Origin of the sequence: Microbispora sp. ZYX-F-249, from assembly GCF_039649665.1 — a bacterium.
Taxonomy (GTDB): domain Bacteria; phylum Actinomycetota; class Actinomycetes; order Streptosporangiales; family Streptosporangiaceae; genus Microbispora; species Microbispora maris.
On the sequence record NZ_JBDJAW010000041.1, the window covers coordinates 1 to 56,936 of the forward strand.

The following is a 56,936-nucleotide window of genomic DNA, read 5'->3' on the forward strand; positions in this document are numbered from 1 at the left end:
ACCACAAGATTACCAGGGCCCGGCACTGCCATGACCCGGTTCGAGAACAACGCCCCCCATCGCGGGAGCTATTCCCGCAGGTCAACGACCAGATGGAAGTTCCGCGCCAGCGCGTACGCTCCAACGGCATCGACCTCGGGCTTCATTCCCGTCACGAGTCGCGCACGCGCTCAGGGGTAGAGGGCCGGACGTGCTAGGACTTGATCCACCTTGCGCGGCCTTGCCAAGAAGAAGGGGTAGGAACGGGACGTGATTCGACAGGGGTTCCCTCGTGCCCTGATCGTGCTGGCCGGCACCGCTGCCGCGGTGATCACTCTCGCCGGCGTCCAGGCGGTGGGCTCCATCGTCGGCCCGGTCGTCCTGGCTCTGACCCTCGTCATCGCCGTCTCCCCGGTGCGCGGGTGGCTGGCCCGGCGCAAAGCCCCGGTGTGGCTGCAGGTCGCCGTCCCCCTCGCCGTGGTGCTCCTGGTCCTGCTCGGCATGGTCGCGATCCTCAGTCTCGCCGCCGCGCAACTCGCCATCCTGGCTCCTACGTACGCGGACCAGTTCAACGCGATGGTGGCCGACCTCCAGCAGTGGGCGGCGGGCCTCGGCTACGGCAGCGAGCAGCTCAACAAGGCGCTTTCCTCGCTCGATCCCGGCAAGTTCATCGGCGTCGCCCAGAGCGTGCTGAGCAGCCTGCTTGGAGTGCTGTCGAGCCTGTTCCTGATCGTCGTGCTGCTGCTGGCCATGAGCCTCGACGCCCCCGTGTTCGCCCGGATCGTGGACGCCGCCTCGGCCGAACGGCCCGCGCTCGCCCGCGCGCTCAAGACCTTCACCTACAAGACCCGCCGCTACCTGATCGTCTCGACCGTCTTCGGCCTCATCTGCTCGGTCCTGGACATCACCGCGCTGTACGTGCTGGGCGTGCCGCTCCCGCTGCTGTGGGGAGTGCTCGCCCTCATCACGAACTACATCCCCAACATCGGCTTCATCCTGGGCCTCATCCCGCCGGCGCTCCTCGGACTGCTGGAGGGTGGGCCCAAGACCATGCTGCTGGTGATCGTGGCCTACATGGCGATCAACGTGGTGATCCAGTCGTTCATCCAGCCGAAGTTCCTGGGCGACGCGGTGGGGTTGTCGACCACGGTCACGTTCCTGTCCCTGATCGTCTGGGCATGGGTGCTCGGGCCGCTCGGCGCGCTGCTGGCGATCCCGCTGAGCCTGCTCGTGCGTGCCCTGCTCGTCGACAGCGATCCGAACGGCACCTGGGCCGCCGCGCTCATCTCCGGGCGGTTACCCGAACACGCTTCGGGGTCCGGCGCCGACCCACAGCCGGAGCAGTCCGAACCTCGGTGAGACGTTCGGCCGCTGTGATCAGCTTCGCAGCCGTTCGACGCCTATCACTCGTGCGGCCTCCGCCTCTGTGGCCGCACGGACCTCGACGAACCCGTTCTCGTTACGCAGGATCGTGACGATCCCGGTGAGCAGCGTCCTGCGGCCGACACGGTCGCGGGCGACGACCTCCCGGCCGACCGACAGGACATCGGCATGGTCGTTCTCGTCGGCGGCCCAGACCCAGGCACGGCCGCTGAAGCCGGCGTCGGGCCCGATCGGGACGGTGCGGACGCCGGTCTCCTCCAGTCGCAGCGTGGGCTCCCAGCCGGGGTTGAGTTCTCTTCCGATGCGCCGGTTCACCCGCAACCGCGTCACGTACCGCTCGAGCTCCGGCTGCGACCACGACCCGATGCCGGGGGGCGGGTTGCCGAGCATGTCCATACCCAGGTCGTTCAGTGCCTCGTCGAGACGCCGTCTCGATTCGCGCGTCTCCCGGAGCGTGGTGCGGCGGCCTTCACCGTCGTCGCCCGGCACGCCTACGAACGGGTGAGGCCGTCGGATCACGATCGGGACCGCGGCCGCGGATCGTGGCGATGACCGCAGCGCGGGCCACTCCTCCGGCCGCGGCGGGGTGGAACGAGGGTCGAGCGGAAGCACCTCACGCATCCTGTTCGCGGTCTGGCCGTCCGCCTCGGGCTCGGAGCGCAGGGCCGGGCCGACCGCGTCGGCCACCGGCCAGAACCGCAGCAACCACGCCTCCTCGACGGCCTCGGGCATGCTCTCGTCGCCGTCGGCCGGTTCCGTACGGACCGGTCCGGCATAGGCCCGCAGGCCGTAGGCGAAGAACGGCGGCCCCAGCAGCAGCCGCTGCCCCGACGGGGCGTTCATGAGGCCGCGCAGCTCGACGATGCCGCCCGGACTCAGAAACAGGACCTGCCCGGCCTCGGTCCAGGGCCGGCCGGGCAGGGGAGGCTCGGCGTCCCACGCCTCCATCCGTACGCGTGCCCGCCGTGCCCACGCCTGGCTGGTGACGCCGGCCTGGCCCAGTGCGACCCGGCCTGGCTCGGCCCACAGGGCGCCGGCCGCCGCTTCCGGTCCGGCGTGGGTGCCGAGGCCGGATGCGTCCACGAGGTCGAAACGGCCGTGGGAGATCGGCACCTCGTCCTCGACGGCTCGGATCACTTCGGCCATTCCGGTCCTCCAGCGGCGATCGACGCGTGCGAGTGGAGACGCTAGCGGCCATGAGGGACATTTCCGGTGAACGCCTGCCTGGGGGGCCGTCGGACCGTCCTCGACACGGGACGGTTCGCGGGTGCCGCGGAGCGCTCCGGCTTAGGGTCTGAGCATGCGGCGATGGGACAACGACGAGCGGTTCACCGGGATCGCGGACGCCTCGGCGATGGAGCCGCAGGTCTCCGCCCTGCTTGACGCGATGGCACGGGACGGATGGGTGACGGAGCAACCCGAGGCGCACCTGCTCCCCCACCTGCGCCGGGCGTGCGGGCCGGAGTGGCTGCTGACCGGCGAACGCCTGCTCGACGACGGCGTTTACGAGGTGACGGTGTCACTGGCCGGCGACAGAGAGGGCGTCCACGTGCACCGTGACGTGATACGGCTGCTGTCGGCGATCGCCGAGAGCGTCTTCTTCGTACGGCAGGCCGCGCCGGGCGTGTTCGAGTGCGTCACCGGAGTGCTCGACGGGGACCCGCCCGGGTTCGCGAGCCACGGTCACATGGTCCGCCTCATCGTGACCTGATCGGCCCCTTCCAGCGGTGGAAGGGGCGCGGGCTCAGGTGGCGGGAATGCTCTCCTTCTCCTCCGTGCTAGGCGCCGGTGCGGTCTCCGTGTGCCTGCGCCGCCACGGGATGGCCGCGATCAGCAGCGGGAACAGCACCAGCGAGCTGATCGCCCAGGGCGCGTGCAGCTCGCCCCACTTGGGCCCGTGGAACTGCGTGAGCACGATGTATCCGATCGCCGCCCACAGCGAACTGCCGAGGATCGCGGGCCAGGCCCAGCGGGTGGGCCGGGCGACCAGGAACGGCATGAACCACAGCAGGTACTGCGCGCCGAGACGCGGTGTGAAGACCATGAAGGACAGCAGGATGGCGATCGTGACGTCGACCGGGTCGGCCCTGCGCCACCAGATCAGGCACGCGACGATCGCGGCGTAGATCATGTACTGGCCGATCCTCGCCGGGGTCGGGTCGAGGTTCCAGTTGCCGCCGCTGACCAGGGCGGTCCAGCCCCAGTCGCCCGTGATCGGGCGTACGTCGCTGGGGCGCAGCCCGATGGTGTTGAGGACCTCGGGCAGCTGCCGCCATTCGGTCCAGCCGCCGATCGGGAGCGTCAGCAGGAAGAACACCGGCGAGACGCCGACGGCTACCAGCGAGACGAGGCGGCTGCGCAGCCCCGGCAGGAGCATGAGCAGGGCCGGCACGAGGATCACCGGCCAGCTCTTCGCACAGAGCGCGAGCCCCATGAGCAGGCCCGCCCAGACGGCCCGGCCCGTCGCCGCGCGGTCCTCCTCCGACGGGTGCACGATGCGCCGCACGATCTCGCCCGGCGGGATCCAGGGCAGCGGCAGGTCGCGGTTCGCGAGCCGCACACTGGCCCACGGCAGCGGCACGGGCCGCCGCCAGTCGCCGGGGCCGCGCGCCACGACGTACGCCGCGACGCCGAAGACCAGGGAGACCGGCTCGACCTGGCCGTGCACGGAGGCGACGAGGATCGCGAGGGGGTTGCAGGCGTACTGGAAGGCGCGCAGCTTCTCGCTCCGTCCCCCGGCCAGCTTGCCGACCAGCGGGATCAGCACGATGTCGGCGACGACGGTGACGATGCGGCCGGCGTACTCCCAAGGGATGCCGATCCACAGCAGCAGGCCGTACATGTACGGGATCGTCGGGAGGAAGTGCCATCCGCCGTTGCTCTCGAGCACCGGATCGCGGTGGTCCAGGATCGCCACACCGGCGGGCTGGAAGCTGTTGACGTAGTCGACCGGCTGCCACTGGGTGTCCCGGGCCGACAAGATCATGATCAGCACGCGTACGGCGATGCCGAGCGTGAGCGTGACGGCCAGGGAGGGCCGCCAGCCCTTCCATTGGGCGACGAGCGCGAGCGCGACGCCGGCGACGAGGACGATGCTGGTGGGGATCGCGTATTCCATGACGGTGCCAAGACTGCCTGACGAACGGCACCACAGGCGACTCGATCCCGGATTCGGTGACCACGCCGTCGCGATCCGTCACGATTCGAGGTATTGTGACCACGGAGCGTTACATCCAGGAGACTTCGATGAAAATTCGCCTGTGGATCACCCTTGCCGTGGCCATGATCGTTGGAATGCTGATCGGCCTGCTCGCCCCGACGCATGGAGGCGACCGGTCCGACGGTTAGGGGGGTCGTCCCCGCCGGACCGGCCGCCTGCTCGTGGGCGCCCGGCTCGAAGCGGCGCGCGTTCACGCCCGCGGCCGGGACGCGGTCCGTCATGCGGTGCGTCGCAGGGGCCTCATACAGCGCGTCACCCGGTGCGTTCGCGCCCGCGCCGCGGATGCCGTGCGGCGACGGCGAGGAATCCGGTCCGGCGGGCCGTGCCCGGATCCCTCTTCACCGTCGGTGCGACGCGGGTCAGAAGCCCGCGGTGACCCGGGTGAAGTCCCAGTCGTTCTGCGCGATGCCGCTGCAGTTCGACACCACGCCACCGCCCGGGCAGCCGCGGTCGCGGTTGACCGACCAGAAGGCGAGCCGGCCCAGGCCCTTCGACTTGGCCCAGTCACGGATCTGCGTCCAGGTGGACAGCGATGTCAACTCCTGCTGGTCGGACAGGCCGTTCATGCCCGAGATGCCCATGTGCGCGTACGCCTGGGCGTCGCTCCAGCCCCAGGCCGCCTTGAGCGCGTTCTTCAGGCCCTCGGACGCGTTGACCGTGTTCTGGTACATGTTCGCGCCGCCGCCGAAGTCGAACGGCATGATCGTGTAGTTGTCGATGTTGACGCCGAGCGCCTTCGACTGGTTGATCAGGCGCGTGCCCCACCAGCTCGGGCCGGTCGTGCTGGTGCCGAAGGTGACGACGACCTTGACGTTCGGGTTGTTCTGCTTGACGATCTTCAGTCCGCCGAGGATGCGGTCCTGGACGGCCTCGTTCTCGAACTCGTCGCTGTTCTCGATGTCGAAGTCGACCGCGGCCGGGTTGTAGGCGTTGATGACCTGCTGGACGGCCGAGGCGAAGGCGGACGAGCTGGAGCAGTTGGGGCCGAGCTTGTTGCCGGACCAGCCGCCGAAGGAGATCTGGACGTTGCCGCCCGCGGCCTTGATCTGCGAGATCGCGGTGGCGTCAGGGCTGCCGGACAGCGGGCGGGAGCCGTCCCACGCCGGGGTGCAGCCGCCGCCGGAGAGCATGAAGGCCATCGTGAACTGCTTGACCCCGGTGGCGTTCATGACCGTGGCCGGGTTCGGCGGGTTGCCCCAGCCCTCGTACAGGTACGGCGCGCCGGGGAGCTTCCCGCCGCTCTGGGGGCAGCCCGTGGTCGTGCCGGTCACCGCACCGCTCGCCGCGGACTCGCCGTTCGAGTTGTACGCCTTGACCGTGTACGTGTGGGTGGTGCAGGTGCCGAGGCCGGAGATCGTGGCGCTGGTGCCGCCGACCGTGGCCTTGACCGAGGTGCCCTCGTAGACCCGGTAGCCGGTCACGGTGCCGCTCGACGCACCCCAGGACAGCGAGATCGACGCGTTCGTGGTGCCGGTGACCGACGGGTTGCCCGGCTTGCCGGGCGCACCCGCGGGCTGTGTCGGCGACGGGCTCGGCGACGGGTCGCCGCCACCGCTGACCTGCTTCCACAGCGCCGGGACGATCGGCGGCTCCCAGCCGGTCAGCGACGTGTGCGCCTGGATGCACTCGTAGTCGGCGCCGTTGTAGGTCACCCGGGCGCCGACGGCGTACCAGGTGTTCGGGGCCCAGGCCGGGTAGGCCAGCATGACCACGCTGTTCGGGGCCGCCGAGGCGGACGCGGCCGTTCCCGCGACCAGTCCGGCGACGGCCAGGAGGAGGGAGGCCAGCAGGGCGACCAGCGCCCTGGTGTGCCGGCCCGTACCGAAGCGAAGCTGCATTCTTCCTCGCAATGGTGGTTGGGGGGTGGGTGGGGGGATCAATCCAGGGCGTCGAGAAACGCCCTGTGGGAGCGGGAGAATTCGGAGCCCGTGTACCTGTCCCAGTTGACGGACCAGGCCATGAGGCCGCGCAGGCCGGGGAAGACGCCGTGCGGCCGGTAGGAGCCGCAGCCCGTCCCCTTCGCCAGGCAGCCGAAGGCGCTGCGCACCTCGGCCGTCGTGGTGTAGCCGTTGCCGGCGTACGGCGCGGCGGGCAGGCCGATCGCGACCTGGTCGGGACGCAGCGGCGGGAAGGTCGCGCCCCCGGCCACGGGGAAGCCGGTGAGCAGCATGTCGGTCATGGCGACGTGGAAGTCGGCCACGCCCATCGTGTGGTACTGGTTGTCGAGACCCATGATCGGCCCGGAGTTGTAGTCCTGGACGTGCAGCAGCGTGAGGTCGTCACGCAACGCGTGGATCACGGGCAGGTACGCCCCGGAGCGGGCGTCGGCCGTGCCGCTGCGGCCCGGGCCGTAGAACTGGTAGCCGAGCTGGACGAAGAACGTCTCGGGGGCCATGGTGAGCGTGAACTTCGCGCCATACCTGGCCTTGAGCGACCGGATCGCGGAGATGAGGTTCACGACCACCGGTGTCGTCGGGTTGCGGAAGTCGGTGTCGCCGGGGTTCAGCGACAGCGAGTGGCCCTCGAAGTCGATGTCCAGGCCGTCCAGGCCGTACCTGTCGATGATCGCGGCGACCGACCGGACGAACGTGTCCCGGGCGGCGGTGGTGGTGAGCTGGACGATCCCGTTCTGGCCGCCGATGGAGATCAGCACCTTCTTGCCGGCCGCCTGTTTCGCGCGGATGGCCGCGGCGAACTCGGCGTCGCTCTCGACGTTCGGGCACTCGGCGGCCGGGCAGCGGGTGAACCGGATGTCGCCGGAGGTCGGCGAGGTCGGCTCGCCGAAGGCCAGGTCGATGATGTCCCACGCGTCGGGGACGTCGGCCATCCGGACGTAACCGGAGCCGTTGGCGAACGAGGCGTGCAGGTAGCCCGCCATGAGCCGCTTCCCGCCCGGCGGCGGGGGCGTGGGCGAGACGGACGGCGAGGGCGACGGGGACGGGCTCGCCGAGGGCGACGCCGACGGAGACGGGGACGGGGAGGGAGACGGCGAGGCCGGGGCGCCGGGACCGTCGAGGACGACGTCGTCGGCGTAGTAGGCGCCCTGGCCGTACCAGCCGTTGACGTAGATCGTCACACTCGTGGTGGACGACCCCGTCGTGAACGACGTGGACAGTTGCGACCAGGACGCTCCCGGCGACGCCCACGTCTGGGCGTTCACGCCGGCGCCGGTCGCGCCCAAGAACACGTAGTTCCCCCGCACCCACGCCGACAGCGCGTACGTCGTGGACGGCTTGACCGTGATCGTCTGCTCGCACCGGGCGTAGTCACTGCCGGCCGGGGTCGCGGACAGGGCCCTCGACCCGCCGTGGACCGGGCTCGGCACCGCCTGCGCCGTGGATGCGCACGTCCAGCCCGACAGGCCCGACTCGAACCCCGGATTGGCGGCGATGTTCGCGGCACGGGCCGGTCCGGTGAACGCCGGCGTGAGCAGGCCGGCGAAGGCGACGGACGCCGCCGCGCCGAGGCCGATGAGCTTCTTCATGTGCGTCATCCCGTGTACGAAGCGAAGATCTTGGAGAACTCGTAGGGCGACTGGGGGACGTTGGTGCAGGCGTAGAGCGCGCCGGTGCAGGCGTTGCGGTCGCGGGTCGTCTCCCAGAAGGCCAGCAGGCCGAGGTGCCTGTCCTTGGCGAAGGCGACGAGCTGACGGGCGTCGTCCTGGTTGTAGATCCGGCCGTCGTCGTTTCGGCCGAGCATCGGCGTTACCCCGACCATCCGCCACACCTGCGCGTCGGACAGGCTGGGATACAGGCTCTTGAGCTGGCCGAAGGTGCTGCCGGCCGCCTGGACCGCCGCGTCGCCGTAGTCGACGGACTGGTAGTAGTCCATGGCCATGACGTTGACGGTGTCGAGCCTGACCCCGGCGTCGCGGGCGGACCGCACCACGTTGAGGCCGTCGGCGGTCAGGCCGTTCGGCAGGACGGGCAGGGTGAGGGAGATCTTCAGGTCGGGGTGGGCCTGCTGCAGCCGGGCGAGCGCCTGGGATCGGCGGGCGATGGACGCGGGCTCGGCCGCCGCCGATCCCTCGATGTCGAGGTCGATGTATTTCAGGTCATAGGCGGTGACGACGGCGTCGTACTCGGTGACCAGCGCGTTCACGTCCGTGCACGCCTGGGCGAGCTCGATGCCGGTCGCGCCGCCGAAGGACACCTTGACGTCCCCGCCGCCGGCCCTGATGGCGTCGATCTGGTCCTTCGCCCATTTCTGCCGCGGGTCGTACGCGTTGAACCACATGGCCTTGCAGCCCGACGCGGTGACGAACGCGAGAGTGAAGCTCTTCAGGCCGGACGCCGCGGCCATCGCGGGCAGGCTCGGGGTCGGCCAGGCGCCCATGTCCACGTACGGCGCGGTGCGCAGGGCGCCGGGCGCGGGCGGCGGCGGGCTGGGAGAGGTGCTGGGGGACGCGCTCGGTGACGGGGACGGCGAGGTCGAGACGCCGTCGCACGGGCCGCCGTTCAGCCGGCAGTTCACCGGTTTGCCGGGCCCGCTGTTCACCCAGCCGAACGTCGCCGAGGCACCGGGGGCCAAGACGCCGTTGTACTCGCGGTTCCTGAACGTGTAGTGGTCGCCGGAACGCGTCATCAGCGCGTCCCAGTAGGACCCGGCCGTCGAGCCGGCGGGGAGGTCGAACTCGACCGTCCAGCCGGAGAGCGCGGAGGTCCCCGTGTTGGTGACGGTGTAGCGGCCCTGGTAACCGGAGCCCCAGTCGGAGTCGGCGGAGAAGACGGCCTTGACCGTCGCGGCCTCGGCGGGCAGCGCGACGAGAGCGAGCGCGACTGCGGCCATCGCGGCGAGCGCCCGCCAGACGTGCTTGATCTGCATGGACACAACCTCTGTCGGGGGGTGAACGGGGAGGTCATGGAATCCGTACGGCCGGCGCCTGACGGAGGCGGCCGATCAGAACGGCACCGGCCGTACGGCACTCAAGGGCGTCTGGTGACGGGACGCGGAGGGGAAGAGGCTAGAGGTGAGGAAGGGCCATCGTCGGCTCCCGGGTCGTTCTTTTAGGAAAGTTTCCTAAGAGTTGTACGGATCGTAGCTTCGCGGTCGCGGGTTCACAAGACCCAATTCGACAGCGTTCCTAACGAACCTTGTCATCGCTGGTCGGCGCGCGATGACGTGTTATGCGCGCGTTAAGGGTCGACTGGCTGTCCGTTAAGGCGGTTATGTCCCTGCGGCACGCTCACCAGCGGTTTCACCGCACTCGGCGCCGCGCGGCGGGAGGCGGGGCGCGGGCGCGAGGGTCCCGGCGGGACGGGCGCCGGCGGCCAAGCGCGGCCAGCGCGGGAGTGGAGCCGGGGCCGCGCGGGCCAATGGCGCGGGTTACGGGCCGAGGCTGGATAGTCACGGCAGCACAAGCCGAGGCGGTGCGGGCCGGGCCGCACGCCCGGGCAGCGGAGTGGGCAGCGCGGGCGGTGCCGGATCAGCGCAGGACGGCCCCCTCACGGACGGCGTGCCGGCCGTCCCTCTGCACGTTGACGAAGTCGACGAGGCCGACCAGCCTCTCCAGTTCGAACCCGGCGTCAATGCGGTCCGGGTCGGCGGGGAGGTAGACCGTGAGCAGATAGTGGCGGCCCGTGGCCGCGCCGAGCGCGTCGAGTTGCGCGCGGAACTCGGTCAGCAGGGCCGTCAGGTTCCGCCTGTCGTCGACGCTGCTGTGGTTGCCCAGGTGCCCCTTGCCGCCGGGCCACTCCCAGTCGACGTCGATGCCGTCGAAGACGCCGGCCGCGCTGCCCGGCCCGCCCCTGCCGCCGGCCCCCGGCAGGTCGCCCCTGATGTACGCGTCGAGACACGACTTGACGAACCTCTGCCGGCCGGCGGCGGTCCGCGCGACGTCGGAGAAGTACTTGGAATACGTCCAGCCGCCGATCGAGATCAGCGTCTTCAGGCCGGGGTGGCGGGCCTTCAGCTTCTTCAGCTGGTTGAAGTTCCCGGCGAGCGGGGCGTCGGGGGGATCGGCCACGCCGTCCAGCGACTCGGCGGCCGTGAAGCCACGCTGGTAGTCGGCCCAGGCGTCCCCCGCGCCGTCGCCCTGGTCGGGGTCGTTCGGGTCGGGTGCCAGCGGCCGGGTGACCCCGGTGAGACAGGTCAGCGATGCGGGGTCGATGTTCGCGAACGCGTAGAGGACGTGGGTCAGCCTGCCCGCCAGCCCGCCGGTCTCGAGGTCGCGCACGGTGGACGTCGCGCCGTACGCGCCGCGCTGCGCGACGTACCCGACCCTGATGCGGCCCGGCGAGGGGGACGGCGACGGCGTGACGGTCACCGTGACCGTCACCTCCGGCACGGGAACGGCGTTCTGCACCGTCACGGCGTGCGCGGTCGCGGCATGCGCGGTGCCCGCTTGCGCCATTCCTGCTTGTGCGGTTGCGGCTTGTGCCGTTGCGGCTTGTGCGGCGCCTGCTTGCGCGGGGGCGACCGCTGCCCGCGCCGGCGCGGGGGCGGCCCGCGGTGCCACGACCCGTGACCTGGCCTGGCTGACGGCCGTCGTGCCGGTCTCGGTGGCGCGGGCCGGGCCGTACCAGGCGACGAACAACGAGGACAGCAGGGCGCTCAGGACCACGACGGTGAAGGCGCCACGCGTGATCGCTCCCATGGTGGGCTCCGAACAGTGACGAGCCTCCGCGACGAGGCACGGAGGCGGAAAGAGGAATGCCGCGGGAGCGTAGTGACGTCACCGCCGGACCGACAAGCAGCGGAGTCTTAAGCCGGGATTATGCGTGGCTCATGTCGCAGGTGGGCGCGTTCCATCGGCACCACCTGCGCATACCCATGGTGCCGCCCTTCTCTGCAAGTTTCACCCCTCGCCCTCGTTCACCGGCTGCCAGCGTCGTGCCAGTCCCGTGCCAGTCCCGTGCCAGCGCGGGCGGCGAACGTCGGAGCATGACGTACGCGATTGAGGCCCACGGTCTCGTGAAGAGATACGGCGGCAAGGCCGCGCTGGCGGGGGTCGACCTCGCCGCGCCGCCGGGCACGGTGCTCGGCGTGCTCGGCCCGAACGGCGCGGGCAAGACCACCGCGGTCCGGATCCTCGCCACGCTCGTCTCCCCCGACGCGGGGCGGGCGGCCGTCGGCGGGCACGACGTGGTGAAGGCCCCGGCGGAGGTGCGGAGGCTGATCGGGCTGACCGGCCAGTACGCGTCGGTGGACGAGAAGCTGACCGGGCGGCAGAACCTGGTGATGACCGGGCGGCTTCTCGGCATGAGCCGGGCCGCGGCCCGGGGCAGAGCGGCGGCGCTGCTCGGGGAGTTCGGGCTGGAGGACGCCGCCGACCGGGCCGCGGGGTCGTACTCGGGCGGCATGCGGCGACGGCTCGACCTGGCCGTCAGCCTGGTCGGACGGCCGTCGATCGTCTTCATGGACGAGCCGACGACCGGCCTCGACCCACGCGCCAGGGCGGACCTGTGGCGCATCGTGCGCGAGCAGGTGGCGGGCGGGGCGACCGTGCTGCTCACGACGCAGTACCTGGAGGAGGCCGACCAGCTCGCCGACGACATCGTGCTCATCGACCACGGCGAGGTGGCCGCGAGGGGAACGCCGGGCGAGCTGAAGGCCAGGGCGGGCGACCGGCGGCTGGAGGTACGGCCCGAGCGCGACGCGGAGAAGGCGGAGTCGATCCTCGCCGAGGTCACCGGGCTGGCCCCGCATCGCGGGGAGAACGGGCTGCTCAGCGTGCCGCTGCGGGACCCGGCGGTGACCCTGGCCGTGTTCCGGCGGCTGGAGGAGGCCGGCGTCCCTCTCGCCGAGCACGCCGTCCGCAGGCCCACGCTCGACGAGGCGTTCCTCGCCATCACAGACACCACGACCTCGGGGAGGACGCGATGACCGTCGCACCCGCCGGGACACCGGCACCACCGGCCGACCGCGTCCACGGGGACGCGATGACCGCCGTACCGTCCACGAGCGGGCGCCGGGGCGCGCTCGCGCAGGGCATGACGCTCGCGTGGCGGAGCCTGGTGCCGCTCGGGAACCAGCCCGGCCGGCTCGTCCAGTTCCTGCTTCAGCCGATCTTCATGGTCCTGGTGTTCGTCCTGATGTTCGGGGCCATGTCCGGCGACCCCGGGCACGCCGCGCGCTATCTGATGCCCGGCGTGCTCACCCAGGTGTCCCTGATGTCGACGATCACCACGGGCATGAACCTCGCCGAGGACATCGGCAACGGCGTGTTCGACCGGTTCCGGGCCATGCCGATCGCCCGCTCGGCCCCGCTGGTCGGCCGGGTCGCCGCCGACGCGCTGACGACGACGGTGACCATCGTGGTGGCCCTGATCGCCGGGATCGCCGCCGGGTTCCGGATCACGGCTCCACCCGCGGAGGCGCTGGCCGGCCTCGTCCTCCTGCTGCTGTTCACGCTGGCGCTGAGCTGGGTGTCGGCCTGGCTCGGGCTCAAAGCCAGGTCCGTCGCCTCGATGCAGGGCATGGCGACCGCCGTGCTGCTGCCGCTGACGTTCGGCAGCAGCGCGTTCATCCCCCCGGCCAACCTGCCGGGCGTGCTGCGCTGGTGGTCGTCGGTCAACCCGGTCTCGCACCTGGCCGACGCCGTCCGCGCCCTGCTCACCGGCGCTCCCGTGGGTGCCCACGCCTGGGTCACGCTGGCCTGGGCCGCCGCCGTGACCGTGTGCTTCGTCCCGCTCGCCGTACGCGCCTACACCCGGAGGATTCGATGAACGCCCAGGACGGCAGCCCCGCGAGCCCCGTCCCGGCCGTGCCCGTCCCCATCCCCGTCCCCGTACCCGGCTGGGCCCGCGACCTCCCGCCCGGCCGGGACGTGTGGACGCCCATGCGTGACGGCGTACGGCTGGCCGCGACCGTCTGGCTGCCCGAGCCCCGGGGGCGGCATCCCGTCCTGCTGGCCAGGACCCCCTACGGCAGGGCGCCCTACGGCCCGGGCCTGCGGCTCGACGTCGCCCGGCTGCTGTCGGCGGGGTACGCGGTGATGGTGCAGGACGTGCGCGGCACCGGCGAGTCCGAGGGCGACCTGCGGTTCCTCACCGGGGAGGCCGCCGACGGGCACGACACGGTGGCCTGGGCCGCGCGCCGGCCGTGGTGCGACGGGCAAGTCGGCATGTTCGGCGACTCCTACCTCGGGATCGCCCAGCTCCTCGCCGCGAGCGAACGGCCGTACGGGCTGCGGGCCGTCGCGCCCTCCGTCTGCCCCGCCGGGCTGCACGACGTGGTGTACGCCGGCGGCGTCCTCAGGCTGGGTGTCGTCCTCCCGGTCCTGACGACCGTTCTCGGGCCCCTGCAAAGGGCACGCGACGCACGGCGTGAACCGGGAGCAGACGCGGCCGCCCCGGCGGCCCGGCTCGACGAGATGCTCCGGCGCCTTCCCGTCGACGACCAGCCGGAGATCGCCGGTCTCTTCCCTTCTACGCCGACTGGCTCGCGCACCCCGACCCGTCCGACGAGCTGTGGCGGGACGCCGGCCTGGAGGCGCGCTGCGCCACCATCGAGGTGCCGGCGCTGCTGTCCACCGGGTGGTACGACTACTTCCGCGACAGCACCATCCGCACCTACCGGGCGCTCCGCGACAGGGCCCGCCTCGTCGTCGGCCCGTGGTCGCACGCCCTTCGCGAGCGGACGCCGGCGGGGCGCGACCATGGCGAGCGGGCGAGCGCGGAGGCCGTCGACTGGACGGGCCTCCACCTCGACTGGTTCGGCCACTGGATGCGCGGCACTCGGCCGACGGACGACGCGAGGGTCCGGGTGTTCGTCACCGGCGCCCGCGAGTGGCGGGCGATGGCCGGCTGGCCTCCGGAGAGCGAGGCCGTCCGCTACCACCTGGGCGACGGCGGAACGCTCGGGCCGGAGGCGACGCGGTGCGCCTCCTTCCTGTCCGACCCCGATGATCCCGTCCCGACCATGGGCGGCGACTTGCTGGAGTTCCTCCCGCCGGGGCCGGGGCCGGTGGACCAGCGGCCCCTCGCCGGGCGGGCCGACGTGCTGCGCCACACGACCGGGCCGCTGCCGTCGCCGCTGGAGGTCATGGGGGCGGCCGAACTGGTGGTGACCGCCGAGTCCGACGCGGCGTGCTTCACGGTCACCGGCAAGCTCGTGGACGTGTGCCCGGACGGCCGGGAGGAGATCCTCGTGGACGGCGTCGCCGGGGTCGCGGGCGGCGGCGGGCGGCCGGAAGAGGTCCGGCTCCTCCTCGGCGATCTCGCCCACGTCTTCGGGGCGGGACACCGGGTGCGGGTGGAGGTCGCGGGGTCGAACTTCCCCAAGTACGCCCGGCATCCCGGCCCGGCGCGGATCACGATCGGCGCGCCGTCCTACCTGCTGCTGCCGGTGGCAGGAAGGCCGAGGTCCTCGCGCGACGCCGTACGGCCGCGCTCGTAGGCGGCGTCGAAGGCCGGGCCCGCCGCCTCGCGCGCCGCCGTCAGCGCCTCGGCGGCCTCGGCGTCCGCCCGCCAGCCCCGGTGCGCGGCGTCGGCCGCGCCGAAGAGCACCGCCGCACGCTGCGCGTCCTCCCCGGTGAGGGCGATCACGGCCAGCCCGGCCAGCACGCTCGCGAGGACCGGCGGGTCGGGGGCGGCGCCGAGGGCTTCCAGCGCCTCGTGATGACGCGCCAGCGCGCTGTCGAGGTCGCCCCCGGCCAGCAGCGTCCTGCCGTACTCGGCGTACGCCGACGCGAGCAACTGCGGGATGGTGAGGTGTTCCCGCAGCAGGGCCAGGGCCTTCTCGTACGCCGCGGCCGCGTCGTCGAGATCGCCCATGCTCCGCGCCAGCTTCGCCTCGCCCATGCTCACCTGCGCGAGCGCGTACGGCGAGACCGTGCCGGACACGTGCGAGCGGGCGGCCGCGACGTCCGCCGCCGCGCCCGCGATGTCGCCCGCCCGCAGCCGCAGCTCCGCCATGCGGGTCAGCGTGGAGATCGTGTCGTCCGCGCTGACCCATCCTTCGGTGAGCCCGGCGAGTTCGTCGATCAGGCCGGCGGTCGGGGCGCCCCGGCCGGCGCGGAGGGTGGCGAGGGTGAGCAGGGCCTCGCTGAGCCCCCAGCGCTCCCCCAGCGCCCGGAATGCGCGCACCGCCTCCTCGACGTCCCGTTCGCCGTCGCCCGGCAGGCCGAGCGAGCCGCCTCTGATCATCAGCGCCGAGCCGGCCAGCCAGGGATCGTCCGAGCCGGCGTACGCGTCGAGCAGCGCGGCCGCCTCCTCCCTGCGCCCGGCCATCGCCGTCACGACCGCCCGCAGGATCAGAAGCATCGGATGCACCGGCCCCTCGCGCCGGGCCGCCTCGACGAGGTCGCCGAACTCGCGGCGGATCTCCTCCAGCCGGGCGGGCTCCAGCCAGATCGTGCCGAGCCGGGTGACCGTGACCGCGAACCGGCACCCGGCGTAGGCGCGCACCAGCCCGGCCGGCGGCTCGGGGACGAGGCCGAGGACCTGCCCGGCCCAGGCGGCCGCGTGCGCGCGATGGCCGCGCAGCCACCAGTACCAGCTCAGCGCGCCGCACAGGCGCAGCGCTGTCTCCGCCTCGCGGGCGTCGACGGCCCAGCGCAGGGCGGCGTTCAGGTTGTCCTGCTCGGCCGTGAGCCTGGCCATCCACTCCAGCTGCCCGGCTCCGCGCAGGCGCGGCTCGGCCTCCTCCGCGAGCCGCAGGAAGTGCGCCGCGTGCCCGCGCCGGTAGCGGCCGAGCTCGCCCGTGTCCGTCAGCCGCCGCAACGCGTACGCGCGGATCGTCTCCAGCATCCGGAACCGGCCGTCGCCCGTCGTCTCCAGCAGGGACTTGTCGACCAGGGACGGCAGCACCGCCACCACGTCGAGCCCGTCGCCCCCGCATACCGGCTCCGCGTCGTCCAGCGTGACGCCGCCGGCGAAGACCGCGAGCCGTTCCGCCAGCGTCCTCTCCTCGGGCGTGAGCAGGTCCCAGCTCCACTCGACGACCGCGCTCAGCGTCCGGTGCCGCGGCAGGGCCGTACGGCTCCCGCCCGTCAGCAGGCGGAACCGGTCGTCGAGCCGGGCCGCGAGCCGCTCCGGGCCGAGCGCCCTGATGCGCGCCGCGGCCAGTTCGATGGCCAGCGGCATCCCGTCGAGGCGGCGGCAGATAGTGACGACGTGCGGAGTCGTGTGCTCGTCGAGGGCGAAGCCGGGGCTCACCGCGCGGGCGCGGTCCACCAGGAGGCGTACGGCGGGGTGCCGGCCCGCCTCGTCGGGGGTGACGCCCTCCGGGGGCAGGCCGAGGGGCGGGATTGGGGCGAGCGTCTCCCCCGGCACGCCGAGCGGCTCGCGGCTGGTCGCCAGCACGCGCACACCCGGGCAGCGGCGCAGCACGAGCTCGGCCAGGCCCGCCGCGGCGTCGATCACGTGCTCGCAGTTGTCGAGGACGAGCAGCAGTTCGCGCCCGGAGAGGGAGGCGGCGAGGCGTTCCGCCGGGTCCTGCGGGTCGCGCCGCCAGTCTCCGTCCACGCGGGGTTCGGCGTCGGCGCCCAGCGCTTCGAGCACGGCCCGCACGACGTCCGCGGGATCCGTCAGGGGAGCCAGCTCGGCCAGCCACGCGCCCTCGCCCCACCCGTTCCCGCCCCACCCGCTCTCGCCCCACGCGTTCCCGCCGTACCCGTCCGCCTCGGAGCCGCCCACCCCGGCGGCGCCACTCCCGGCGGTGCTTTCTCCGGCTGCCCGGTTCCCGGCGGCGCCGTTCCCGGCGGCGCGCAGGGCGGTCTCGACAGCCAGGCGCGTCTTGCCCGCTCCCCCCGGCCCGACGACCGTGACCAGCCGGGAGTCGCGCAGCAGGGCCGAAAGGCGGGCGACCTCCTCCTCGCGGCCCACGAACGTCGTCGGCGGCGCCCACACTCTGCCCCCGCGCCGGCCCGTGCCGCTGACGGTGCCGCTGGGGTTGTCCCTTCCGGCGTCCCCGCCGGTGTCGCCCACGCCGCCGGCGACGGCATCGGCGGCGCCGTGCGAGCGACGTGCGTGCGGGGCGGGGCCCGCGGCGGGCGCCGCCGTGACTCGCCCGCGTAGCACGTCGAGGTGGGCGGCCCGCAGCTCCGGGCCCGGATCGACGCCGAGTTCGTCCGAGAGCGCCCGCCGGACCCGCTCGAACAGGGCCAGCGCCGCCGCCTGCCTGCCCGAGCGCGCGAGCGCGCGCATCGCCAGCGCGGACAGCCGCTCCCGCAGCGGGTGGGCGGCCACCTCTGCCGACAGGTCCACCTCACGGCCCGCCGCGAGATACGCGGCGGCACGGGCCTCGACCACGGCCAGCCGCCGCTCCTCCAACCGGGTGGCCGCGGCCGCCAGATACGGCGTCCCGTGCAGACCGGCCAGTGCGGGGCCGCGCCACAACGCCAGCGCCTCGTCCAGCTCCCCGCACACGACGTCGGCGTCCGCCGCGTCGTCCGGCACCGTCCCCGTCGCGTACGGCAGGGTCAGCCGCATGAACTCGTGGGCGTCGACCCGCGCCGGGTCGACGTCGAGCACGTATCCTCCGTCGCGCCACACGACCGCACCGGGCCGCCCCAGCGCGGCGCGCAGGCGTTTCACCAGTGTCTGCAGGGCGTTCGCGGCGTTGACCGGCGGGTCGTCCGCCCACAGCGCGTCCACGAGCCGGTCGGCCCGGACGAGACCGCCGGGCCGCAGGGCCAGCACGGCCAGCAGCGCGCGCACCCGCGCCCCCGCGACGGCGGCCGGAGCCCCGTCGTCACCGAGGACCTCGAGCGCGCCGAGGAGACGAACCCGCACGGCGGTCCATCCTGCCAGCCGCCGGCGCGCGGGCGCGGGGCGGCCGCGCACCGTCCCACCCCCCGGCCGCCCGGGACGGCCGCCTCAGACTGCGCCGACCAGGGTGATGACGCCCGCCCCCACCAGGGCGAACGCCCACATCCTGTCGAGGTTGAACCAGGCCCGCCGCAGGACGGCGACGCCGAGGAACTCGTACACCACGACGGCGACGACGGTGGCCGTGAGGAACATCGCGAGCGTGTGCACACCGGCGACGAGCATGCCGCCCGACAGGGCGTGCCCGTGGTGGCCGGCCGGCATGCGGGTCAGCACGGGCAGCAGCATCAGGCCCGCGCCGTGCACCGACGACATCAGGAACGACCAGGCGGCCAGTTGCGGCAGCGACAGCCGCATGCCCACCCAGCGGAAGTGCCGCCGGGCGAGCAGGTGCCACAGGCCGAACCCGACGAGCACGACGCCGGCCCCGATCGCGAGGGCCGTGGCCGTCACCAGCGACCCGGTCGCCGACACGACGGCCACCACGAGGGCCACCGACACGAGGTGGCCCAGCGCGATGACCGGCAGGGACTGCAGCAGCAGGTCGCGGCTGCGCTCCTGCAGTCCCCGGGCGACGGCGAACAGCCAGCCCATCGCGGGATTGATCCCGTGAAAGGCGCCGAGCAGGATGACGGCGGTCAGGGTCACGGGTAGCAGTAGGAGTCGGAGGACGCGTCGCCGCCCTGGAGCCGGGTCTGGTGCGGGCGCAGGCCGCGGAAGTCGTCGCCGTGCGGGAAGAACCGCTCGTCGAGCGTGAACGACTCGGTGTCGATCTTCGCCATCCAGGCGCCGACGCCGTCGGGATAGAACTGGTCGTCCCAGGCCCCGTACAGCGAGTTGGTGACGTAGACCCGGCGGCCGTCGCGGCTCACCTCGACCATCTGCGGGCCGCCGGCGAGCCGCTCGTCCGGCGCGGCCGGATGCGCCTGGCGCCGCACGATGCCGCCGAGGCGGACCGAGCCGAGCTCGACCGGCTTGAACGGGTCGGACACGTCGTACTGCTTGAGCTCGCCGGTGCCCCAGCACGACACGTACAGGCGCTGGTCGTCGACCGACAGGTCGATGTCGGTGACCAGCGGCGGCACCGCGCCGAACGGCTTGAGCACGTCGGGCAGGTCGTCCGGCGAGGCCGGTTCGGCCGGGATGGTGATCACCTTCTCCGCCGCCCAGCGGGAGCCGTCCCCGTGCCTGACATCTCTGTGCCACACCCACACGGAGGCCGACAGGTCCTCGACGCTGGTCACGACGCCGACGAAGCCGTACGTCTTGGTCGGGTCGTGCGCGGGACGCAGCTCCAGCGTCATCTGGTGCTGGTCGCCGAGGTCCACCTCCTGGACGTGCCTGCGCTTGCGCAGGTCCCAGAAGTGGATCTTGTGGCCGTACTTGCGGCCGAGCAGCAGCTCGCCCACCACCCCGTCCTCGACCATGGACGGCGTGCCCCACTCGGAGGTGACCAGGACGTCGTGGTTGATGTGCCACCAGAAGTCGTACGCGAGGTACTGCGGGCCGCGGTCGACCTCCCACCGGCCCAGGACCTCGAAGGAGTTGTGGTCGAGGATGGCGATGCCGCCGGGCCCGTCGTCGCCGTACCCGCCGAGCGCGCTGACGTACAGGCCCTCGGGGCCGCAGTGGACGGTGTGCGGGCGCGAGTAGCCGGCCCGCTTGCCCAGCTCCTCGGGCTCGATGACCTTCACGAGCTCCGGGCTGACCCGGTCCTTGGTGTCGTACACGTAGATCCGCGAGGACCGCAGGCCGGGCACGATCAGGTAGCGCCGCTCGACGTGCGGGTGCGGCGCGTAGGGGCACAGCGCGCTGCTGCAGGCGTTCCAGCCGAAGTGGTGCAGCTCGTCCCCCGTGTGCGGCAGGTCGGTCCAGCCGACCACGGTCCCGTACGCCGGGGACGCGGGATCGGTGTCGAGGACGGCGAGCGCGTCGGGCCGCTGGGCCGACCGGTCGAAGGCGGCCACGTAGGCCAGCTTCTCCGGCGGCGCCTCGGCGGCGTCGCGGGGCGAGGGGTAGAAGGTCGGATCGGGCTTCCACAGCGTCATGGACTCAAGGATTGTCCCTTATTACCCATAGGGTCAATAGGAATCTCCGGTCTCATACCCTGCCGTGACCACAGACCGTGAAGAGCTATACCCTGACTTATCACGCTTTACGGAGGCAGGGTTGTTCTTCGGAATCACCAACATCTGGACGTACGTCGTCGGTTCGTTTCTGATCATCCTGCTCCCGGGGCCGAACTCGCTGTTCGTGCTGTCCACCGCCGCCCAGCGCGGCGTGCGGCAGGGTTACCGCGCGGCGGCCGGGGTCTTCGCCGGCGACTCGGTCCTCATGTTCCTGTCGGCCGCCGGGGTCGCGTCGCTGCTGAAGTCGACGCCCTTGCTGTTCTCGATCGTGAAGTACTCCGGCGCGGTCTATCTGGCGTGGATCGGCATCGGCATGCTGCGCGGGGCCTGGCGCTCCCTGCGGGCCTCCCGGGCAGGGGCCGCGGCCCAGGTCACCGAGGCGGCGCAGGCGGCGGAGGCCGTGGAGGCGGCGGTCCCGGCGGCGGGTGACCCGTTCCGTAAGGCGTTCACGATCAGCCTGCTCAACCCCAAGGCGATCCTGTTCTTCGTGGCGTTCTTCGTGCAGTTCGTGGACCCGTCGTACGGCGCGCCCGCGCTGTCCTTCCTGATCCTCGCGCTGATCGTGCAGGTCTTCAGCGTGACCTACCTGAGCACGCTCATCTTCGGCGGCACGTTCCTCGCGAGCCACTTCCGGCGGCGCCGCAAGCTGTCCGCCGGGCTCACCTCCGGAGTCGGCGCGCTCTTCCTCGGCTTCGGCGCCAAGCTGGCCACCGCGACGCTGAGCTGATCGACGCTCATTCTCCGCGCAGGTCGGCGAGAGCGCCCTCGAAGGCGTCCATCGCCCGCTGGACGCGGTCGTATCCCGCCGACGGCAGCCAGGCCATGACCCGGGACACCCCGGCCTTCTCGCATCGCTCCAGCGCGCCCGGGTCGGCGGGCGCGGACAGCATCAGGACCTCGACCCGCCTGCCCGCCTCCTCGGCCCGCCGGAACAACTCGGGAACGCGCTCGAGGATCCCCGGGCCGTAGTTGGGCAGCCACGCGTCCCCGTAGCCGAGCACCCGGTCGAAGACGCGTGGCCCGACGCCGCCCACCAAGATCGGCGGGTACGGCTTCTGCGCCGGTTTGGGCCATGACCAGACCGGGTCGAAGGACACGAAGTCACCGTGGAATTCGGCCTCGTCACGGGTCCAGATCTCCTGCATCGCCCGGACGCGTTCGCGCATGACGGCGAAGCGGCGGGCGGGGTCGACGCCGTGGTGGCGCAACTCCTCGCGGTTCCATCCGGCGCCGATGCCGAACTCGAACCGCCCACCGGTCAGGTTGTCCACGCTCGCGACCGTCTTCGCCAGGCCGATGGGCTCGTGCTCGGGCACCAGGCAGATGCCCGTCCCCACGCGCAGCCGGGTCGTCGCCGCGCCGGCGGCCATCGAGGCGACGAACGGGTCGTAGCTGTGCCAGTAGCGCCGGGGCAGGTCGCCACCCCATTCGTCCTTCGGCGTCTGACCGCCGGGCGGCACCGGGATGTGCGTGTGCTCGGTGAACAGCAGCGCCGTGTGGCCGCGCTGCTCGACGAGCCTGGCCAAGGCATCCGGACGAACCGCATCATCCGTTGCGAAGTAGCCGAAACCTGAGTCCATGCCGTCAAAGTAACCCGCGTCCTCCGCGCGCCGGGGAAAGCGCCCCGCGGCCGCCGGTAAAGCGCTGACCAGGGGTTTTCGCGAGCCTGCCGGACGGGCGGGGCCATGCCGTACCGTTATGACCCAGCGATCGGCCCCACGCATTCGGGCCCCGCGGGGCCGGCCGTCGGGTACCGTGAGCCACCGACAAAGAGCCTTCCCTCGGGCGTTTCCGCCCGCGATGTCCGGGTAGGCGCGTTGCCCAACTACAGCGTCGGTCTCCCCCTGCCGGCCCCGTTGGAGTTGCCATGAACCACACGCCCTTCGCACTGCCACGGCTCACCGCGCTGATCAAGCAGGCGGTGCCCCGGCTCCTCGAAGGCGTGGTGGCTCCCCTCGTGGTCTTCTACGCGGCTCTCGCGGTGCTCGGCCTGCGCGGCGCGCTCATGGCCGCGGTGTCGTGGGTCTACCTGGGCGTCCTGTGGCGGCTCGTCCGGCGTCAGCCCGTGCCGGGGACGATGATCATGGCGACCATCGCGATCACCTTCCGCACCGTCATCGGACTGTGGACCGGCAGCCCCGTCCTCTACTTCATCCAGCCGGAGCTCGGCACGATCTGCATCAGCATGGTGCTCCTGGCGTCGGTGCGGATGCGCCGCCCGCTGGTCCAGCGGCTCACGCTCGACTACATCCACCTGCCGTCGTTCGTGCTGCGGCACGAGCGCGTCCGGACCTTCTTCGCCCGGATCACCCTGCTGTGGGCGTTCGTGCTGCTGGTCAACTCGGCCATGAGCATCTGGCTGCTGCTGCACGAGTCGATCGGCGACTATCTGATCATCCGCACCGCCGCCGTCGCCGTGGTCACCGGCCTGGCCTTCCTCGGGTCGGTCTGGGCGTTCCGCCGGGTCCTGCGGCGCCTGCACACCGAGGCCCCGGCGATCACGGCTTAGCCCTCCAGCGTGTGGGTGCGCACCGCCTCGTCGCCGCGGGTGTGCCGGGCGTCGAACGCGAAGGCCGTCACCTTCCATCCCTCGGCCCGCCGTACCAGCCGGAGGCGGTAGACGCCCCACACCTCGAACATGCCACCGCCCAGCGCGGCGTCGAGCAGGTTGTAGGCGTAGCCCTTTGTGGTGACGTGCGCCTCGGCGCCGTCCACGGTCACGGCGAAGTTGCTCACGGTGTGGAAGCTCTGCTTGCGGGCGTGCAGGCCGGTCCGCCAGCCGTCCACGAGGGCCTCGGCGCTCATCCGGGCCGGCTCCCCGCCGTTGAGGCTGGTGAAGTCCACGTCCAGCTCGTCGTCGAACAGCTCCCGGCACACCGGCCAGTTCTTGGCGTCCACGGTGTCGAAGACGGCCGTGACGACGTCCACGATCTCGGCCCGGTCCACCAGTGCGGCGATCTCATCCATGCGCCCCATCCTGCCCCACGCGATCTGTGATAGGCACGCTTGTCATGGGTACCGCACTGGTCACGGGCGCCTCACGAGGTCTGGGCGCCGTCATCGCCGAACGGCTCGCCAAGGACGGCTGGCACGTCGCCGTCAACTACGCCAACGACACGGCCGGGGCCTCCGCCGTCGTCGACCGCATCGCCGCCGCCGGCGGATCGGCCGGCCTGGCCCGGTTCGACGTCACCGACGAGGAGTCCGTACGGGAGGGCGTGGCCGCGATCGGGCGCGTGGACGTGGTCGTCAACAACGCCACCGGCCCGCAGCCGCTGATGCCGGTGGAGAAGCAGACCTGGGAGGACCACCTCGGCCAGCTCCGCTTCTTCGTCAAGGCTCCGCTGCTGATCCTGCAAGCCGTGCTGCCCGGCATGCGCGAGGCCGGGGCCGGGCGGATCGTCAACGTGGGCAGCGAGGTCGCCGACCTCGGCAACGCGGAGTTCGGGCACTACGTCTCGGCCAAGGCCGCGATGCACGGGCTCACCCGGTCGTGGGCTCGCGAGCTGGGGCCGTACGGGATCACCGTGAACACCGTCGAGCCGGGCTGGATCCCGGTGGAGCGCCACGCGGACGTCCCCCCGGAGGACTACACCGACTACCTGCGCGACGTCCCGCTGGGGCACATGGGCACGCCGGTGGACATCGCCGAGACGGTGGCCTTCCTCGCCTCCCCCGGCGCCCGGTTCGTCACCGGTCAGCGGCTCGCCGTCAACGGCGGCAAGACGATGAGCTGACCCCGCCCACGCCGCCTAGGTAAAGAATCACGTGATTCAGGAGCGGTTTAGACAAAAAATCGGTTAATGTCCGTTCATGTCCGGCGCATATTTCCCTCGTATCCAGACCGTCACGGGCGCCGTCCCCGCCTCCGAGATCGACGGGCCGGTGCTCCCGTACGAGCATCTGCGCACCGACACCCGCTGGGGGATCGGCGTGGACTCCGATCCCCATCGGTGGCTGGACGAGGAGCGGTACGTGCTGGCCGAGGTCAAGCACCTCGGCAGGGAACAGGCGCTGGGCCTCGTGGTGGAGCACAGCTGCATCGGCATGGCGCGCGACCCCGCCGCGCTCGCCCGGATCTCGATGGCCTCGCGGGTGCCGATCGTGGCCGCCACCGGCTTCGCCGCGCAGCCGTTCGCCGGTGAGGCCATCACGCGGTACGGCGTGGAGGACCTGACCGCCGATCTGCTGCACGAGATCGGCGCCGGGCTGGACGGGACGGGCGCGCGGCCGGGGGTCATCATCACCGCCTCGTGGGACGAGACACCCACCCCCGCCGAGGAGCGGGCCGTCACGGCCGCCGCCCGCGCCTCGCTGCGCACCGACCTCCCGGTCGCGACGGGCGGGCTGGAACTGCTGGAGCTGCTGCTCTCGCAGAACGTTCCCGCCCGGCGTCTCGCCGCCCGCACCGGCGACCCGCTGGCCCAGCGCAAGATCGCCGAGACCGGCGCGTACGTGAGCGTGGACGACGCGGAGGGGGTCCTCACCCTCCTCGACGCCGGGCACGCCGAGCGCGTCCTGCTGAGCAGCGGCGTACGCCTGCGGGAGCACCTGTCCGGCTACGGCGGGCAGGGCTACGGGCGGCTGTTCTCCTCGGTCCTCCCGGCCCTGCGGGAGGCCGGCGTGGACGACGACACCCTGCGCCTGATCACGCACGGCAACCCCCTCCGCTGGCTCACCCCCTGACGACCCGGTGAAGCTCATCGAGCGGTGAAGCCGCGTCCGTGCGATTTCGCCGGGACGCCACGGGCAGGGGCACGTGCCATGTTCGCCGGATTCGAACTCAGCCATGTCGAGGTCGGGGAGGTGCGCCTCCGGGTGCGGCACGGAGGCCGGGGGCCCGCGGTGCTGCTGGTCCACGGGCATCCGAGGACCCACACCACCTGGCACCTGGTCGCGCCCGCTCTCGTGTCCGCCGGATACACCGTCGTCTGCCCCGACCTGCGGGGCTACGGCCGGTCCACGGCGCCTCCGGACGAGCCGGACCATTCCCAGGCCGGCAAGCGCGCCATGGCCGGCGACCTGGTCGCGCTGATGCGGAAGCTCGGCCACGAGCGGTTCCACGCCGTGGGCCACGACCGCGGCGGCTACGTCGTCCAGCGACTCGCGCTGGACCATCCGCACCGCGTGGACCACGTCGTCATCCTCGGCGACGTACCGATCGGTGAGGCGCTGGCCCGCTGCGACGCCCGGTTCGCCCAGGCGTGGTATCACTGGTTCTTCATGGGCCAGCCCGCGCCGCTGCCCGAGCGGCTCATCGCCGCCGACCTGGACGCCTGGTACACGCTCGATCCGGCCCGGATGGGCCGGGAGAACCACGCGGACGTCGCCGCGGCGGTAGCCGATCCGCGGGTGCGGCACGCGATGTGCGAGGACTACCGTGCCGGGCTGGGCGTGGACCGGGCCGCCGACGACGCCGACCGAGCCGCCGGGCGGCGGATCACGAGCCCCCTGCTGGTCCTGTGGGGCGCCAAGGACGACCTGGCGGAGCTCTACGACCACGACGTCCTCGGCGTGTGGCGGCCGTGGGCCGCCGACCTGTCCGGTAACGCCCTCGACACCGGCCATCACATGATGGAGGAAGCCCCGGACGCCCTCATCGCGGCCCTGCTGGACTTCCTCCCCCGGCCACCGGACGGAGCCGCCCATTCCGCCACGTGAGGGGACACGACGGTCAGTGGTCGCCGGCGCCGGCGAAGTCGGGTAGCTCGGTGGACAGCAGCCCGTCGGCGGCGCCGTCGAGGAGCCGGGCCATCTCCGTGGAGCGGGGAAGCATGGTCTCCTCGTACGCGCGGACGGCCTCGCCGACGGTGTCGTGGCGGGCGATGGCGAGGGCGAGTTCGCATGCGTCCAGCATCGCGAGGTTGACGCCGACGCCGAGCGGAGGCATGAGGTGGGCGGCGTCGCCGAGCAGGGTCATCGTGGGGTTGTGCTCCCAGGCGTGCGGGACCGGCAGGGCGAAGATCGGGCGGTCGACGTAAGGGCCGTCGTTGTCGGCGATCAGCCGGCGCAGGCGGGGTGACCAGTCACGGTAGCGCTCCAGAAGGTGGGCGCGGAGGCCGTCGGTGTCAACAGGGGTGAGACCGCCGGCGGTGATCCAGTCGGCCGGGACGCGCTGGATGATGTAGACGCGGATGCGGTCGCCGCCGTTGCGCTGGGCGAACAGGCCGCGGTCGCCGTCCGCCGCGGCCGCGCTGCCCTGGCCGACGAGCTCGGCGATGCCGGGGTGCCGGGTCTCGACGTCGTGGAACCAGGCTTCCAGGAAGCTGACGCCGGTGTAGCGGGGGGTGGCCCCGGAGACCGCGCGGCGGACCGTGGACCAGGCGCCGTCGGCGCCGACGACGAGGTCGGCTTCGATGGTGGTGCCGTCCGTGAAGTGCAGCTGCCGGGGGCCTTCAACCGGACCGCCGACGGCCCGCAGGGCGTGGCCCCAGCGTACGGTGCCGGGCTGGAGCGACTTGAGCAGCAGGTCGCGCAGCCGGCCGCGGTCGATCTCCGGTTTGACCCGCTCGCCCTGCTCGGGGACGTGGTGGAAGAGGATCGTGCCCGCCGGGTCCATCTGGCGCATCTCCTGGCCCTCGGGCCTGGCCAGTTCGAAGAACTCCTCCAGGAGGCCGGCTTCGCGCAGGGCGATCTGGCCGTTGCCGGCGTGCAGGTCGAGGGTGCCGCCCTGGTCGCGGGCGGCGGGGCCGGGGTCGCGCTCGTAGACGGTGGCGGCGATGCCACGCCGCTGGAGGATGCGAGCGCAGATCAGGCCGCCGGGGCCGGCTCCGACGATGGCGATCCGGGGTGCCGGAGTGGTGTCCATGGTGGTGCTCCGTCCGTTCGGGACGGCAGTGCCGTGACTGCCGTGGTGAAGGGATGCCTGGGTGAGGGGTCGGCGGGTCTCGCCGAGGACAGAAGACGGCCGGGCGGCGCCTCGAAACCGTCGCCCAAGAGAAACACACCAACCCAATAAGTGCAACAGAACAACTTTTGGAGTCGGTCAACCCAGGAGGTAGGGTGCCGGGTATGCCCGACACCACGACCGGCCCCACGACCGGCCCCACGACCGGCCCCACGACCGGCGCCACGACCGGCCCCACGACCGGCGCCGCGGCGGGTCCCGCTCCCGCGCCGGTGGGGCGCCGCGAGCGCAAGAAGGCCGCCACCCGCCAGGCCATCGCCGACGCCGCGCTGCGCCTGTTCCTGGAGCGCGGCTACGACGAGGTCGGCATTCGCGAGATCGCGGACGCCGCCGACGTGTCCACCACCACGCTGTTCAAGCACTTCCCGGTCAAGGAGGCCCTCGTCTTCGACGAGGACTCCGACCAGGAGACCCGCCTGCTCGCCGCCGTCCGCGAGCGGCCCGAGGGCCAGTCCATCCCCGGCGCGCTGCGCGAACACGCCCTGACCACCCGGCTGGCCGCCGCCGACGGCGACGCAGCCTTCACCGCCTTCGCCGACCTGGTGGCCGGCACCCCCGCGCTGCGCGACCATGCCCAGAAGATGTGGCTGCGCCACACCGCCGCACTCGCGAAGGCCATCGCCGAGGAGAGCGGCCTCGCCGCGGACGACCCCGTCTGCGCCGCCCTGGCCCACTTCGCCCTCGAAGCCCCCCGCGCGGCTCACGCCCACGACAACCCCAGAGAGGCCATCATTCGGGCCTTCGACCTCCTGGAACACGGCTGGAACGCGCTCGCGCAGAAATGAGCAACCGCCCTCGCGGTCCAGGTGTGCCGCGACCTGGCCTTTCACGATCGGCTAGCGATCGGCTGACGGTGCCCTTCCTACGTTGATGCCGCTCGCGAGGGCCGCGAGCACATCGAGAACCGAGGGAATCCTCATGCGTATTCGCACACTGGTCACCGGCCTCGGCCTGGCCGCCGGCCTCGCCGTCCCCGCCGGGGTGTCGACCCCCGCCCACGCCGCCACCGCCGCGACCGCCTGCACCGTGGAGCTCTCCTCCATCTACGCCGGCAACGTCGACGAGAAGGACGGGCGGGACGAGCTCCGCTTCCGCGTGGACGGCAACCTCTTCCCGCGCATCAACTCGAAGTACTCGACGATGACGGCGGGCGACACCGACTACGCGTCGGACTTCGAGGACCCGACCACGATCGTGGACCCGACCCACTCCGCGTCCTTCAACCTGCGTGAGGTCACGCCTCCGGCCGCCGGTTCCGGCACCTCGCTGGGCAGCGCCACCGCGGACTGGTCCGACTGCAGCACCCTGAATGTCGGCGAGTGGGACGACCTCCCCTCGCAGTCGATCAGCGGCACCGACGAGACGTACTACGACTACCGCGTCGTCCTCAGGGTCACCGGCATCTGAGCCGACCGGCCTTCCGTACGGCAGGCCGCGGTTCCCCTCCGGTCCGCACGGCGGAGGGGAACCGCGGCCCGCACGTCCTCAGGAGTCGAAGCCGACGCCGAAAGCGTCGAGGGTGCGCAGCCAGGCGTTGCGGCGGCCCTCGTGCTCGTCGGCCCGGGCGATGGCCCAGCGCGTGAGCTGGATGACGCCGGACCGCACCGGCTCGGGTGGGAAGGGCACCGGCTTCTCCCGCACCATGCGCAGGTCCGTACGCTCGGTCACCCGGCCCTGCAGCAGGTCGAGCATGACGTTGGCCCCGAACCGGGTCGCGCCCACGCCGAGGCCGGTGTATCCGGCGGCGTAGGCGAGGCGCGAGCCGTACGCGGTGCCGAAGAAGGCGCTGAACCGGCTGCAGGTGTCGATGACCCCGCCCCACCTGTGGGTGAAGCGCAGGCCGTGGAGCTGCGGGAACGTCTCGAAGAAGTGCGTGGCGAGCTTCTCGAAGGTGGCGTCGCGCTGGTCGTACTCCGGCCTGACCAGGCCGCCGTTGTGATAGACGGCGTCGTAGCCGCCCCACAGGATCCGGTTGTCGTCGGTCAGACGGTAGTAGTGGAACCGGTTGGCCGAGTCGCCGATGCCCTGGCGGTTCCGCCAGCCGATCTCCGCCAGCAGGTCGTCCGGCACCGGCTCGGTCATCAGCGCGTAGTCGTACACCGGCACGAGGAAGTGCCTGAGCCGGCGCAGCAGCGGCGGGAACGCGCCGGTGCCGAGGGCCACCCGCCCGGCCCTGACCCGGCCCTTCGGCGTGCCGAGTTCGAGCGCCACGCCGTCGTCGTGCAGGGAGCGCACCGGCGTGTGCTCGAAGACGCGCACGCCGAGCCGCACGCAGACGTCGCGCAGCCCCCACGCCAGCCGCGCCGGGTCGACCATGGCGACGCCCCGCCGGTCCCACACGCCGCCGAGGTACGTCGGGGAGTCCACCTCGGCCCGCACCTGCTCGCGGTCGAGCCGCTCCAGCCGCATGCCGAGCGAGGCGGCCCCGCTCACCTCCTCGTCGAGCCCGGCGAGCTGCCACTCCTCGGTGGCCACCCGCAGCTCGCCGGTGCGCTCGAAGGAGCAGTCGACGCCGTAGCGGGCGAGGGTCTGCTCGATCTCGTCGAGGTTCTCCAGGCCGAGCCGTTCCAGGGTCGCGATCTCGGCGGGCCAGCGGTCCTGGCCGTTGCCGAGCCCATGGGTCAGGCTCGCCGCGCAGAACCCGCCGTTGCGACCGGAGGCGGCCCACCCGACCGCGCGGCCCTCCAGGAGGACCACGTCGAGCGAGGGGTCGCGCTCCTTGGCCATCAGGGCGGTCCACAGGCCGGTGAAGCCGCCGCCGACCACCGCGAGGTCCGCCGTGACGTCTCCCGTCAGCGGGGGCAGCGGCTCGGGCGCGATCGGCCGGTCCAGCCAGTACGGCTTACGCTCCGCGTCGGCGAGCGCCTTCGACGGGACCACGGTTTCACTTCCTCACGCGTTGGCGCGGCGGCGTCCCACGAGGGCGTTGACCACGGCGATCAGCACACCGGCCGCGAAGATCAGCGTTCCCATGACGTTCACCTGCGGCGGGAGGCCGACACGAGTGGCGCCCCAGATCCACAGCGGGAACGTCATGGTGCCGCCGGAGTTGAAGTTGGTGATGACGAAGTCGTCGATCGACAGCGCGAAGGCCAGCATCGAGCCCGCCAGCACGCCGGGGAAGATCATCGGCAGGGTGACCAGCCGGAACGTCGTCCACGGTCCCGCGCCGAGGTCGCGGGCCGCCTCCTCCAGGGAGGCGTCGAGCGTCATCACCCGGGCCCGCACGGTCACGGCCACGAACGAGATCGAGAACATGACGTGCGAGATCAGGATCGTCACGAATCCGAGGGGCACGGCGAGCGTGACGAACAGCGACAGCAGCGACGCGCCCATCACGATCTCGGCGCAGGAGATCGCCGCGAACATCACGAGGTTCATCGCCCCGGAGCCGCGGAAGCGGTAGCGGCCGAGCGCCAGCCCGATCAGCGACCCGAGCACCCCGGCGATCAGCATCGTCAGCACGGCGATGAGCAGCGAGTTCACCAGCGCCTGGGTGAGGTCGCCGATCTCGAACAGCTTGCCGTACCACTTGAGCGTGAAGCCCTGCCAGGCCGTGTTGTACCGGCCCTTGGTGTCGTTGAAGCCGAAAAGGATCATCACGGCGATCGGCAGCACGAGCCACGCGATCACCAGCCAGGTGTAGATCTGCAGGCCGCGGCCGCGCAGCAGGCCACCCCTCATCGGGCCGCCACCTCCAGCACGTCCTCGGTGCCGAGCGCCTTGGCGTACGCGAAGATGCCCACCAGCAGCAGGGCCATCAGCGTGAACGACAGCGCCGAGGCGGTCGGGTAGTCCTGGTTGACCAGGAACTGGTTCTGGATGACGTTGCCGATCATGGTGTTGCTGGTGCCGCCGAGCACGGAGGCGTTGACGTAGTCGGACGTGGCCGGCACGAACGTCATCAGCACGCCGGCGAACACTCCCGGCAGCGACAGCGGCAGCACGACGCGCAGGAAGGTCTGCAGCTTGCTCGCGTAGAGGTCCTGCGCGGCCTCCAGGACGCGCGGGTCGATCCGCTCCAGCGCCACGTACATCGGCAGGATCATGAACGGCAGGAAGTTGTACGCCAGGCCGCCGATGACCGCCGCGCTCGTGGCCAGGATGTGGAAGTCCTGCGGCACCAGCCCCAGCGACTTCAGCGGCCCGAGCAGCATGCCGTTGTCGGACAGGAAGAACTGCCAGGAGATGGTGCGCAGCACGAACGACACCAGGAAGGGCAGCAGCAGGAGGAACAGGTAGATCGACTTGCGGTTGCCGCCCTTGAAGGCGATCCAGTACGCCACCGGGAACCCGATGACGATCTGGATCACCGTCGAGATCACGCCGTACACCACGGACCGGATGATCTGGTCGTGGTAGGTGCTGATCCCGTCGACGTAGCTGTGCCAGTTGAACGTGAACGCGTAACCGTTCACGACGTCGCCCGACTGCAGCGACAGCGACAGCATGACGACCGTCGGGATGACGAAGAAGATCGCCAGCCAGAGCGTGCCCGGGAAGAGCAGCAGGTACGGCGTCAGCGAAGCCTTGAGCCTGCTCATGACGTCGTGATCGCCTGGAAGATGGACTCGAACTTCTTCTGCTCCTGCGGCGTCTTGAACTTGACGTAGCTGCGCAGCCTGGCGGAGTCCTCCGCGCTCGGGAAGACCAGCGGGCTGCTCGCCACCTCCTCCAGGAGCTTCTTGTCGTCGCCCGACGCCTTGGCCGCGTCGGCGGCGATGACGTCCTTGGCGGCCGGGACCGGCGTCACGTAGTTGATGTACTCCGCGAGGTGCGCCGCCACGTTCACGTCGTAGAAGAAGTCCATCAGCATGATCGCGTCGACCGGGTTCGCCGCGGTCTTCGGGATCGTCATGTTGTCGGTCCAGATGGTCCCGCCCTCCTGCGGCACCACGAACTTGAGGTCCGTGCCGTCGGAGACGTTCTTCTGGAAGACGTCGCCCGACCAGGCCATGGCGAGCCAGATGTCACCCTTGGCCAGCGGGTCCATGTACGCCTGGTCGTAGTACTTGCGGACGATGCCGCCGTCGCGCTGCTCCTGGAGCTTGGCCCCGGCCTTCTCCCAGTCCGCCTCGGTGGACTTGTCGGGGTCGGCGCCGATCGCGAACATGCCGAAGTTGGCGATCTCCTGGGAGTCGGACATCATGCCGACCTTGCCCTTGTACTTGGGGTTCCACAGCTCGGCGATGCTGGTCGGCGGGGTGTCGATGTACTTCGGGTTGTACGCGATGCCCGTCATGCCGGAGGCCCACGGGATGCTGTAGACGTTGCCCGGGTCGAACGACTCGTTCTTGTACTGCTCCGCCACGTTCGCCGCGAAGTTCGGCAGCTTGGAGTGGTCGAGCGGCGCCAGGTAGCCGAGCTGGACGAGCTGCTCGAAGTGCAGGCCGTTGGTGACGACCATGAGGTCGTAGTCGATGGGCTGCCCCGCGGCGAGCTGCGGCTGGATCTTGGCGAACCAGCTCGGCATCTCGAGGATGACCTCTTTGTAGTTCACCGTGATGCCGGTCTGCTGGGTGAACTGCTTGAGCTCGGGCTGCTTGGGGTCCATGTAGAGCGGCCAGTTGGCGAAGTCGACGTGGCCGTTCTTCGTCTTGCCCGACCAGAACTTCTCCACCTCGGACTGGGCCTGGGCGGAGGAGGTCGGCTTGGCCGTGCCCTTGCCCTGCACACCGCAGGCGGCGAGGGCGAGCCCGGCGGCCGACAGTCCCGCGAGCCGGAAGGCGTCGCGCCTGCCGAGCCGGCGCTGGGTCATGCCACGGAGGATGGCGGGGTCCTGCCTGTATGGGTGGTTCATTGGGGTGTGGTGCTCCGGGTTCTGTCTACCGCGGGGGTTCGGGTGTTACCGCAGGGCGTAGGAGTGCCAGGGCTGCCAGGAGAGCCAGACCGAGTCGCCCCGCTCGGCGGTGATCGTGCTGTCGTTCGCGTTCTGCTCGAACACCGTGATCTCGGCGCCGTCGCCGAGCATCACGACGTAGCTGTTGGAGGTGCCGAGGTAGACGACCTCGGCCACGGTCCCCCGCACGACGCTGAGGTCGCCCTCGGGCCGGTCCTTCGCAATCTTGATCTTCTCCGGCCGGACCGTCAGGTCGACGGTCTGGCCGGCCGAGAGCGTGCCGTCCGCGGGGATGAGGATCCGGTCGCTCTGCCCGAGGGCGAGCACGGCGGTGTCACCGCCGACATGCTGCACCGTTCCGCTCAGCAGGTTGGAGGTGCCGATGAACCCGGCCACGAACTTGCTGGCGGGCCGCTCGTAGATCTCGCGGGGACCGGCGAGCTGTTCCACGAGGCCGTCGTTCATGACGGCGATGCGGTCGCTCATCGTCAGCGCCTCGCTCTGGTCGTGCGTCACGTAGACGAACGTGATGCCGACCTCACGCTGGATGCGCTTGAGCTCGATCTGCATGGCCTGGCGGAGCTTGAGGTCGAGCGCGCCGAGCGGCTCGTCGAGCAGGAGCGCGCGGGGCCGGTTGACCAGCGCGCGGGCGAGCGCGACGCGCTGCTGCTGGCCTCCCGACATCTCCTTCGGCCGGCGCTTCTCGCGGCCGACCAGGTCCACGACCTCCAGGATCTCCCCGACACGACGCTTGATCTCCGTGTCGGGGACCTTCTTGCGCTTGAGCCCGAACGCGACGTTGTCCCAGACGTTCATGTGCGGGAACAGCGCGTAGGACTGGAACACCATGTTGATGTCACGCTTGTTCGGCGGGACGTTCGTGACGTCCTCCCCGTGGAGCCTGACGACCCCCTGGGTGGGGTCCTCGAACCCGGCGATCATTCGCATGCTGGTGGTCTTGCCGCAGCCTGAGGGGCCGAGGAGGGAGAAGAACTCCCCCTCCGCGATGGCGAGGCTCACGCCCTTGACCGCCCGTACGACCTCGCCGTGCGAGACGTACTCCTTCACCACGTTGTCGAGTTCGATGGCGGGCACGTCTCCTGATACGGGGGCAGCCGCGACGGCTGCCCCCGGGCCCGCCTGGATCTCTGTCATTCCAGGCTTATCCCTCTTTTTCGATAGGCGTCCGGCCGAAGCCGGCGGCACCTATTCGCCGATGTAGTGCATGACGTGCTTGACGCGCGTGTAGTCGTGCAGGCCGAAGACGGACAGGTCCTTGCCGTAGCCCGAGTGCTTGAAGCCGCCGTGCGGCATCTCGGACACGAACGGGATGTGGGTGTTGACCCAGACGATGCCGAAGTCGAGCCGCTTGGACATCCGCATCGCGCGGCCGTGGTCGGTGGTCCACACCGAGCTGGACAGGCCGTAGCGGACCCCGTTGGCCTTGGCCAGCGCGTCGGCCTCGTCGGTGAACGTCTGGACGGTCATGACGGGACCGAAGATCTCGTCCTGCACCATCTCGTCGTCCTGCTTCAGCCCGTCCACGACGGTCGGGGCGAAGAAGAAGCCCTTGTCGCCGACGCGGGTGCCGCCGGTGAGGACCTTCGCGTGCTCGGGGAGCCGCTCGAAGAAGCCCTCGACCCGGGCGAGCTGGTTGGCGTTGTTCAGCGGGCCGAAGTAGGCGTCCTCCTCGTCGAGACCGCCCAGCTTGGTGGCGGCGGCGGCCTCGGCCAGCGCCGCGGCGAACTCGTCGTGGATGCTCTCCTGCACGAGCACGCGGCAGGCGGCGGTGCAGTCCTGGCCGGCGTTGTAGAGGCCCGCCCCGGCGATCTCCTCGGCGACGGCCTTGATGTCCTTGACGTCCTCGAAGACCACAACCGGGGCCTTGCCGCCCAGCTCCAGGTGGACCCGCTTGAGGTCGTCGGCGGCGGTCCTGGCGACGGCCATGCCGGCGCCCACCGAGCCGGTGATCGCGACCATGTCGGCGTCGGCGTGCCCGACGACCAGGGCGCCGGTCTCGCGGTCGCCGGTGACCACGTTGAAGACACCGGCGGGCAGGACGTCGCCGAGGATCTCGGCCAGCTTCAGCGTGGAGACCGGGGTGGTGTCGGACGGCTTGAGCACGATCGTGTTGCCGGCGGCGAGAGCGGGGGCGATCTTCCACACCGCCATCATCATCGGGTAGTTCCACGGCGTGACCTGGCCGATGACTCCGATCGGCTCGTGCCGGATCATCGACGTGTGGTCGGCGAGGAACTCACCGGCGGTGGGGCCCTCCAGCGTGCGGGCCGCACCGGCAAAGAACCGGAAGTGGTCGGCGGCGACCGGGGTCTCGTCCTCGGCCATGCGGGCGCGGGGCTTGCCGGTGTTACGGCATTCGGCCTCGTTGATCTCATCCGCGCGGGCCTCGATCGCGTCGGCGACCTTGAGCAGCAGCGCCGCGCGCTCGCCCGGCGTCGTCTGGCCCCACGTCTCGAATGCGGCCGTCGCGGCGGCGTAGGCGGCGTCGACGTCCTCCTGACCCGACACCGGTGCCTGGGCGTAGACCTCGCCCGTCGTAGGGTCTACGACGTCGGAGAAACGGCCGCTCGCGGCGTCGACGAACTTCCCGTTCACGAAGTTCTGGAGACGGGTGGTCACCGTTGACCTCCTGTTGAGGTGGCTGAGATGTCGCGACTCTGGCAGAGCAAAGAGCCACAGACAAGGGATTTCGTCGCTAAGATACCAAATTGCTACGGAATCGCTTGACACGAGCGACTCAGCTGACAACATGTCAGACCACGATCGCAACATGTCGAAAACGGTGCTGTAACATCCGGTCGCCACGGCGGCCGAAGCCCGCCAAGAGAGGACACCCCCCGAGGATGACGACTCCCCCCAAGGCTCGCGCGGCTGCCGCTAAGGGTGGGCCGGTGGTGCTCGACGAGATCTCCAAGCAGATCATCGAGCAGCTTCAGATGGACGGGCGAAAGCCGTACGCCGCCATCGGCAAGGCGGTGGGGCTGTCGGAGGCGGCGGTGCGTCAGCGGGTGCAGCGCCTGCTCGACCTCGGCGTCATGCAGATCGTCGCCGTCACCGACCCGCTCACCCTGGGCTTCCCCCGTCAGGCCATGATCGGCATCAAGTGCGAGGGCGATCTGGAGCGCGTCGCCGACGAGCTGGCGCAGATCCCCGAGATCGACTACGTGGTGCTGACAGCAGGCTCGGTCGACATCATGGTCGAGGTGGTCTGCGAGGGCGACACCCACCTGCTGGAGATCCTGGGGAAGATCCGGGCGATCTCCAGCGTGCGGGCGACCGAGACGTTCGTCTACCTCAAGCTGCACAAGCAGACGTACTCGTGGGGGACGCACTGACGACGGCGCCCCGCACGGCCGTCATCACGGCGAGCGGGGGCACGTCCCGGTAGTCCAGGCGGACGCGGTCCGGCTCCACGCCGAGGGTGAAGTCCCGCGGCGCCGTCAGCACCGCCCTCAGCCGACCCTGGCGACGGCGCGTACGGGCGCGCCGTCGGCCCCGGTCAGGCGCAGCGGGAGCAGGGAGACCTCCACTTGGCGACCGGCGGCCTGGGCCTCCAGCAGGGGGCCCAGGTTGCGCAGGTTCTCGGCGATCACCGCGTGCGCCCCGCAGAGGGCCCGGTGCGCCGGCAGGTCGGCCGGAGCCGGCGTCGGGTCGACGCTGAGGGCGTCGATGCCGACGGTGCGGACCCCCGCGGCGACGATCAGGCGGGCGGTCTCCGCGGTCAGGTACGGGTGGGCCAGGTACTCCGGCGTCCCCCAGTGCCCGTCCCAGCCGGTCGCGACGAGCAGGACGGTTCCCGGCCGCAGCCGTCCCGCCACCGCCTCCAGCGTCCCGGGGGTGACCGGCGAACGCGGCGGCAGGCCGCGGACGTCGAGGACCGCCGCGGGGCCGAGGAACCGCTCCAGCGGCAGGGCGTCCAGCGCCGGCAGCGCGTCGTCGATGTGGAACGGCGCGTCCACGTGGGTGCCGGACTGCGACCCGAGGTGCAGCCCGAGGACGTTGACGCCCTCGGCCGCCACGGTGAGGGCGGGCGCGATCTCGACCTCGGGATCCCCGGGATAGACGGGCATGCCGCTCACGACGGGCACCGACAGGTCGACGATCACGGCTTCTCCCCTGGTGTCAGGCCTCCCGGGCGCGGGCGGGCCGATCAGATCGTAGGACACGAGTAGAGATCGGTCCGCCGGTCGCGGTGGACGTCGTTGCGCGGGCCGGTGGCCTTGTCCCTGGCGCGGGCCAGGTCGCAGTCGGCGACCAGCACGGCCGGCCCGTCCCTGAGCACCGGGCCCGCCAGCGGGTATCCGTTCGGGCCGATCAGCGACGTCCCGCGCACCCAGTCCACGCCGCGCTCGGCCGCGCACCGGTCGGCCACGGCGACGAACATGCGGTTGGCCGCGGCGGCGATCTGGGCGTACGCGACCAGCACCGGGCGCTCCCCGGCGGGCACGGGCGAGGCGGGCCAGTTGGTGGAGACGGCGAGAATGTCGGCCCCGGCGAGCCCCACGGACCGCACCCACTCGGGGAACTCCAGGTCGTAGCAGACCATCATCCCGATGCGGCCGATCGGGGTGTCCACGACGGGGGGCGGCGCGTCGCCGGGCGTGAACACGTCCTGCTCGTCGTGCCACAGGTGGGCCTTGCGATAGACGGCCCTGGTCCCGGTCGCGTCGACCATGACCTGGCTGTTGCGCAGGACGCCGCCGGCCAGCTCGCAGAATCCGCCCACGATCACCAGGTCGTGGGCCCGGGCCAGACGGGCCCAGGCGGTGACGGTCGGGCCGTCGGCGGGCTCGGCGAGGCTCCCGGCCTCCTCGGCGCCCGAGAAGACGTAGCCGCTGTTGACGAGCTCGGGCAGCACCACCAGCCGGGCGCCGGCCTCGGCCGCCTCCGCGATCGCCGCTTCGGCGGCGGCACGGTTCGCCGCGGGCTCGCCCACCCGCAGCGGAACCTGCGCGACCGCGATCCGCGTCACCGCCGCGCCATCGTCCGCCGTCGTCATGCGTTCCTCCAGGTCATGGGGAGACCGCTTCGGCGCGGCTCACCCCTTCAATCAGGACAACTAGGGATATCACGGGAAATAGGCTGACGGCTGTGGACGGGCACAACACCGTGGAGGACCTGCTGCGCTCCCCCGCGCTGCAACTGCGGGTGCTGGCGGGCGAGCGCGGCCTCGGCAGGTCGGTCTCCTGGGCCCATGTGAGCGAGCTGGAGGACCCCACGCCCTGGCTGCTCGGGGCCGAGGTCATCATGACGACGGGCATCGGCGTCCCCCGGGCCGCCGCCGCCCAGCGGGCGTACCTGGAACGGCTCGACGACGCGGGGGTGGCGGCGCTCGCGCTCAGCGCGGGGCTGCACGTCCCCCCGCTGCGCCGGGCCTTCCTCGACACCGCCGAGGAGCGCGGGTTCCCCGTGCTGGAGGTGCCGCTGGCCGTGCCGTTCATCGCGATCGCCCAGGAGGTCGCGGCGGCGGTGCAGGAGGACGCCCGCCAGCGGCTGGGAGCCCAGCTGCAGGTGTTCGGCGCACTGCGCTGGCTCGCGTCCGAGGGGCTGGACACGGCGGGGCTGTTCCGGCGGCTCGAACGCCTGTCGGGCTACGAGATCTTCCTGAGCACGCCGCAGGGCCGCCCGCTGCTGCCGGGAGTGCCGGCGCCCCCGCCGTCCGTACGGCTGCCCGCCTCGGCGGACGCGCCGCCGACGATCCCCGGCGGCTTCGCGCTCCCGGTGCCCGCGCCCGGCGGGCCGGCCGGGTTCCTGGTCGCCTTCGAGCGGGAGGGCGCCCGCCCGGCCGGGCTCGCCGTGGTGCAGCACATCGCGACCGTCGCCGCCCTGCGGGTGGCGATGGTGCGCAGCGAGCGCGAGACGCTGCGCCGCCAGGGGGCGGAGACGCTGGCCGAGCTGCTGCAGGACGTGCTCGACCCGGAGACCGCCCGGCGCAGGCTCGACCTGATGGGCCTGCCGCCGGACCGCGACGTCGTGCTCCTCGTGGTGCGCGACGCCGCCGACGACGCCGTGGTCCGGGCCCTCGCCGAGCATCCGCACCTCATGCTCCGCCGGCATCGGGACCTGTACGTGCTGACGGCGGCGGCCGTCGCCACCGCGGAGCTGGAGGCGGTGCCCGGCATCGCGGCCGGCGTCAGCCGCCCCGTCACGCCCGGGTCGTCGCTGCGCGTCCCGCAGCGGGAGGCCCTGTGGGCGGCCTCCCGCGCCGCCGAGGCGGGCCGGCCACTGGTCGCCTACGGCGAGGACACCACGGGCCGGTGGCTGCCGGACGACGTGGGCGTGCTGGCGGCCCTGGTCGAGCACGTGCTCGGCGACGTCCTGCGGTACGACGCCGAACACGGCTCGGAGCTGATCACCTCGGTCCGCACGTGGATGGAGCGCGACCGCCGCGTCGACGACGCCGCGCGGGCCCTGCACGTGCACCCCAACACGCTGTCGTACCGGCTGCGCCGCTTCGGCGCGCTGACCGGGCGCGACCTGTCGGCGACCGGCGACTTCGCCGAGGTGTGGCTGGCCATCCGGGCGGCGGCCCAGCTCGGCGGGCTCTAGTCGATGCCTGGGCGGGTCACGGCTTCGGCTTGGCCGCCCGGTACAGCCACGCGTCGAACAGGTCGTCCAGGTCCCGGCCGGACAGCCGCTCCGCCAGGGCGAGGAGGTCCTTCGTGGTGACCGTCGAGTGGCGGTTCTGCCTGGCCCAGGTGCGCAGCAGCGTGAAGAACGTCTTGTCGCCGATCTCCTTGCGCAGCGCGTGCACGGTCATGGCGCCGCGCACGTAGATCGCATTCCAGTCGAACATGCCGTCGCGGCCCGGGTCGCCGGTCTTGAGCTTCCAAAAGTCACTGCCGGCTCGGTGCCTGTAGTGCTCGGCGAAGGTCCGCTCGGCGGACGGGCCGCCGTGCTGCTCCTGGTACAGCCACTCGGCGTACGACGCGAAGCCCTCGTTCAGCCAGATGTCCTTCCAGCTGCGCAGGCCGACGCTGTCGCCGAACCACTGGTGGGCCAGTTCGTGCACGATCACCAGTTCGTCCGACATGCCCGTGTCGTACACCGGCCTGCCCTGCGTCTCCAGCGCGTAGTCCACGTCGAGCCGGTCGGCGATGCCGCCCGTCGAGGAGAACGGGTAGTCGCCGAAGACCTTCGACTCCCACCGGATCGCCTTGGCCGTGGTGCTGTGCAGGCGCTTGAACTCCTTGGCCAGCGAGGGGTCGTACGCCGTGATGTTGGGTTTGCCCCCGACGGTGCCCCGGCTGACCGTGAACTTCCCGATCGCGACCATGGCGAGGTACGGCGCCATGGGGTGGCGCATCGTCCACTTCGAGGTCCGGTAGCCGTCACGCGGGCCGGCGACGCCGGAGTTGTCCGGCTCGCCGTTGGCCAGGACCGTCAGCCCCTCGGGCGCGGTGACCTCGAAGGTGAAGGTGGCCTTGTCACGCGGGTGGTCGTTGGCCGGGAACCAGCTGCGGGCGCCGTCCGGCTCGGCCAGCGCGACGGCGCCGTCCTCGGTGTCGATCCAGCCGGCGACGCCGAGCGCCCTGTCCTTGATCGGCTTCGGCCGGCCGGCATAGGTCACCATGACGGTGAACTTCTTCCCCGACGGCAGCCCGCGCCGGGGGGTGACGACGAGCTCCTGGCCCTTGCGGACGTACGACGCCCGGCGGCCGTTCACCTCGACCTCGCTGATCGCCGGACCGGAGAAGTCGAGGTCGAACCGGGACAGGTTCTTGGTCGCCCTCGCCGTGATCGTCGTCGTGGCGCTGAGGCGGCGGGTCTCCGGGGTGAACCGCAGCCGGACCGCGTAGTGGGCGACGTCGTAGCCGCCGTTGCCCGCGAGGGGGAAGTACGGGTCGCCGAGCCCGGCCGAGCCGGGAGTGTAGGCACCGGAGCCGGTGCTCGCCCGGGCCGACGGCACGGCCGCCAGGGGGATGACCGCCGTGAGACCGGCGGCGACGAGCCTTGGCCAGGGGGATGATCTACGAAGCATGATCCCTATCGTGGTGCATAGCGCCACGAAAATCGGGATTTATCCGCTTTTAGCGGGTGCAGATCGGATCAGGGGCGGCGTTCCAGCACGCTCGCCATCTCGGCCAGGAAGCCGTCCACCTCGCGGATCGCGTAGCCGGGCCGGAACACGACGGTGGCGAACGTGGCCTTCCTGACCTGCTCCGCCGTCAGCGGCTCGGCCGTCGTCCCGCGCAGCGTCGCCACCACCCGGTCGAGGAACTCGTCGACCTCCTCCTCCCGGTAGCCCATCCCGAGCCGTCCGGGGCGGAAGGCGACGCGTTCGACCCGGGCCGCCTGTGCCTCCAGCCAGGACGCCGTGCCCGGCTCCGGTGATGGCGCGCCCGTCTTCTCCGCGGCGTTCGCGGGGGCCGCGTCCGACCCCGCACGCTCCCCGTCCCCCGTACGGCGCGCCGCGGCCCGTGCGGCCGGCGCCGCGACGAGGGGCTGTGTCACGGCGTTCGCCATGGCGGCGCGCCCCGGAGCGGTGCGGTCCGCGGCGGCGGGTTCTGTCCCGGCGTGTTCTGTGGCGGCGGGCCCCGTGGCGGGCTTTGCCGCTGCGAGTTCTGTCGCCGCAGGCTCTCGGGAGGCGGGCTCTCCGGCGGCGGCCGGCCGTGGAGTCACCGTCACCGGCCCGGGAGCGCCGGCCGCGGGCCTCGCCCGCGCGTCGCCGCCCTGACCGGCTCTGGCCTCGACCGCCACGATGAACGCGTCGAGCGCGAAGTCCACCGCCGTCTCGTTGTAACCGCCGAGTTTGACGGCGAACCTCGCGTTCCTGATCTCGTCGGCCGTCACCGGCGGCCCGTCGGCCGGGCCACGCCCGAGCGTCGACTCGATCCTGCGCACGAAGTCGTCGACCTGTTGGGGGTCATAGCCCAGGCGCACGGCCATGACGCGGGGAAAGCGGTTCACCAGACCTCCGGCCCGTCGCTCATGCCCGACCATTTTGACGGGAGTCCCAACAGAAAGGCGAGACCCAAAGATCGCCCGATGTCGGTACGCCTGGAAGAACATCCCGATAAGCTCCAGAAACTATGCGGATCGCCAGCCTCTCCTTCCGGTACGGGAGGCGAGCCCCCTGGGTCCTGCGGGACGCCGGTCTGGTCCTCGATCCGGGAGACGTGGTCGAGGTCACCGGGCCCAACGGCACCGGCAAGTCGACCCTGCTGCGGCTCGTCGCCGGGCTGCTCAGGCCCGTACGCGGAAGCGTCGAGGACCGCCCCCGCGTCGTCGGATACGCCCCCGAGCGGTTCCCCGCGGACCAGCCGTTCACCGTGGCGTCCTACCTGCGGCACATGGCGGCGGTCCGGAGAGTGAGCACGGACGCGATCGGCCGGTGGAGCGAGCGGCTCGGCATGGACCACCTGCTCGGACAGCGCCTGCCCGACCTGTCCAAGGGCAGCGCGCACAAGGTGGGCCTCGCGCAGGCGCTGCTCGCCGAACCGGGCTTGCTCGTGCTCGACGAGCCCTTCGCCGGGCTCGACGCCGCCACCCGGGCCGAACTTCCCACGATCATCGGGGAGGTCCGCGCGCGCGGCGGGATCGTGGTGGTGAGCGACCACCAGGGCGACCTGCGCGCCTTTCCCGGCCTGCGCCGCTGCGAGGTCCGCGACCACGCCGTACGGGAGCTCGAGCAGGCCGAGGAGACCGGCGAGCCGGCTCTGACCGTGCTGGAGGTGGCGGTGGCCGCGTCGCGGGCGGCGGACCTGGCCGAGCGGCTGCGCGCCGAGGGCTGCGCGGTGCACATCACGGGCCGCACCACGGCCCGCGCCTCCGGGGAGGCCGCCGGATGACATCCGTGATCGCGCTGGCGCGGTTCCGCGTCGCCGGCTACGTCGCCTCCCACCGGGCCCTGCAACCGCTCATCGGACTGCTGGCGCTGCTGGCGATCCTCTACGCGACCGCCGTCCCCGCCGGTCAGGAGATCGCGGCCACCGCGGACTCGGCGGCCATGCTCGTGCCGGTGCTCGCCTGGGCCGCACGCGGCCTGCTCGACACCGAACCCGACGAGCAGCGCAGCGTCGCCCTGTCCGCGCTGGGGCCGAGAGAACTGGTGAGCGGACTGCTGGCGGCGTTCTCGTCGCTGCTCGTCCTGACCGCGGTCGCCGAGGCCGCCCTGCTCTCCCGTCTCGCCGCCTCTCCCACGCTCACCGTGCTCCTGGCCGGGGTGTGGCTGCACCTGCTGTCGGCGGCGGCGGGGCTCACACTCGGGGCGCTGACCAGCCGGCCGATCCTGCCCTCCCCCGCGGTGTCCACCATCGCCCTGATCCTCGGCTACCTGTCGATGCTGGTGATCAGCCTGGCCGGGGGCCGCTGGCTCACCGTGCCGGTCATGGGCTGGATGCGCGACGCCCACCACGGCGTGCTGCTCACCGGGCTGCCCCTGCTCACGGTGCAGTCGCTGCTGTGGCCCGCGATCGGACTGGCGGCCTACGCCTGGCTGCGCCGCACCCGGCCCTGAACCGCGGGATCAGGGCTGGGGCGCGGCGGCGAGCTGCCCGCACGCACCGTCGATCTCCCGCCCCCGGGTGTCCCGTACGGTGACGGCGACGCCGTGGGACTCCAGGCGGCGTACGAACGCCCGCTCGTCCTCGGGGCGCGAGGCGGTCCACTTGGAGCCGGGCGTGGGGTTGAGCGGGATCAGGTTGACGTGCACGAGCTTGTTCTTGAGCAGGCGGCCGAGCAGGTCGGCCCGCCACTCCTGGTCGTTGATGTCCTTGATCAGGGCGTACTCGATGGACACGCGCCGCTTGGTCCTGGCCGCGTAGTCCCACGCCGCGTCGAGCACCTCGGCGACCTTCCACCGCGTGTTGATGGGCACGAGCGTGTCCCTGAGCTCGTCGTCCGGCGCGTGCAGGGAGACGGCGAGCGTCACCGGCAGGCCCTCGTCGGCGAGCTTGCCGATCGCCGGCACCAGGCCGACCGTCGAGACCGTGACCCCGCGCGCAGAGATGCCGAGGCCCTCCGGCGCCGGGTCGACCAGGCGGCGTACGGCGCCGATGACGGCCTTGTAGTTGGCCATCGGCTCGCCCATGCCCATGAAGACCACGTTGGTCACCCGTCCCGGCCCGCCCGGGACCTCGCCGCGGGCCAGCGCCCGGGCGCCCGCGACGACCTGCTCGACGATCTCGGCGGTGGACATGTTGCGGGTGAGCCCGGCCTGGCCGGTCGCGCAGAACGGGCAGTTCATGCCACACCCGGCCTGGGAGGAGACGCACATCGTGACGCGGTCGGGGTAGCGCATCAGGACCGACTCGACCAGCGAGCCGTCGAACAGCTTCCACAGCGTCTTGCGCGTCATGCCGCCGTCACAGGTGATCTCGCGTACGGACGTCAGCAGCGGCGGCATGAGCTGCTCCACCAGCCGCTCGCGCAGCGCCCCCGGCAGGTCGGTCATCTGCTCGGGCGAGCCGGTCAGCCGGGTGAAGTAGTGACGGGAGAGCTGGTCGGCGCGGAACGGCTTCTCCCCCAGCTCCGCCACCGCCGCCCTGCGTTCGGCCATGGTCAGGTCGGCCAGGTGGCGCTGCGGCTTGGCCCGGCGGGGCGCCACGAAGGTCAGCTGCCCGGTCTTCGGCTGCTCGCTCACGCAAAACCCTTTCCATCTCCCGCCGCCATGGTCTTAACGACTGGCGCACGCGGCTTTACATTCTGTCTGGCGGTCGAATCCCGGAGGCGTACGAGAGGTGAGGTGTGGACACCACTGTCGTGCTCACCAGCCCCAACCCCTACGGGAGCCGCACACTGACGATCGAAGCCGACCGGACCTCCTCCGTAGCTTACCTTCGCGACGCGAAGGGGATCGTCCACGGAGCGGTCTGGCTGGCCAACCACGTCCCCGCACCCGCCGAGGCCGATCTCGCCCGGGCGGGCGCCGGGCTGCCGCCGGTGATGCCCGAGGCGCACACCGCGCACCCCTCCGGCCGGCCGCCCCTCGACGCGGAGGCGCTGTCGGTGCTGTGGTTCGAGGAGGGCGACGGCGTCGCCCTGTACGAGAACGACACGCTCCTGGCGGTCATTCCGGCGTGGGCCGACCTGGAGCGCGGCATGCCCGGGTACGCGCGCGACGCCGTCGGGGAGTCGCCGTTCGCCTGGCCCCTCGGCGAGGCGCTGGAGGGCCTGTCGCCCCGGGTGGCCAAGGCCCGCGCGTACTGGCAGTGGCGGCAGGCGGAGGGCAGCTGGGCCACCTACCAGCAGTTCGTGCTCGGCCACCTCGACGGCAGGCTCGGACCGCCGGGTCGTTACTGGGACGTCGGCGGCGACCGGTTCCCCATGGTCGGGGTCAGCGAGCGGCCGCCCACGTTCACCCGGGACTACACGGTCCTGTCCACCGTGGGCATGAGCTGCCAGCGGATGCCCGCCGCGGAGATGTACGACACGGCGTGCCGGGTGGAACTCGCGCTGGCGACCAGGCAGGATCCGAGGGTCGCCGCACGACTGTTCGCCTGGCTGGGGCAGTATCCGTGGCGCTCGGTGACGTGGCTGGGGCACGGGCACACGGCCCGCTGGTTCCAGAAGCCGGTCACGTTCCCGCTGGACGGCGGGCACCAGGGGGTGCTCATGCTGACGGACCCGCCCGGCCTGCCAGACATGTCTGGATTCGTCTTTGGCGGCGACGCCGTACGGTGGCTGTGGTTGCTCCCGCTCACCGAGTCCGAGCTGCGCCTCGTGGCCGACCACGGTCACCGGGCGATCAGCGAACGGCTGGCGATGACCAGCCGGATCTGACGCTCGCGAGCGTCGCGCGTCAGGCCACCGGGACCAGGAGCGTGAGCAGCAGCCACACGGGGACGAGCGTGAACAGCAGCGAGTCGAGGCGGTCCATGGCCCCGCCGTGCCCCGGCAGCAGCGTGCCCATGTCCTTGATGCCGATGTCGCGCTTGATGACCGACTCGACCAGGTCGCCGAGCGTCGCGCACACCACTCCGGCCAGGCCGACGACCGCGCCTTCCCAGTACTCACCCTGCAACAGGAAGTGCACCAGTAACGCGCCCCCCACGACGCAGGCGAGGGTGGACCCGGCGAAGCCCTCCCAGGTCTTCTTCGGGCTGATGAGCGGCGACATCCGGTGCTTGCCGAGGAAGATCCCGGCGAAGTAGCCGCCGATGTCGCTGCACACGGTGACCGCGACGAAGACGATCACCCGGTCCGCCCCGTCCTTGGGGGCCAGCAGCAGCGGCACGAAGCCCGCGAGCAGCGCCGGATAGACCGCGACGAACACGGCAGCGGTCGCGTCCCTGACGAAGCCTTCGGCTCCCTGGAACATGCGCCAGGTCAGCAGCACCATCACGGTCACGCCGAACGCGCCGACCAGGAACGTCGTGCCACCCCAGTAGGGCCCGATCACCATGGCCGCCATGCCGGCCAGCAGGGGCGGCAGCGGCACCCGGATGCCGAACCCGCCGAACGCCTTGACGATCTCGTGGATGCCGACGCCGACGGCCAGCAGGACCACGGCCAGGAAGGCGACCTTGACGGTGTAGAGCGAGCCGATGACCGCCGCGCCGAGCGCGACGCCGACCCCCACGGCGGCCGGGAGGTTGCGGCCGGTACGGCCCTTCTTGGCGGCGTCACCCTGCGGGGCCGCGGCATTCGTGGCCGCCGGGCCCGGAGGACCGCCCGGCGTGGCGGCCGTGCCCGGGCCGGAACCGGCGGCCCCGCTCTGCGCGCCACCATGGTCCGCGCCGGCACCGGCGAGCCCGTTCGACGCGGAAGCCTGCCCGGCACCCGGACCGGTGCCGGTGCGACCGCCCGTCTCGGGACCGTGTCCGGCACCGGAGGGGCCCGCCGGGCCCCCCGCCGGGTTCCGGTCGCCGGCGGCAGCAGTTCCGTCCACAGCGTCCCAACTCTCTATATACGCGTGATCCTTGCGCCGCCCGCTCTCGCGGTGCGGCACAAGGATCACGGTCATGCCGTACGGGCCCGGGTGCCGGGCCGCGTCGTCAGACCTCGAGCAGCTCGGCTTCCTTGTGCTTCAGCAACTCGTCGATCTTCGCGACGTGCTTCTGGGTGAGGTCGTCGAGCTCCTTGACCGCACGATGGACCTCGTCCTCGCCCGCCTCGCCGTCCTTGACGAGCTTGTCGAGGATCTCCTTGGCGTGCCGGCGGATGTTCCGCACCGACACCCGGCCGTGCTCCGCCTTGTTGCGGGCGACCTTGATGTACTCCTTGCGGCGCTCCTCCGACAGCTCGGGGAACACCACGCGGATCACGGTGCCGTCGTTGCTGGGGTTGACGCCGAGGTCGCTGTCGCGGATGGCCCTCTCGACCGCGTTCAGCGAGCCCTTGTCATAGGGCTGCACGAGCACCATGCGCGCCTCGGGGACGTGGAACGACGCGAGCTGCTGGATCGGCGTCGGCGACCCGTAGTAGTCAACGGTGATTTTGTTGAACATCGAGGGCGTGACGCGGCCGGTGCGGATGCTCGCGAAGTCGTCCTTGGCGACCGTCACCGCCTTGTCCATCTTCTCCTCGGCCTCGAGGAGGGTATCGTCGATCACTGCGGCTCCCTACTTCCCTGCCGGACTCACCAGCGTGCCGATCTTCTCACCACGGACCGCCCGGAGGATGTTGCCCTCGCCCATGAGGTCGAAGACCACGATGGGCAGGCCGTTGTCCATGCACAGGCTGATCGCGGTGGCGTCCATGACCCCGAGACCCCGCGTCAGCACCTCACCGTACTCAAGCTGGTCGAACCGGACCGCGTCGGGGTTCTTGCGCGGGTCCGAGTCGTACACGCCGTCGACCTGGGTGCCCTTGAGCAACGCCTCGGCGCCGATCTCCAGCGCGCGCTGCGCGGCGCAGGTGTCGGTCGAGAAGAACGGCGAGCCGAGGCCGGCGCCGAAGATCACCACGCGCCCCTTCTCCAGGTGGCGGATCGCGCGGCGCGGCAGGAACGGCTCGGCGACCTGCTGCATCGTGATCGCCGTCTGTACGCGGGTGTCTATGCCGCGCTTCTCCAGGAAGTCCTGCAGAGCGAGGCAGTTGATGACGGTCCCGAGCATGCCCATGTAGTCGGCCCGGGCGCGGTCCATGCCGCCCTGCGACAGCGCCGCGCCGCGGAACATGTTGCCGCCGCCGACGACGACCGCCACCTGCACGCCCTCACGGACCGCTTCGGCGACCGAGTCCGCCAGCTGGGCGACGACACGCGGGTCGATGCCGAGCGACTCGCCGCCCGCGAACGCCTCGCCCGACAGCTTCAGCATCACCCGCTTCCAGCGCAGCGGCCCGTCGTACGACGAAGCCGCCGGCGTGGCGGGTCTGGTGTTCTCCTGCACGGCGGCGGCCTCCTCGGTTGTCAGCGCGGGTCGAAAAGCTCCTGGCAGTAAGCCTAAGCCTGGCCGACCTTGTAACGGGTGAAGGCCAGGACCTTGACGCCGGCCTCCTCCGCGACCTTCTTGATCGTCTTCTTGTTGTCCTTCACGAACGCCTGCTCGAGCAGGGTGAAGTCCTTGTACCAGCCGTTGACCCGGCCGTCGACGATCTTCGGGATGGCGGCCTCGGGCTTGCCCTCCTCGCGGGTCATCTGCTCGAAGAGCGACCGCTCCTTCTCGACGACCTCGGCGGGCACCTCGGCGGGGCTCAGGTACTTCGGCGCCATCGCGGCGGTGTGCTGCGCGATGTCCTTGGCGACCTCGGCGTTCGGCGTGTCGAGCTGCACGAGCACGCCCACGGCCGGCGGGAGCTGCGGGTCGGTCTTGTGCATGTAGGAGGTGATGAAGCCACCCTCCAGCAGCGAGAACCGGCGGATCTCGATCTTCTCGCCGAGCGCCGCGTTGGCCTCGTCGAGCAGCTCCTTGACGGTCTTGCCGCCCAGCTGGGACTCGAGCAGGGTCGGCACGTCGCCGGGCTTGGTCGCGACGATGTGCGCGACGATCTCGGCCGCGAGCTCCTGGAAGCGCTCGTTCTTGGCGACGAAGTCGGTCTCGCAGTTGAGCTCCAGCAGCGCCGCGAGGGAGTCGCCCTCGTGCTTGACGGCGACCAGGCCGTTCGACGCGGTGCGGGCCTCGCGCTTGCCGACGTCCTTGGCGCCCTTCAGGCGCAGGATGTCAACGGCCTTGTCGAAGTCGCCCTCGGACTCCTCGAGCGCCTTCTTGCAGTCCATCATGCCGGCGGCGGTCAGCTCACGAAGGCGCTTGACGTCGGCCATGTTTACGGAAGCCATTGTCCAATTTCCTCTTCGGGACCCGGATGAATCGTCTGGGGGGGTGGGCGCCCGTGCCGGGCGCCCACCCGGTGAAGCCCTCAGTGCGGAGGGCGTGTCCCCGCCGCACCGGTACCAGGTCGCTGCCTGGGAGATCCCCGCCCGTCGCGGCAGGCCGTAGGCGCCGCGCCCGGCGGGGACCCGTGGTCGTTTCTCAGGCCTGCTCGTCCTGCGCGGGCTGCTCGGCGGCCGGAGCCTCGGCAGCCGGAGCCTCGGCAGCCGGGGCCTCGGCAGCGGGAGCCTCGGCGGTCTCGGCGGCCGGAGCGGCCTCGCCGCCCTCGAGGAGCTCGCGCTCCCACTCGGCCAGCGGCTCGGCGGCGGCGACGCCCGCGGGCTTCTCGTCGCCGCGGCCGGCGCCCGCACGGGTCATGAGGCCGTCGGCGACGGCGTCGGCGATCACCCGAGTGAGGAGGCTGACGGCGCGGATCGCGTCGTCGTTGCCCGGGATCGGGTAGTCGACCTCGTCCGGGTCGCAGTTGGTGTCCAGGATCGCGACAACCGGGATGCCGAGCTTCTTGGCCTCGTTGATCGCGATGTGCTCCTTCTTGGTGTCCACGACCCAGACCGCGCTCGGGACGCGGGCCATGTCACGGATACCGCCGAGGGTGCGCTCCAGCTTCTCCTTCTCGCGGCGGCGCATCAGGAGCTCCTTCTTGGTGAGCCCGGAGCCGGCCACGTTGTCGAAGTCGAGCTCCTCGAGCTCCTTCAGCCGCTGAAGCCTCTTGTGCACGGTGGAGAAGTTGGTGAGCATGCCGCCCAGCCAGCGCTGGTTCACGTACGGCATGCCGACGCGCGACGCCTGCTCGACGATCGACTCCTGCGCCTGCTTCTTCGTGCCGATGAACATGATGGTGCCGCCGTGCGCGACGGTCTCCTTCACGAAGTCGTAGGCACGGTCGATGAACGACAGCGACTTCTGCAGGTCGATGATGTAGATGCCGTTGCGCTCGGTGAAGATGAAGCGCTTCATCTTCGGGTTCCACCGACGGGTCTGGTGGCCGAAGTGGACGCCGCTCTCCAGCAGCTGTCGCATGGTGACGACAGGGGCCATGGTGATGGTCCTCCATGGTCGTGTGCCCTCGGGCACGGTCTCGGTTGGTCACGCGGGCGTCTTGCCCGCGCCCTGACGCCCCGGGCCGCTTCCACCGGACTCGGTCCGGACCGAGAAGGCGGCTCGTGAGTGGGCGTGCGAATTCGGCCCGCCTAGCAGGCCGTCGAACAGTCTACCCGGATCCGCTCCTTCAGTTGACCCTTGCCGGATCAGCACCCCGTCTCGTCACCACGCGCCTCGACGGCCACGCGGCTGCCTCGCGAGTCACCCGCCGCCGTCCGGTCCGCTTGCACCGTCCGAGACCGGCTTGCACAGGAGCGGGGCTCAGGAGACCGGGGCCCACGAGGCAGGGTGCTCCCCCTGCCGGGGCGGTGGGCTCGTCCAGTGGGGGCGCGTACCGTTCACGGCGCCGGGCGGCCTCACATAGGTGAGCGTGCCGAAGGGGCTGTCCATCGTCGCCAGCAGATCGTCCACCGGGGGCTGCCGCACCCCTTCCGCGTCGACCCTGCCGAGCTCGTCGAGCCACGCGGCGGTCCTCGCCAGCGACACCTCGACATGCCAGGAACCGCCCTCGGCCGCCCGCCTGAGCAGCGCCGCGACCACGCCGAACGCGGCCAGGTAACCGGTGCCGTGGTCGAGTGCCTGCGCGGGAAGCGGATTGGGCCGCAGGCCGTCACCGTTCTCGTGGGCGATTCCGCACGCCATCTGGACGAGGCTGTCGAATCCTCTCCTCGAGGCCCACGGCCCGCGCCCGCCGTACGCGGAGATGTCGACGCAGACGATGCCGGGCCGCAGGGCGGCGAGGTCGTCCGGCCCGAAACCCCTGGCCCGCAGGGTCCCCGGCCTATATGCCTGCACGACCACGTCGGCCTGGCGGACCAGTTCGCGCAGCGTGTCGGCCTGCGACCGCAGATCGACGTGGCACGACCGCTTGCCGAACGCCGTCTCCACCACGAGCCCCGGAACCTCCGGCAGGTGCGCGGCGCCCACCCGCAGCACGTCCGCGCCGTACGCCGCGAGCGCCCGCGCGGCCACCGGTCCGGCGATCACGCGGGTGAGGTCGAGCACCCGTATGCCGCTCAGCGGCCGACGCGGCCCGGCCGGAGAGCCGGTGACGGGGCCGGACATCTCCCCGGCCCATGCGCGGCCCTCGGTGGAAGGCCCGGTCCGGCTGTGGCCGGTCTCGCCACAGTCGCTCCTACAGTCGCTCCCACCGCCACTCCCGCCGTCGGTTCCGCTGTGATAGGTCTCGCCGCGGCCAGTTCCGCCGTGGCCGCTCTCGCCGCGGCCGGTTCCACCGCCGGTCCCGCTGTGTCCGCTCTCACTGCGACCGGTTTCACTGCGACCGGTCTCACCGCGGCCGGTCCCGCTGTGTCCGGCCTCACCGCGGCCGGTGAGACCGCCGCGCGGCCGGCCGCCCCCTTCCCCGTCGGGCAGCCGGGAGACGCCCACGAGAGGCAGGCCGGCCAGCGCCCGCGCCTGCGGGTGCGCGAGCCACTCCGCCCTGCTCCGCATCGCCGCCGCGCAGCCGCCCGCGCGAATCACGGCCTCCTCGATGTCGACCGCCGCACGGCCGGCACACGCCCTCGCGACGTCCTCCTTGCCCGCGCCCGGGGGCAGCCCGAGCGCGCGCACGGCGGCGTCGCGGTGGTGGTCGAAGTTGCAGTGGAGCCGCACCCAGCCGTCCGAGGCGCGGTAGTCCCCCGACAGCGCGGCCCAGACGTCCATGCCCTTCCCGTCGGCGCGGAAATGCCGCTCGCTCTGGAAGGCCACGGCGGCGTGGCGGACATCGATGGTCACGTCCGGGTCGCTGTGCGTACCGTGAAGGTCTTCCCGGCCGCCGGGCCCCTCCTCGCCCCTGCCCTCGATCCGCACGGCAGTACGTGCGGCATAGGCGGCGACGGCGGCGGTCAGGGCGCCGGCCGAGGCCGCGGCCATCGTGCCGATGGGGAAGACGGACGGCAGCGCGGGATCCTCTCCGGTGACCCGGACCTCGGGCAGGGCGACCCCGACGCTCGCACCCAGTTCCCTGATCAGTTTCGCGGTCACTGCCGTCTCCTCACTTCCGCTGCCCGGCGGCATGCTCAGCAGGGGCGGAGCGCCACGCCTCCGGGGGACCCGGGCCAGTATCCATGCCGGTCGCAGTCTGCCCGCGGCCGCCCTCCCGCTTCCGCCCCTGGCCTCGCCTGTGGACGGCAAGAGCGCTCTCTCCCTGCCCACCTGCGGTTATCTCCGCCCGTCCACAACCGACGGCCCGAGTGCCGCGCTCGTCCACCGCGCTTGTCCACAGAAACAGGTTCGGTGGCACGAGCGGAGGGCCGCATCGGCGATCGTCTCCGCCGGAGGTGGTCCCATGGCGGCGAAGGATCGGCTGGGCAGACAGGGCGAACAACTCGCCGTGACCTTTCTGACGGCGAAAGGCATGCACATACTCGACCGCAACTGGCGCTGCGCGGAGGGCGAGATCGACATCGTCGCCCGCGACGGCAACGCGCTGGTGATCGTGGAGGTGAAGACCCGCTCCGGGCGCAGCCACGGCACCGCGTTCGAGGCGGTCACCGGCGCGAAACTGCTCCGCCTGCGGACGCTGGCCGGCAGATGGCTCGCCACGTGCACCGAGCGCTTCGACACGATACGGATCGACGTGATCGCGATAGAGCGGTTCGCCGGCGACTTCTCCCTCAGGCACGAGCGCGGGGTGGTCTGAGATGCCCGTGGCCCGGACGCACTGCGTCGGCCTCGTGGGCGTCACCGGACGCCTCGTCGAGGTCGAGGCCGATGTCGGCCCCGGCGTCGCCGGAACGCACTTCATCGGGCTTCTCGACACCGCGATCAGCGAAGCCCGGGGCCGCGTGAGGTCCGCGCTGATCAACAGCAGGTTCGCCTGGCCGGACGCGCGGGTCACCGTGAGCCTGTCCCCGGCCACGCTGCCCAAGCGGGGGTCGCTCTTCGATCTGGCCATCGCGATCGCGGTGCTCGGCGCGGCCGGCGCCTTGCCCGCGCAGCGGATCTCGGCGCCGATGTTCCTCGGCGAGCTCGGTCTCGACGGGCGGGTCCGTCCGGTCCGGGGCGTGCTGCCGGCCGCGCTCGCCGCCGCCGAGGCGGGGGTGCGCACGGTCGTGGTGCCCGCGCTCAACGCCGCCGAGGCCGCCCTGGTGCCCGACCTCACCGTGGTTCCCGTCGCCACGCTCGGCGAACTCGTGGGATGGCTGCGCTCGGGCGACCTGCACCGGCTTCCGGTGGTGGCGGAGGCCGCCGCGCTGTCGCGGGAGGCCGAGCACCTCGCGCACGCCGAGGGCACGCCGGGGCCGGACCTGTGCGATGTGGCCGGGCAGCCGATGGGCCGCAAAGCACTGGAGGTGTGCGCGGCCGGCGGGCACAACCTGTGGATGCTGGGCCCACCGGGAAGCGGCAAGACCATGCTCGCCGAGCGTCTGCCGACCCTCCTTCCGCCGCTCGACCAGGAGAAGGCGCTGGAGGTGTCCGCCATCCACTCGGTGGCCGGAACGCTGCCTGCGGGGCGTCCACTGCTCACCCGGCCCCCGTTCATGGCTCCGCACCACAGCGCGACGATGGCGGCCGTCGTCGGCGGTGGGAGCGGAGGCGTCGTGCGCCCCGGAGCGGTGTCGCTCGCGCATAGGGGCGTGCTCTTCCTCGACGAGGCCCCGGAGTTCGCGACCACTGTGCTCGACTCCCTGCGGCAGCCGCTCGAGTCCGGGAAGGTGACGATCGCACGGGCTGTCGGCGCGGTCACGTTCCCCGCCCGGTTCACGCTGGTCCTCGCGGCCAATCCGTGTCCCTGTGGCCTGCAGGGAACGGTCGGACACCCCTGCAGGTGCACCCCCGCAGGGCGGCGGCGCTATCTCGACCGGCTCTCGGGGCCGCTGCTGGACCGCGTCGACGTGAAGATGAAGATCGGCCGGGCCACCCGTGCCGAGTTGCTCGCGGACCGGCACTTCGTGGAGACCAGCGCGACCGTGGCCGAGCGGGTGAGGCTGGCGCGCGAGCGGGCCGCCGGGCGGTTGTCCGGCACCCCTTGGCGCACCAACGCCGAGGTGTCCTCGTCCGCGTTGCACCGCGACCTCCGCCTGCCCGACGCCGCGATGGCCCCGCTGCACCGGGGCCTCGACGTGGGCACGCTCAGCGCACGCGGGCTGGACCGCGTGCTCCGCGTCTCCTGGACGCTCGCGGACCTCGCCGGCAAGGACCGTCCGGGCCAGACCGAGACCTCGGCGGCCCTCGCACTATGGCTCGGAGTGGACTGATGGATACGACCGAATTCCGCACCGCCGACAACGCACCGGCCGGCGACGCCCTCGCCCCGGCAGCGGGCACCCCCGGCACGGCCGGGAACATCGATGACCCTGCCGGGACCATGAAGGACGCGGCCGGGAACATGGATGGCTCGGCCGGGGACGCCGATGACGCGGCCGGGCAGGGCGGGGCGGAGCGGCTTGCCCGGGTGGCGATCATGCGCATGGCCGAGGCGGGCGACGCGGTGATGGGCCGGTTGATCACGCGCTTCGGACCGGTGGGCGCGATGCGGCAGGCGAGACGCGGCGTGCTGGATCCCGGCTTCGCACGTGACGAGAGAGACCGCGCCGACGCTTCCCGGCGCCATCTCGATCTCGGCCGGCATGCGGCCGCCTGGGCGGCCCGCTACTCCGACCCCGCGGGCGACCTGGCGCAGGGCAGGCGGCGAGGAGCGCGGCTGGTCGTCCCGGGCGACGCCGAATGGCCCACTCAGCTCGACGACCTCGGAGACGCCCGGCCGTTCGGCCTGTGGGTGGACGGGCGGGCGAACCTTCGGTTCTCCTGCCTGCGCTCGGTCTCCGTCGTCGGCGCCAGAGCCGCGACCGCGTACGGCACGACCGTGGCGGCCGAGTTCGCCATGAGCCTCGGCGGACGTGGCTGGACCGTGATCAGCGGGGGTGCCTACGGGATCGACGGCGCCGCGCACCGGGGCGCGCTGGCCGCCGGGACGCCGACGGTCGTCGTCCTCGCCTGCGGGACGGACGTGTGTTACCCCAGCGCCCACGAGGACCTGTTCCGTGCCGTGCGCGAGCGGGGCGTGGTGATCAGTGAGTGGCCGCCGGGCGCTCACCCCACCCGGCTGCGCTTCCTCATCCGCAACCGGGTCATCGCGGCCCTGTCGCGGGGAACCGTTGTCGTCCAGGCGGCCGCGCGCAGCGGTGCGCTCAACACGGCCACTCACGCCTGGGGCCTCAACCGGCACCTGATGGCCGTTCCCGGTCCCATCACCACGGACGTCTCCGCGGGCTGCCACGTCCTGATCCGTCAGGGCAAGGCCGTCTGCGTCACCACGGCCGATGAGATCATCGAGCTGGTCGGCTCCATCGGCGACGACCTCGCGCCGGAGCGACGCGGGCCCGTGCGGCCTCGTGACGGACTGAACGACGAGACCAGGCGTGTGCTCGAAGCGATTCCCGCACGGGGTGCCACGGGTCCCGCCGCGATCGCCGTCGCCGCCGGGGTGGACATCGGAACCGCGCTCGCCTGCCTCGGCGCCCTGGCCGCCGCGGGGTTCGTCGAGAACGTGGATCGGGGGTGGCGGCTGCGGCCCGAGGCGCGTGAATGAACCGCCGGCACCGGGCCGAAGCGGCCGCCGCCCGGGGGTGAAACCGGCGGCGCGGATCAGCTGCGGCACCCGGCGCTGGGGACGAACCGGCGGCGCCCGGCGCTCCGGGAGCAACGCGCGAGACGACACGCCGAAGAGGCCCGATGCCCCCGGGACGAACCGCCGGCACCGCTCACGCGGCACGCCCGGGAACGCGCCCCCTGGATAGCATCCGGGGTCGTGGCCGTGCTCCCTTTCGCACGGCTTACGGAAACGGAGGCGCTCATGCGCATCGGGTGCCGCTCGTGGGCAGTGGGACCACAAGAGGTGGGCCCCGGCCGGTCCGTCGCCGTCACCGGGGCCGCGAGAGTCAACGGGCTACGGGGCTCCCGCGGGCGGCTCCCGCGCCCATCGAGCGGGAAGCGAGGGGAAGGACGCGCCGTGACAGCGGGCGAGGAGCAGGGGCTCGGGGAGTTCGACGCCGTCCTGGAGCGGTTCGAGCGGCATCTGCGGCTCGAACGGGACCTGTCGCCACATACGACCAGGGCGTATCTGGGGGACATCTCCTCGCTGATCGCGCACATGAGGGCCGCCGGGCACGAGAACGTCACCGCTCTCGACGTGACCGTCCTGCGCGACTGGCTGGGAGACCAGCACCAGGCCGGACGATCGAGGGCGACGCTCGCCCGCCGTTCCGCCTGTGCCCGCGTCTTCACCGCCTTCTGCCACCGGCGGGGATGGCTGGCGAGTGACCCCGGGTTGCTCCTCGGCACGGCGAAGGCCGAACGCCGGCTGCCGAAGGTGCTGGACCAGACGGAGGCCGAAGCCGTCCTCGGCACACAGGGAGACGGTGACCCCAGGGACCTGCGCGATCGCGCGATGCTGGAGCTGCTGTACGCGACCGGCGTGCGGGTGA

Annotated in this window: 49 protein-coding genes and 2 pseudogenes (1 of these 51 running past the window's edge); 22 read left to right on the plus strand and 29 right to left on the minus strand. The window is 71.9% G+C overall.

The features are described 5' to 3' along the window. Window positions 1-249 precede the first annotated feature (249 nt). Window positions 250-1,338: an AI-2E family transporter gene (locus tag AAH991_RS32905; protein ID WP_346229827.1), complete on the plus strand. Its 1,089-nt coding sequence runs from the start codon at window positions 250-252 to the stop codon at window positions 1,336-1,338. 18 nt (window positions 1,339-1,356) lie between these two features. Here the strand turns inward: AAH991_RS32905 and AAH991_RS32910 are convergent, their stop codons facing one another. After that, a complete protein-coding gene (locus tag AAH991_RS32910; RefSeq protein WP_346229828.1) occupies window positions 1,357-2,508 on the minus strand; it encodes a hypothetical protein in 1,152 nt (383 codons plus the stop codon). A gap of 154 nt (window positions 2,509-2,662) precedes the next feature. Between AAH991_RS32910 and AAH991_RS32915 the strand changes: the two genes are divergently transcribed. Next, entirely contained in the window at window positions 2,663-3,073 is a 411-nt protein-coding gene (locus tag AAH991_RS32915) for a hypothetical protein (RefSeq protein ID WP_346229829.1), read from the plus strand. 33 nt (window positions 3,074-3,106) lie between these two features. Here the strand turns inward: AAH991_RS32915 and AAH991_RS32920 are convergent, their stop codons facing one another. From AAH991_RS32920 to AAH991_RS32940, 5 genes are all read right to left on the minus strand, one after another. Further along, window positions 3,107-4,480 (minus strand): hypothetical protein, encoded by a 1,374-nt coding sequence (locus AAH991_RS32920; protein ID WP_346229830.1) that lies wholly within the window; start codon window positions 4,478-4,480, stop codon window positions 3,107-3,109. 461 nt (window positions 4,481-4,941) lie between these two features. Further along, window positions 4,942-6,420 (minus strand): carbohydrate-binding protein, encoded by a 1,479-nt coding sequence (locus tag AAH991_RS32925; RefSeq protein WP_346229831.1) that lies wholly within the window; start codon window positions 6,418-6,420, stop codon window positions 4,942-4,944. A 38-nt stretch (window positions 6,421-6,458) separates the two neighbouring features. Further along, the gene (locus AAH991_RS32930; RefSeq protein ID WP_346229832.1) at window positions 6,459-8,066 is read right to left on the minus strand and encodes a chitinase; all 1,608 of its coding nucleotides are present in this window, start codon (window positions 8,064-8,066) and stop codon (window positions 6,459-6,461) included. 5 nt (window positions 8,067-8,071) lie between these two features. Then, window positions 8,072-9,406 (minus strand): cellulose binding domain-containing protein, encoded by a 1,335-nt coding sequence (locus AAH991_RS32935; protein WP_346229833.1) that lies wholly within the window; start codon window positions 9,404-9,406, stop codon window positions 8,072-8,074. A 601-nt stretch (window positions 9,407-10,007) separates the two neighbouring features. Further along, a complete protein-coding gene (locus AAH991_RS32940; protein WP_346229834.1) occupies window positions 10,008-11,177 on the minus strand; it encodes a glycoside hydrolase family 18 protein in 1,170 nt (389 codons plus the stop codon). Window positions 11,178-11,464: 287 nt separating this feature from the next. On the opposite strand from AAH991_RS32940, the gene AAH991_RS32945 reads away from it, so the two are divergent. The 4 genes and pseudogenes from AAH991_RS32945 to AAH991_RS32955 form a co-directional block, all read left to right on the plus strand. Then, the gene (locus tag AAH991_RS32945) at window positions 11,465-12,406 is read left to right on the plus strand and encodes an ATP-binding cassette domain-containing protein (protein WP_346229835.1); all 942 of its coding nucleotides are present in this window, start codon (window positions 11,465-11,467) and stop codon (window positions 12,404-12,406) included. Continuing rightward, window positions 12,403-13,248, plus strand: coding sequence for an ABC transporter permease (locus tag AAH991_RS32950; RefSeq protein WP_346229836.1), 846 nt, complete (start codon window positions 12,403-12,405; stop codon window positions 13,246-13,248). The genes AAH991_RS32945 and AAH991_RS32950 overlap by 4 nt, the downstream gene beginning before the upstream one ends. Before the next feature lie 113 nt (window positions 13,249-13,361). Next, window positions 13,362-13,886: pseudogene (locus AAH991_RS40565) on the plus strand (CocE/NonD family hydrolase); the annotation flags it as partial. Between the two features lie 35 nt (window positions 13,887-13,921). Further along, window positions 13,922-14,920: pseudogene (locus AAH991_RS32955) on the plus strand (CocE/NonD family hydrolase); the annotation flags it as partial. Here AAH991_RS32955 and AAH991_RS32960 read toward each other — a convergent pair. From AAH991_RS32960 to AAH991_RS32970, 3 genes are all read right to left on the minus strand, one after another. Further along, entirely contained in the window at window positions 14,854-18,258 is a 3,405-nt protein-coding gene (locus AAH991_RS32960) for an AfsR/SARP family transcriptional regulator (RefSeq protein WP_346229837.1), read from the minus strand. The pseudogene AAH991_RS32955 and the gene AAH991_RS32960 sit on opposite strands and share 67 nt — an antisense overlap. 84 nt (window positions 18,259-18,342) lie before the next feature. After that, window positions 18,343-18,942, minus strand: coding sequence for a hypothetical protein (locus AAH991_RS32965; protein WP_346229838.1), 600 nt, complete (start codon window positions 18,940-18,942; stop codon window positions 18,343-18,345). Next, complete coding sequence (locus AAH991_RS32970) at window positions 18,939-20,342, minus strand: selenium-binding protein SBP56-related protein (RefSeq protein WP_346229839.1); 1,404 nt, start codon at window positions 20,340-20,342, stop codon at window positions 18,939-18,941. The genes AAH991_RS32965 and AAH991_RS32970 overlap by 4 nt, the downstream gene beginning before the upstream one ends. Before the next feature lie 121 nt (window positions 20,343-20,463). On the opposite strand from AAH991_RS32970, the gene leuE reads away from it, so the two are divergent. Beyond that, window positions 20,464-21,150 carry a leucine efflux protein LeuE gene (leuE, locus tag AAH991_RS32975; RefSeq protein WP_346229840.1) on the plus strand — a complete coding sequence of 229 codons (687 nt, stop codon included), beginning with the start codon at window positions 20,464-20,466 and terminating at the stop codon, window positions 21,148-21,150. 7 nt (window positions 21,151-21,157) lie between these two features. Here leuE and AAH991_RS32980 read toward each other — a convergent pair whose 3' ends face one another. Next, window positions 21,158-22,003 (minus strand): LLM class F420-dependent oxidoreductase, encoded by an 846-nt coding sequence (locus tag AAH991_RS32980; protein ID WP_346229841.1) that lies wholly within the window; start codon window positions 22,001-22,003, stop codon window positions 21,158-21,160. A 287-nt stretch (window positions 22,004-22,290) separates the two neighbouring features. On the opposite strand from AAH991_RS32980, the gene AAH991_RS32985 reads away from it, so the two are divergent. Continuing rightward, window positions 22,291-22,932: a VC0807 family protein gene (locus AAH991_RS32985; RefSeq protein WP_169981897.1), complete on the plus strand. Its 642-nt coding sequence runs from the start codon at window positions 22,291-22,293 to the stop codon at window positions 22,930-22,932. On the opposite strand, the gene AAH991_RS32990 is transcribed toward AAH991_RS32985, so the two are convergent. Further along, on the minus strand, window positions 22,929-23,390 hold the full coding sequence (locus AAH991_RS32990; RefSeq protein WP_346229842.1) for a nuclear transport factor 2 family protein: 462 nt from the start codon (window positions 23,388-23,390) through the stop codon (window positions 22,929-22,931). The genes AAH991_RS32985 and AAH991_RS32990 overlap by 4 nt on opposite strands. A gap of 44 nt (window positions 23,391-23,434) precedes the next feature. Between AAH991_RS32990 and AAH991_RS32995 the strand changes: the two genes are divergently transcribed. From AAH991_RS32995 to AAH991_RS33005, 3 genes are all read left to right on the plus strand, one after another. Continuing rightward, window positions 23,435-24,160 carry an SDR family oxidoreductase gene (locus AAH991_RS32995; protein WP_346229843.1) on the plus strand — a complete coding sequence of 242 codons (726 nt, stop codon included), beginning with the start codon at window positions 23,435-23,437 and terminating at the stop codon, window positions 24,158-24,160. Between the two features lie 76 nt (window positions 24,161-24,236). Next, a complete protein-coding gene (locus AAH991_RS33000; protein WP_346229844.1) occupies window positions 24,237-25,109 on the plus strand; it encodes a phosphotriesterase family protein in 873 nt (290 codons plus the stop codon). 78 nt (window positions 25,110-25,187) lie between these two features. Then, complete coding sequence (locus AAH991_RS33005; RefSeq protein WP_346229845.1) at window positions 25,188-26,084, plus strand: alpha/beta fold hydrolase; 897 nt, start codon at window positions 25,188-25,190, stop codon at window positions 26,082-26,084. Between the two features lie 13 nt (window positions 26,085-26,097). Here the strand turns inward: AAH991_RS33005 and AAH991_RS33010 are convergent, their stop codons facing one another. After that, complete coding sequence (locus tag AAH991_RS33010) at window positions 26,098-27,231, minus strand: FAD-dependent oxidoreductase (protein ID WP_346229846.1); 1,134 nt, start codon at window positions 27,229-27,231, stop codon at window positions 26,098-26,100. 203 nt (window positions 27,232-27,434) lie between these two features. Here AAH991_RS33010 and AAH991_RS33015 point away from each other — a divergent pair, with 203 nt between their 5' ends. Both AAH991_RS33015 and AAH991_RS33020 read left to right on the plus strand, forming a co-directional pair. Beyond that, window positions 27,435-28,115, plus strand: a complete 681-nt coding sequence (locus AAH991_RS33015) for a TetR/AcrR family transcriptional regulator (RefSeq protein WP_346229847.1) — start codon at window positions 27,435-27,437, stop codon at window positions 28,113-28,115. Between the two features lie 133 nt (window positions 28,116-28,248). Further along, window positions 28,249-28,737, plus strand: coding sequence for a hypothetical protein (locus tag AAH991_RS33020; RefSeq protein ID WP_346229848.1), 489 nt, complete (start codon window positions 28,249-28,251; stop codon window positions 28,735-28,737). A 78-nt stretch (window positions 28,738-28,815) separates the two neighbouring features. Here AAH991_RS33020 and AAH991_RS33025 read toward each other — a convergent pair whose 3' ends face one another. From AAH991_RS33025 to AAH991_RS33050, 6 genes are all read right to left on the minus strand, one after another. Beyond that, on the minus strand, window positions 28,816-30,210 hold the full coding sequence (locus tag AAH991_RS33025) for an NAD(P)/FAD-dependent oxidoreductase (protein WP_346229849.1): 1,395 nt from the start codon (window positions 30,208-30,210) through the stop codon (window positions 28,816-28,818). Between the two features lie 12 nt (window positions 30,211-30,222). After that, on the minus strand, window positions 30,223-31,014 hold the full coding sequence (locus AAH991_RS33030) for an ABC transporter permease (protein ID WP_346229850.1): 792 nt from the start codon (window positions 31,012-31,014) through the stop codon (window positions 30,223-30,225). Continuing rightward, the gene (locus AAH991_RS33035; protein ID WP_346229851.1) at window positions 31,011-31,874 is read right to left on the minus strand and encodes an ABC transporter permease; all 864 of its coding nucleotides are present in this window, start codon (window positions 31,872-31,874) and stop codon (window positions 31,011-31,013) included. Before AAH991_RS33035 ends, AAH991_RS33030 begins: the two co-directional genes overlap by 4 nt. Further along, window positions 31,871-33,088 (minus strand): polyamine ABC transporter substrate-binding protein, encoded by a 1,218-nt coding sequence (locus tag AAH991_RS33040; protein WP_346229852.1) that lies wholly within the window; start codon window positions 33,086-33,088, stop codon window positions 31,871-31,873. Before AAH991_RS33040 ends, AAH991_RS33035 begins: the two co-directional genes overlap by 4 nt. Before the next feature lie 87 nt (window positions 33,089-33,175). Beyond that, window positions 33,176-34,324: an ABC transporter ATP-binding protein gene (locus AAH991_RS33045; protein WP_346229853.1), complete on the minus strand. Its 1,149-nt coding sequence runs from the start codon at window positions 34,322-34,324 to the stop codon at window positions 33,176-33,178. Window positions 34,325-34,375: 51 nt separating this feature from the next. After that, window positions 34,376-35,809, minus strand: coding sequence for a gamma-aminobutyraldehyde dehydrogenase (locus tag AAH991_RS33050; RefSeq protein WP_310742368.1), 1,434 nt, complete (start codon window positions 35,807-35,809; stop codon window positions 34,376-34,378). A gap of 224 nt (window positions 35,810-36,033) precedes the next feature. Between AAH991_RS33050 and AAH991_RS33055 the strand changes: the two genes are divergently transcribed. Next, window positions 36,034-36,525, plus strand: a complete 492-nt coding sequence (locus AAH991_RS33055; protein ID WP_169981911.1) for an Lrp/AsnC family transcriptional regulator — start codon at window positions 36,034-36,036, stop codon at window positions 36,523-36,525. 117 nt (window positions 36,526-36,642) lie between these two features. Here the strand turns inward: AAH991_RS33055 and AAH991_RS33060 are convergent, their stop codons facing one another. Together AAH991_RS33060 and AAH991_RS33065 are read right to left on the minus strand one after the other, a co-directional pair. Beyond that, window positions 36,643-37,296, minus strand: a complete 654-nt coding sequence (locus AAH991_RS33060) for a cyclase family protein (protein WP_346229854.1) — start codon at window positions 37,294-37,296, stop codon at window positions 36,643-36,645. 44 nt (window positions 37,297-37,340) lie between these two features. After that, window positions 37,341-38,189, minus strand: coding sequence for a nitrilase-related carbon-nitrogen hydrolase (locus AAH991_RS33065; RefSeq protein WP_346229855.1), 849 nt, complete (start codon window positions 38,187-38,189; stop codon window positions 37,341-37,343). 92 nt (window positions 38,190-38,281) lie between these two features. Here AAH991_RS33065 and AAH991_RS33070 point away from each other — a divergent pair, with 92 nt between their 5' ends. Further along, window positions 38,282-39,739, plus strand: a complete 1,458-nt coding sequence (locus tag AAH991_RS33070) for a PucR family transcriptional regulator (protein ID WP_346229856.1) — start codon at window positions 38,282-38,284, stop codon at window positions 39,737-39,739. Between the two features lie 16 nt (window positions 39,740-39,755). On the opposite strand, the gene AAH991_RS33075 is transcribed toward AAH991_RS33070, so the two are convergent. Together AAH991_RS33075 and AAH991_RS33080 are read right to left on the minus strand one after the other, a co-directional pair. After that, the gene (locus tag AAH991_RS33075; RefSeq protein ID WP_346229857.1) at window positions 39,756-41,171 is read right to left on the minus strand and encodes a M1 family metallopeptidase; all 1,416 of its coding nucleotides are present in this window, start codon (window positions 41,169-41,171) and stop codon (window positions 39,756-39,758) included. Between the two features lie 68 nt (window positions 41,172-41,239). Then, window positions 41,240-42,100: a DivIVA domain-containing protein gene (locus AAH991_RS33080; RefSeq protein WP_346229858.1), complete on the minus strand. Its 861-nt coding sequence runs from the start codon at window positions 42,098-42,100 to the stop codon at window positions 41,240-41,242. A gap of 122 nt (window positions 42,101-42,222) precedes the next feature. On the opposite strand from AAH991_RS33080, the gene AAH991_RS33085 reads away from it, so the two are divergent. Both AAH991_RS33085 and AAH991_RS33090 read left to right on the plus strand, forming a co-directional pair. Further along, the gene (locus AAH991_RS33085) at window positions 42,223-42,981 is read left to right on the plus strand and encodes an ABC transporter ATP-binding protein (protein ID WP_346229859.1); all 759 of its coding nucleotides are present in this window, start codon (window positions 42,223-42,225) and stop codon (window positions 42,979-42,981) included. Further along, window positions 42,978-43,649: a hypothetical protein gene (locus AAH991_RS33090; protein ID WP_346229860.1), complete on the plus strand. Its 672-nt coding sequence runs from the start codon at window positions 42,978-42,980 to the stop codon at window positions 43,647-43,649. Before AAH991_RS33085 ends, AAH991_RS33090 begins: the two co-directional genes overlap by 4 nt. A gap of 9 nt (window positions 43,650-43,658) precedes the next feature. Here the strand turns inward: AAH991_RS33090 and rlmN are convergent, their stop codons facing one another. Continuing rightward, window positions 43,659-44,774, minus strand: coding sequence for a dual-specificity RNA methyltransferase RlmN (gene rlmN / locus AAH991_RS33095; RefSeq protein WP_346229861.1), 1,116 nt, complete (start codon window positions 44,772-44,774; stop codon window positions 43,659-43,661). A 104-nt stretch (window positions 44,775-44,878) separates the two neighbouring features. Here rlmN and AAH991_RS33100 point away from each other — a divergent pair, with 104 nt between their 5' ends. After that, a complete protein-coding gene (locus AAH991_RS33100) occupies window positions 44,879-45,913 on the plus strand; it encodes a suppressor of fused domain protein (protein WP_346229862.1) in 1,035 nt (344 codons plus the stop codon). A gap of 19 nt (window positions 45,914-45,932) precedes the next feature. Here the strand turns inward: AAH991_RS33100 and AAH991_RS33105 are convergent, their stop codons facing one another. The 6 genes from AAH991_RS33105 to AAH991_RS33130 form a co-directional block, all read right to left on the minus strand. Next, window positions 45,933-47,021: a phosphatidate cytidylyltransferase gene (locus AAH991_RS33105; RefSeq protein WP_346229863.1), complete on the minus strand. Its 1,089-nt coding sequence runs from the start codon at window positions 47,019-47,021 to the stop codon at window positions 45,933-45,935. Window positions 47,022-47,127: 106 nt separating this feature from the next. Further along, complete coding sequence (gene frr / locus AAH991_RS33110; protein ID WP_346229864.1) at window positions 47,128-47,685, minus strand: ribosome recycling factor; 558 nt, start codon at window positions 47,683-47,685, stop codon at window positions 47,128-47,130. Between the two features lie 9 nt (window positions 47,686-47,694). Beyond that, on the minus strand, window positions 47,695-48,465 hold the full coding sequence (pyrH, locus tag AAH991_RS33115) for a UMP kinase (RefSeq protein WP_111701993.1): 771 nt from the start codon (window positions 48,463-48,465) through the stop codon (window positions 47,695-47,697). Window positions 48,466-48,518: 53 nt separating this feature from the next. Beyond that, window positions 48,519-49,352 (minus strand): translation elongation factor Ts, encoded by an 834-nt coding sequence (gene tsf, locus AAH991_RS33120; protein ID WP_346229865.1) that lies wholly within the window; start codon window positions 49,350-49,352, stop codon window positions 48,519-48,521. 193 nt (window positions 49,353-49,545) lie between these two features. Continuing rightward, complete coding sequence (gene rpsB / locus AAH991_RS33125; protein WP_142560231.1) at window positions 49,546-50,442, minus strand: 30S ribosomal protein S2; 897 nt, start codon at window positions 50,440-50,442, stop codon at window positions 49,546-49,548. A gap of 324 nt (window positions 50,443-50,766) precedes the next feature. Then, entirely contained in the window at window positions 50,767-52,491 is a 1,725-nt protein-coding gene (locus tag AAH991_RS33130) for a CoA transferase (protein WP_346229866.1), read from the minus strand. Between the two features lie 304 nt (window positions 52,492-52,795). Between AAH991_RS33130 and AAH991_RS33135 the strand changes: the two genes are divergently transcribed. The 4 genes from AAH991_RS33135 to AAH991_RS33150 form a co-directional block, all read left to right on the plus strand. After that, a complete protein-coding gene (locus AAH991_RS33135) occupies window positions 52,796-53,149 on the plus strand; it encodes a YraN family protein (RefSeq protein ID WP_346229867.1) in 354 nt (117 codons plus the stop codon). A gap of 1 nt (window position 53,150) precedes the next feature. Further along, window positions 53,151-54,707, plus strand: coding sequence for a YifB family Mg chelatase-like AAA ATPase (locus tag AAH991_RS33140; RefSeq protein ID WP_346229868.1), 1,557 nt, complete (start codon window positions 53,151-53,153; stop codon window positions 54,705-54,707). Further along, window positions 54,707-56,041 carry a DNA-processing protein DprA gene (gene dprA / locus AAH991_RS33145; protein ID WP_346229869.1) on the plus strand — a complete coding sequence of 445 codons (1,335 nt, stop codon included), beginning with the start codon at window positions 54,707-54,709 and terminating at the stop codon, window positions 56,039-56,041. The genes AAH991_RS33140 and dprA overlap by 1 nt, the downstream gene beginning before the upstream one ends. Before the next feature lie 420 nt (window positions 56,042-56,461). Beyond that, on the plus strand, window positions 56,462-56,936 hold the 5' portion of the coding sequence (locus AAH991_RS33150; protein ID WP_346229870.1) for a tyrosine recombinase XerC. It continues 446 nt past the right edge of the window; the window shows 475 of its 921 coding nt (coding positions 1-475); the start codon lies at window positions 56,462-56,464; its stop codon lies off the right edge, out of view.

Bases quoted from the DNA above. Each gene is read 5' to 3' on its own strand.
- AAH991_RS32910 (WP_346229828.1), bottom strand. From the start codon at position 2,508: ATGGCCGAAGTGATCCGAGCCGTCGAGGACGAGGTGCCGATCTCCCAC.
- AAH991_RS32915 (WP_346229829.1), top strand. From the start codon at position 2,663: ATGCGGCGATGGGACAACGACGAGCGGTTCACCGGGATCGCGGACGCC.
- AAH991_RS32920 (WP_346229830.1), bottom strand. From the start codon at position 4,480: ATGGAATACGCGATCCCCACCAGCATCGTCCTCGTCGCCGGCGTCGCG.
- AAH991_RS32925 (WP_346229831.1), bottom strand. From the start codon at position 6,420: ATGCAGCTTCGCTTCGGTACGGGCCGGCACACCAGGGCGCTGGTCGCC.
- AAH991_RS32930 (WP_346229832.1), bottom strand. From the start codon at position 8,066: ATGAAGAAGCTCATCGGCCTCGGCGCGGCGGCGTCCGTCGCCTTCGCC.
- AAH991_RS32935 (WP_346229833.1), bottom strand. From the start codon at position 9,406: ATGCAGATCAAGCACGTCTGGCGGGCGCTCGCCGCGATGGCCGCAGTC.
- AAH991_RS32940 (WP_346229834.1), bottom strand. From the start codon at position 11,177: ATGGGAGCGATCACGCGTGGCGCCTTCACCGTCGTGGTCCTGAGCGCC.
- AAH991_RS32945 (WP_346229835.1), top strand. From the start codon at position 11,465: ATGACGTACGCGATTGAGGCCCACGGTCTCGTGAAGAGATACGGCGGC.
- AAH991_RS32950 (WP_346229836.1), top strand. From the start codon at position 12,403: ATGACCGTCGCACCCGCCGGGACACCGGCACCACCGGCCGACCGCGTC.
- AAH991_RS32970 (WP_346229839.1), bottom strand. From the start codon at position 20,342: ATGACGCTGTGGAAGCCCGATCCGACCTTCTACCCCTCGCCCCGCGAC.
- AAH991_RS32980 (WP_346229841.1), bottom strand. From the start codon at position 22,003: ATGGACTCAGGTTTCGGCTACTTCGCAACGGATGATGCGGTTCGTCCG.
- AAH991_RS32985 (WP_169981897.1), top strand. From the start codon at position 22,291: ATGAACCACACGCCCTTCGCACTGCCACGGCTCACCGCGCTGATCAAG.
- AAH991_RS32990 (WP_346229842.1), bottom strand. From the start codon at position 23,390: ATGGATGAGATCGCCGCACTGGTGGACCGGGCCGAGATCGTGGACGTC.
- AAH991_RS32995 (WP_346229843.1), top strand. From the start codon at position 23,435: ATGGGTACCGCACTGGTCACGGGCGCCTCACGAGGTCTGGGCGCCGTC.
- AAH991_RS33000 (WP_346229844.1), top strand. From the start codon at position 24,237: ATGTCCGGCGCATATTTCCCTCGTATCCAGACCGTCACGGGCGCCGTC.
- AAH991_RS33005 (WP_346229845.1), top strand. From the start codon at position 25,188: ATGTTCGCCGGATTCGAACTCAGCCATGTCGAGGTCGGGGAGGTGCGC.
- AAH991_RS33010 (WP_346229846.1), bottom strand. From the start codon at position 27,231: ATGGACACCACTCCGGCACCCCGGATCGCCATCGTCGGAGCCGGCCCC.
- AAH991_RS33015 (WP_346229847.1), top strand. From the start codon at position 27,435: ATGCCCGACACCACGACCGGCCCCACGACCGGCCCCACGACCGGCCCC.
- AAH991_RS33020 (WP_346229848.1), top strand. From the start codon at position 28,249: ATGCGTATTCGCACACTGGTCACCGGCCTCGGCCTGGCCGCCGGCCTC.
- AAH991_RS33030 (WP_346229850.1), bottom strand. From the start codon at position 31,014: ATGAGGGGTGGCCTGCTGCGCGGCCGCGGCCTGCAGATCTACACCTGG.
- AAH991_RS33035 (WP_346229851.1), bottom strand. From the start codon at position 31,874: ATGAGCAGGCTCAAGGCTTCGCTGACGCCGTACCTGCTGCTCTTCCCG.
- AAH991_RS33040 (WP_346229852.1), bottom strand. From the start codon at position 33,088: ATGACCCAGCGCCGGCTCGGCAGGCGCGACGCCTTCCGGCTCGCGGGA.
- AAH991_RS33045 (WP_346229853.1), bottom strand. From the start codon at position 34,324: ATGACAGAGATCCAGGCGGGCCCGGGGGCAGCCGTCGCGGCTGCCCCC.
- AAH991_RS33055 (WP_169981911.1), top strand. From the start codon at position 36,034: ATGACGACTCCCCCCAAGGCTCGCGCGGCTGCCGCTAAGGGTGGGCCG.
- AAH991_RS33065 (WP_346229855.1), bottom strand. From the start codon at position 38,189: ATGACGACGGCGGACGATGGCGCGGCGGTGACGCGGATCGCGGTCGCG.
- AAH991_RS33075 (WP_346229857.1), bottom strand. From the start codon at position 41,171: ATGCTTCGTAGATCATCCCCCTGGCCAAGGCTCGTCGCCGCCGGTCTC.
- AAH991_RS33085 (WP_346229859.1), top strand. From the start codon at position 42,223: ATGCGGATCGCCAGCCTCTCCTTCCGGTACGGGAGGCGAGCCCCCTGG.
- AAH991_RS33090 (WP_346229860.1), top strand. From the start codon at position 42,978: ATGACATCCGTGATCGCGCTGGCGCGGTTCCGCGTCGCCGGCTACGTC.
- tsf (WP_346229865.1), bottom strand. From the start codon at position 49,352: ATGGCTTCCGTAAACATGGCCGACGTCAAGCGCCTTCGTGAGCTGACC.
- rpsB (WP_142560231.1), bottom strand. From the start codon at position 50,442: ATGGCCCCTGTCGTCACCATGCGACAGCTGCTGGAGAGCGGCGTCCAC.
- AAH991_RS33135 (WP_346229867.1), top strand. From the start codon at position 52,796: ATGGCGGCGAAGGATCGGCTGGGCAGACAGGGCGAACAACTCGCCGTG.
- AAH991_RS33140 (WP_346229868.1), top strand. From the start codon at position 53,151: ATGCCCGTGGCCCGGACGCACTGCGTCGGCCTCGTGGGCGTCACCGGA.
- dprA (WP_346229869.1), top strand. From the start codon at position 54,707: ATGGATACGACCGAATTCCGCACCGCCGACAACGCACCGGCCGGCGAC.